This is a genomic window from Candidatus Acidianus copahuensis (assembly GCF_000632495.1).
Taxonomy (GTDB): domain Archaea; phylum Thermoproteota; class Thermoprotei_A; order Sulfolobales; family Sulfolobaceae; genus Acidianus; species Acidianus copahuensis.
Genome location: NZ_JFZT01000057.1, coordinates 57,672 through 115,342, shown reverse-complemented (window position 1 = coordinate 115,342; position 57,671 = coordinate 57,672). Strand labels below are relative to the sequence as shown.

49 protein-coding genes and 1 tRNA gene (1 of these 50 only partly in view) are annotated in these 57,671 nt (G+C 36.0%); 18 read left to right on the top strand and 32 right to left on the bottom strand.

Features of this window, described 5'->3' with window-relative positions:
* Positions 1-1,976: the 5' portion of a leucine--tRNA ligase gene (leuS, locus tag CM19_RS10745; protein WP_048100432.1), read on the bottom strand. The gene continues 796 nt to the left of window position 1, outside the view; 1,976 of the gene's 2,772 nt are visible here — the first part of the coding sequence; it begins with the start codon at positions 1,974-1,976; its stop codon lies beyond the left edge, outside the window.
* A gap of 211 nt (positions 1,977-2,187) precedes the next feature.
* On the opposite strand from leuS, the gene CM19_RS10740 reads away from it, so the two are divergent.
* A tRNA-Gly gene (locus CM19_RS10740) sits at positions 2,188-2,263 on the top strand.
* A 664-nt stretch (positions 2,264-2,927) separates the two neighbouring features.
* On the opposite strand, the gene CM19_RS10735 is transcribed toward CM19_RS10740, so the two are convergent.
* From CM19_RS10735 to glgX, 3 genes are all read right to left on the bottom strand, one after another.
* A complete protein-coding gene (locus CM19_RS10735; RefSeq protein WP_048100431.1) occupies positions 2,928-3,290 on the bottom strand; it encodes a hypothetical protein in 363 nt (120 codons plus the stop codon).
* Between the two features lie 615 nt (positions 3,291-3,905).
* On the bottom strand, positions 3,906-6,158 hold the full coding sequence (gene treY / locus CM19_RS10730; RefSeq protein ID WP_048100430.1) for a malto-oligosyltrehalose synthase: 2,253 nt from the start codon (positions 6,156-6,158) through the stop codon (positions 3,906-3,908).
* Positions 6,159-6,160: 2 nt separating this feature from the next.
* Positions 6,161-8,296 (bottom strand): glycogen debranching protein GlgX, encoded by a 2,136-nt coding sequence (gene glgX / locus CM19_RS10725; RefSeq protein WP_048100429.1) that lies wholly within the window; start codon positions 8,294-8,296, stop codon positions 6,161-6,163.
* 46 nt (positions 8,297-8,342) lie between these two features.
* Between glgX and treZ the strand changes: the two genes are divergently transcribed.
* On the top strand, positions 8,343-10,007 hold the full coding sequence (gene treZ / locus CM19_RS10720; RefSeq protein WP_420804728.1) for a malto-oligosyltrehalose trehalohydrolase: 1,665 nt from the start codon (positions 8,343-8,345) through the stop codon (positions 10,005-10,007).
* Between the two features lie 127 nt (positions 10,008-10,134).
* Positions 10,135-11,499: an RNA-guided endonuclease InsQ/TnpB family protein gene (locus CM19_RS10715; protein ID WP_052349540.1), complete on the top strand. Its 1,365-nt coding sequence runs from the start codon at positions 10,135-10,137 to the stop codon at positions 11,497-11,499.
* A gap of 440 nt (positions 11,500-11,939) precedes the next feature.
* Here CM19_RS10715 and CM19_RS10710 read toward each other — a convergent pair whose 3' ends face one another.
* Entirely contained in the window at positions 11,940-12,698 is a 759-nt protein-coding gene (locus CM19_RS10710) for a DUF929 domain-containing protein (RefSeq protein WP_048100427.1), read from the bottom strand.
* Positions 12,699-12,888: 190 nt separating this feature from the next.
* Here CM19_RS10710 and CM19_RS10705 point away from each other — a divergent pair, with 190 nt between their 5' ends.
* Complete coding sequence (locus CM19_RS10705) at positions 12,889-14,493, top strand: outer membrane protein assembly factor BamB family protein (protein WP_048100426.1); 1,605 nt, start codon at positions 12,889-12,891, stop codon at positions 14,491-14,493.
* Positions 14,494-14,524: 31 nt separating this feature from the next.
* Here CM19_RS10705 and CM19_RS10700 read toward each other — a convergent pair whose 3' ends face one another.
* From CM19_RS10700 to CM19_RS10630, 15 genes are all read right to left on the bottom strand, one after another.
* Complete coding sequence (locus CM19_RS10700) at positions 14,525-15,058, bottom strand: hypothetical protein (RefSeq protein ID WP_235185672.1); 534 nt, start codon at positions 15,056-15,058, stop codon at positions 14,525-14,527.
* Positions 15,051-16,601 carry an alkaline phosphatase family protein gene (locus CM19_RS10695; protein WP_048100509.1) on the bottom strand — a complete coding sequence of 517 codons (1,551 nt, stop codon included), beginning with the start codon at positions 16,599-16,601 and terminating at the stop codon, positions 15,051-15,053. Before CM19_RS10695 ends, CM19_RS10700 begins: the two co-directional genes overlap by 8 nt.
* Before the next feature lies 1 nt (position 16,602).
* The gene (locus CM19_RS10690) at positions 16,603-17,592 is read right to left on the bottom strand and encodes an energy-coupling factor transporter transmembrane component T family protein (RefSeq protein ID WP_048100425.1); all 990 of its coding nucleotides are present in this window, start codon (positions 17,590-17,592) and stop codon (positions 16,603-16,605) included.
* On the bottom strand, positions 17,567-19,153 hold the full coding sequence (locus tag CM19_RS10685) for an ABC transporter ATP-binding protein (RefSeq protein ID WP_048100424.1): 1,587 nt from the start codon (positions 19,151-19,153) through the stop codon (positions 17,567-17,569). Before CM19_RS10685 ends, CM19_RS10690 begins: the two co-directional genes overlap by 26 nt.
* Positions 19,150-19,929 carry a hypothetical protein gene (locus CM19_RS10680; RefSeq protein WP_048100423.1) on the bottom strand — a complete coding sequence of 260 codons (780 nt, stop codon included), beginning with the start codon at positions 19,927-19,929 and terminating at the stop codon, positions 19,150-19,152. Before CM19_RS10680 ends, CM19_RS10685 begins: the two co-directional genes overlap by 4 nt.
* Positions 19,930-20,311: 382 nt before the next feature.
* Positions 20,312-21,937 (bottom strand): proton pump complex cytochrome B SoxC, encoded by a 1,626-nt coding sequence (gene soxC / locus CM19_RS10675; RefSeq protein ID WP_048100508.1) that lies wholly within the window; start codon positions 21,935-21,937, stop codon positions 20,312-20,314.
* 21 nt (positions 21,938-21,958) lie between these two features.
* Positions 21,959-22,939 carry a Rieske 2Fe-2S domain-containing protein gene (locus CM19_RS10670; protein ID WP_048100507.1) on the bottom strand — a complete coding sequence of 327 codons (981 nt, stop codon included), beginning with the start codon at positions 22,937-22,939 and terminating at the stop codon, positions 21,959-21,961.
* 60 nt (positions 22,940-22,999) lie between these two features.
* Positions 23,000-23,905, bottom strand: a complete 906-nt coding sequence (locus tag CM19_RS10665) for a hypothetical protein (RefSeq protein ID WP_150111432.1) — start codon at positions 23,903-23,905, stop codon at positions 23,000-23,002.
* A gap of 45 nt (positions 23,906-23,950) precedes the next feature.
* Positions 23,951-25,339 carry a cytochrome b558/566 subunit A gene (gene cbsA, locus CM19_RS10660; protein WP_048100506.1) on the bottom strand — a complete coding sequence of 463 codons (1,389 nt, stop codon included), beginning with the start codon at positions 25,337-25,339 and terminating at the stop codon, positions 23,951-23,953.
* Between the two features lie 188 nt (positions 25,340-25,527).
* Complete coding sequence (gene acs / locus CM19_RS10655; protein WP_048100505.1) at positions 25,528-27,459, bottom strand: acetate--CoA ligase; 1,932 nt, start codon at positions 27,457-27,459, stop codon at positions 25,528-25,530.
* Between the two features lie 207 nt (positions 27,460-27,666).
* Positions 27,667-28,854: an MFS transporter gene (locus CM19_RS10650; RefSeq protein ID WP_048100421.1), complete on the bottom strand. Its 1,188-nt coding sequence runs from the start codon at positions 28,852-28,854 to the stop codon at positions 27,667-27,669.
* Between the two features lie 164 nt (positions 28,855-29,018).
* Positions 29,019-30,539, bottom strand: a complete 1,521-nt coding sequence (locus tag CM19_RS10645) for a 4-hydroxyphenylacetate 3-hydroxylase family protein (RefSeq protein ID WP_048100420.1) — start codon at positions 30,537-30,539, stop codon at positions 29,019-29,021.
* Between the two features lie 104 nt (positions 30,540-30,643).
* Positions 30,644-31,156, bottom strand: a complete 513-nt coding sequence (locus CM19_RS10640) for a hypothetical protein (RefSeq protein WP_052349539.1) — start codon at positions 31,154-31,156, stop codon at positions 30,644-30,646.
* 163 nt (positions 31,157-31,319) lie between these two features.
* The gene (locus tag CM19_RS10635; protein WP_048100419.1) at positions 31,320-32,726 is read right to left on the bottom strand and encodes an MFS transporter; all 1,407 of its coding nucleotides are present in this window, start codon (positions 32,724-32,726) and stop codon (positions 31,320-31,322) included.
* A gap of 129 nt (positions 32,727-32,855) precedes the next feature.
* On the bottom strand, positions 32,856-33,296 hold the full coding sequence (locus tag CM19_RS10630; RefSeq protein WP_048100418.1) for an EVE domain-containing protein: 441 nt from the start codon (positions 33,294-33,296) through the stop codon (positions 32,856-32,858).
* Positions 33,297-33,373: 77 nt separating this feature from the next.
* Between CM19_RS10630 and CM19_RS10625 the strand changes: the two genes are divergently transcribed.
* The 6 genes from CM19_RS10625 to CM19_RS12620 all read left to right on the top strand — a co-directional run bounded on the left by CM19_RS10625 (position 33,374) and on the right by CM19_RS12620 (position 37,740).
* Positions 33,374-33,838 (top strand): DUF1286 domain-containing protein, encoded by a 465-nt coding sequence (locus CM19_RS10625; protein WP_048100417.1) that lies wholly within the window; start codon positions 33,374-33,376, stop codon positions 33,836-33,838.
* Positions 33,839-33,882: 44 nt separating this feature from the next.
* Complete coding sequence (locus CM19_RS10620) at positions 33,883-34,488, top strand: hypothetical protein (RefSeq protein WP_048100416.1); 606 nt, start codon at positions 33,883-33,885, stop codon at positions 34,486-34,488.
* 95 nt (positions 34,489-34,583) lie between these two features.
* Positions 34,584-36,134, top strand: a complete 1,551-nt coding sequence (locus tag CM19_RS10615) for an APC family permease (RefSeq protein WP_048100415.1) — start codon at positions 34,584-34,586, stop codon at positions 36,132-36,134.
* A 35-nt stretch (positions 36,135-36,169) separates the two neighbouring features.
* Positions 36,170-36,739, top strand: coding sequence for a DUF1404 domain-containing protein (locus CM19_RS10610; protein ID WP_048100414.1), 570 nt, complete (start codon positions 36,170-36,172; stop codon positions 36,737-36,739).
* 42 nt (positions 36,740-36,781) lie between these two features.
* The gene (locus CM19_RS12625; protein ID WP_052349538.1) at positions 36,782-37,219 is read left to right on the top strand and encodes a hypothetical protein; all 438 of its coding nucleotides are present in this window, start codon (positions 36,782-36,784) and stop codon (positions 37,217-37,219) included.
* Positions 37,216-37,740 (top strand): hypothetical protein, encoded by a 525-nt coding sequence (locus CM19_RS12620; RefSeq protein ID WP_052349537.1) that lies wholly within the window; start codon positions 37,216-37,218, stop codon positions 37,738-37,740. The genes CM19_RS12625 and CM19_RS12620 overlap by 4 nt, the downstream gene beginning before the upstream one ends.
* On the opposite strand, the gene CM19_RS10600 is transcribed toward CM19_RS12620, so the two are convergent.
* The 4 genes from CM19_RS10600 to CM19_RS10585 form a co-directional block, all read right to left on the bottom strand.
* Entirely contained in the window at positions 37,721-38,506 is a 786-nt protein-coding gene (locus CM19_RS10600) for a DUF929 domain-containing protein (protein ID WP_048100413.1), read from the bottom strand. The two genes, CM19_RS12620 and CM19_RS10600, sit on opposite strands and share 20 nt — an antisense overlap.
* A 640-nt stretch (positions 38,507-39,146) precedes the next feature.
* Positions 39,147-39,530, bottom strand: a complete 384-nt coding sequence (locus CM19_RS10595; RefSeq protein WP_048100412.1) for a hypothetical protein — start codon at positions 39,528-39,530, stop codon at positions 39,147-39,149.
* Positions 39,531-39,554: 24 nt separating this feature from the next.
* Positions 39,555-40,598, bottom strand: coding sequence for a DEAD/DEAH box helicase (locus CM19_RS10590; RefSeq protein WP_048100411.1), 1,044 nt, complete (start codon positions 40,596-40,598; stop codon positions 39,555-39,557).
* A 286-nt stretch (positions 40,599-40,884) separates the two neighbouring features.
* A complete protein-coding gene (locus tag CM19_RS10585) occupies positions 40,885-41,352 on the bottom strand; it encodes a hypothetical protein (RefSeq protein ID WP_235185671.1) in 468 nt (155 codons plus the stop codon).
* Positions 41,353-41,736: 384 nt separating this feature from the next.
* Between CM19_RS10585 and CM19_RS10580 the strand changes: the two genes are divergently transcribed.
* The 5 genes from CM19_RS10580 (at position 41,737) to CM19_RS10560 (ending at position 44,938) form a co-directional block, all read left to right on the top strand.
* Positions 41,737-42,678 (top strand): PP-loop family protein, encoded by a 942-nt coding sequence (locus CM19_RS10580; protein WP_048100410.1) that lies wholly within the window; start codon positions 41,737-41,739, stop codon positions 42,676-42,678.
* Positions 42,678-43,115 (top strand): DNA primase noncatalytic subunit PriX, encoded by a 438-nt coding sequence (priX, locus tag CM19_RS10575; protein WP_048100409.1) that lies wholly within the window; start codon positions 42,678-42,680, stop codon positions 43,113-43,115. The genes CM19_RS10580 and priX overlap by 1 nt, the downstream gene beginning before the upstream one ends.
* Before the next feature lie 48 nt (positions 43,116-43,163).
* Positions 43,164-43,379 (top strand): hypothetical protein, encoded by a 216-nt coding sequence (locus CM19_RS10570; RefSeq protein ID WP_048100408.1) that lies wholly within the window; start codon positions 43,164-43,166, stop codon positions 43,377-43,379.
* Between the two features lie 106 nt (positions 43,380-43,485).
* Positions 43,486-43,878 (top strand): hypothetical protein, encoded by a 393-nt coding sequence (locus CM19_RS10565; protein WP_048100407.1) that lies wholly within the window; start codon positions 43,486-43,488, stop codon positions 43,876-43,878.
* Positions 43,879-43,909: 31 nt separating this feature from the next.
* On the top strand, positions 43,910-44,938 hold the full coding sequence (locus CM19_RS10560) for a metallopeptidase TldD-related protein (protein WP_048100406.1): 1,029 nt from the start codon (positions 43,910-43,912) through the stop codon (positions 44,936-44,938).
* Here the strand turns inward: CM19_RS10560 and tsaA are convergent.
* Together tsaA and CM19_RS10550 are read right to left on the bottom strand one after the other, a co-directional pair.
* Positions 44,932-45,327, bottom strand: a complete 396-nt coding sequence (gene tsaA, locus CM19_RS10555; RefSeq protein WP_048100405.1) for a tRNA (N6-threonylcarbamoyladenosine(37)-N6)-methyltransferase TrmO — start codon at positions 45,325-45,327, stop codon at positions 44,932-44,934. The two genes, CM19_RS10560 and tsaA, sit on opposite strands and share 7 nt — an antisense overlap.
* Before the next feature lie 26 nt (positions 45,328-45,353).
* On the bottom strand, positions 45,354-45,701 hold the full coding sequence (locus CM19_RS10550) for a hypothetical protein (RefSeq protein WP_052349536.1): 348 nt from the start codon (positions 45,699-45,701) through the stop codon (positions 45,354-45,356).
* Between the two features lie 433 nt (positions 45,702-46,134).
* On the opposite strand from CM19_RS10550, the gene CM19_RS10545 reads away from it, so the two are divergent.
* A complete protein-coding gene (locus CM19_RS10545; RefSeq protein WP_048100404.1) occupies positions 46,135-47,085 on the top strand; it encodes a GtrA domain-containing protein in 951 nt (316 codons plus the stop codon).
* A gap of 12 nt (positions 47,086-47,097) precedes the next feature.
* On the opposite strand, the gene CM19_RS10540 is transcribed toward CM19_RS10545, so the two are convergent.
* Genes CM19_RS10540 through CM19_RS10515 form a run of 6 tightly spaced genes read right to left on the bottom strand, consistent with a single transcriptional unit; the run spans position 47,098 to position 55,329 of the window.
* The gene (locus CM19_RS10540) at positions 47,098-47,508 is read right to left on the bottom strand and encodes a DUF2299 family protein (protein ID WP_150111430.1); all 411 of its coding nucleotides are present in this window, start codon (positions 47,506-47,508) and stop codon (positions 47,098-47,100) included.
* Between the two features lie 2 nt (positions 47,509-47,510).
* Positions 47,511-48,044 carry an HAD family hydrolase gene (locus tag CM19_RS10535; protein ID WP_150111429.1) on the bottom strand — a complete coding sequence of 178 codons (534 nt, stop codon included), beginning with the start codon at positions 48,042-48,044 and terminating at the stop codon, positions 47,511-47,513.
* Entirely contained in the window at positions 48,041-49,495 is a 1,455-nt protein-coding gene (locus tag CM19_RS10530; RefSeq protein ID WP_048100501.1) for a 4Fe-4S dicluster domain-containing protein, read from the bottom strand. The genes CM19_RS10535 and CM19_RS10530 overlap by 4 nt, the downstream gene beginning before the upstream one ends.
* Before the next feature lies 1 nt (position 49,496).
* Positions 49,497-50,120: a TorD/DmsD family molecular chaperone gene (locus tag CM19_RS10525; protein ID WP_048100402.1), complete on the bottom strand. Its 624-nt coding sequence runs from the start codon at positions 50,118-50,120 to the stop codon at positions 49,497-49,499.
* Positions 50,117-51,013, bottom strand: a complete 897-nt coding sequence (locus tag CM19_RS10520) for a 4Fe-4S dicluster domain-containing protein (RefSeq protein WP_048100401.1) — start codon at positions 51,011-51,013, stop codon at positions 50,117-50,119. The genes CM19_RS10525 and CM19_RS10520 overlap by 4 nt, the downstream gene beginning before the upstream one ends.
* 11 nt (positions 51,014-51,024) lie before the next feature.
* A complete protein-coding gene (locus CM19_RS10515) occupies positions 51,025-55,329 on the bottom strand; it encodes an oxidoreductase (protein ID WP_048100400.1) in 4,305 nt (1,434 codons plus the stop codon).
* A gap of 216 nt (positions 55,330-55,545) precedes the next feature.
* Between CM19_RS10515 and nrfD the strand changes: the two genes are divergently transcribed.
* Positions 55,546-56,583 carry an NrfD/PsrC family molybdoenzyme membrane anchor subunit gene (gene nrfD / locus CM19_RS10510; RefSeq protein WP_048100399.1) on the top strand — a complete coding sequence of 346 codons (1,038 nt, stop codon included), beginning with the start codon at positions 55,546-55,548 and terminating at the stop codon, positions 56,581-56,583.
* Positions 56,584-56,626: 43 nt separating this feature from the next.
* Positions 56,627-57,520 carry a tetratricopeptide repeat protein gene (locus CM19_RS10505; RefSeq protein WP_052349534.1) on the top strand — a complete coding sequence of 298 codons (894 nt, stop codon included), beginning with the start codon at positions 56,627-56,629 and terminating at the stop codon, positions 57,518-57,520.
* Positions 57,521-57,671: the final 151 nt, after the last annotated feature.

The following is a 57,671-nucleotide window of genomic DNA, read 5'->3' as shown; positions in this document are numbered from 1 at the left end:
AATAATCTTCTTAGTTGCTCTGCTATAGCAGTAACTAACCTCTCATTAAATTCAATATCTTGGTAGATCTCTGCAGTAGAAGTTAAAGCAACCCTTACTGGATCTACACCGTATTCCTCTATCGCTTTTTTCAACGGATAAATATTTCTAAAGCTCTTACTCATCTTTTTACCCCCCACCCTGACAAAACCGTTGAGAACTATTTCCTTAGGCAAACCGCTTTCACCAAATATGACTAAATGGTTATATATGAAATATGGCAAGTGATTTTGGACAAGATCTCTCCCACTGCTTCTAACATCTATCGGATACCAGTACTGAAATTCTTCCCTAAGTTTCTTTATATCATCGTTAACTTCTGCAGGTAAACCGAGAAATATATAGTCAAGTTCCTTATCATTGGCCTCCTTTAATAGGTGAGATACCGTATAAAACACTGTGTATAAAGTTGAGTCGCTGAGACTATCTATTATCTGACTCTCGTCCCAAGGTAATTTCACTCCAAGACCTCTACTCCTACCTACAACTCTTTTTCTTAAATCAAAGATTACTTTCTCAAATTCTTTCTTAGCCTCAGGAGGAACTATATCTACCTTATCCAACGACTTCAGAACACTTCTCTTCCACTCTGGATCATCATATGCTATAAACCATTGTTTTTCCAAGGTCTTTACTACCACTTGGGCCCCACATCTACAGAATACGGGACCATTAGTTATCTCATAAATGCTATCATATCTTCCTAAGTTCTTCAGTAGATCAACTACTGCCATTCTACCTTCCTTAACTGATCTACCAGCTATTCTTTCCTTAACATACTGCCGCATATAATCTGGGACTAGATCAACTATGTCCTCTCTCATGACGCCCTTATAAAACTCTGTTCTATAGATTGTCTCTGCATAGTCCTTAAGTTCCGCCATATTAGCAATCTCTATATCCTCGGTCGGAACTTCTGGAAGATCGGGACTCCTAATTACGGGAGTTATGTCTACCTCTTCTCCCGCCTGTTCTATCATTGCCTTATGTATAGGATCGTGAGCTGGAACAAGCATGACAATTCCAGTTCCAAAATTAGAATTGACTAAACCTGAACCAATTACTTCAACTTCCTTTAAGGTTACAGGGTTTATCGCTTTTCTACCAACTAGTTCAGATCCCAGCATTCGATCAGTTTCCTTTAAGTCTCTTTGAAAGGATAGCTTGAAGAATGAATCAGAAGATAGTATATATTTCTTCCCATTTGTTTCTGCCACAACATACTCAGCTTCAGGATTAACCGCTAATCCATTACCTCCAAATACTGTTTCAGGTCTAGAAGTGGATACTGGAAACAAGTATTCTCCCTCAAAAAGTATGACGTCTAGGCGGTCTATTTCAGGTTCAATATCGCCTTTAGTGTCATGCATCCCTACTGGAAATTGATCTCTAGGACAATAACTCACTGCATCACTTTCAATCACTAGTTTGCCCGCTTCCTTTAGTTTTTTGAACTGCCACTGAATAAGTGAGGAGAATCTTTTGTCAGTTGTTGTAAAGGATCTTCTCCAATCTACGCTTAGTCCAAGACTTTTTGCTGATTTTTCCATATCATCTTTAAAGTACTCAGCTAGCTTGTATGGATCAGCTAGTTCTTTTAGCTTCTCTTCTGGAATATTATAGATCTTCACAAAAGAGTCAATAAGTTCTTTATCTCCTCTTCTTATTCCATCAGCTACGGCTAGTATTGGAGTTCCAGTGAACTGAAAAGCAAAGGGAAAAAGTACGTTCTTTCCTTTCATTCTCATATACCTTGCATATATATCGGCTGTCACGTATGTTCTACCGTGCCCTATATGCATCGGACTATTTGTGTAGGGAAATGGAACAGTAATAAAGAACTTGTCTTTTCTTTTATCTGGATTAGCCTCAAATATTTTCTGTTCTTCCCAAGTCCTTTGCCATTTCTCAGCAATAGAATTGAAGAAAGCACTCATAGATTAAATTAAGAGAATTCCCTTATAAACAGTTTAGGACAATGCGTTAAGAATACTCTCCCTGAAGAGGATGATGAATTGACTCAAAAATTTTAACCATTTCTCTATATAATAAACAAATTCTCTCAATCAAGGTAAAGATTTTCTCTATATACATAGGGAAGTTGACACTAAGAGTAAAACATTTAAATTAGGCAACTAATAGATTTTCGCGGTCGTAGTCTAGCATGGATTAGGACGCCTGCCTGCCACGCAGGAGGTCCCGGGTTCAAATCCCGGCGGCCGCATAGGATGTAACTATGTATATTTACCGTTTCCTTTGATTTTATATTAGAAGGGTAAAGGAGATGGAGGAATTTATTACGATGATGAAGATAGAAAGCCCAATATCGGAAGTATGTGAAATGTTCTTGGATAATTCATGTTCACGTAGCTTTACACTGTAGATCTTATGATCTCACTACTAAACACAGAGTTAATACCTAGTAGGTTTGCTTGCTAGATGTATAATATACTAAAGCATATGTTCAGTGCTTCTCTGACTTTACGTCTGAAAGAAATTAAAAGAAAGACTTATGACATTTGCGAACTATCCTAATTACTTTGTCGGATCTTCTTGCTTCAATGTTCAGATTAATCCCCCTCTCACTACAACAGATTTCCTTTATGAGATCTTTTAAAACTCTTTGTAGGTGCTATGAGTCCCGGTCTATTTAAGTTTCTCTCATTTCATGTATTCAGTACCGCTTCACTAAGTCGATTCTGTCCGAATCTCTCGGTTGTAAAGAAGGAACTTAGAAAATCGTTTTATGGACTTTACAACCGAAAGCCTCGCTCTTTAGAGCGGGGAGGAGGTCAGAGGTTATCCATCTACGCACTAGGTCTTCTATATCCTTAACTCATTATTTAAATAAAGGTATCAGGTATTGGATTTAAAATTTATATAAAAATTTAAATTAAAAGAGGAATCGAAAGGCCTATAATTGCTAAAAGAGCAATTATAACGAAGGCAATTATAAATGATAGTATAGCTATTCCTAGAGCCCCTAACCAACCTACATCAAATATTGCCTTAAATACGCCTAACATACCTATGAACCCTAAGATTAGTCCTATGAGATGAAGATGTATGAAATCAAAAATTCCTACTATTATCTCAAATATTAATACTGATGCAAGACTTGCAATCAATGCTTTTCCAAAGCTATCCTTAGAACTAAAAAATTTTGCAGATAACCATATAGGAATGGAAATAATTATCCATGCTATGAAAAAGAAAATCACATCTCCAATTACTCCTAGATGAATATGCATAAGATCAACTGCTTTATGCACTTAAAAGTTGAACGCCGTTGTCGTAATATCTCAGTCCTTCAGCTGTTTTCCCTTCAGGTACTTTTCCCATATTTTGTTGACTATACTATTCAATGTTCTGACCTCCTCCCCGCCCTAAAGGGTTCCCCTCAAAGCGGTTCATAGGTTTTGGTCCATACGTTTCACCCTCATAGAATCATAGCTAGCTACTAGCCCCGATCCTCTCGTCCACGTATAGACCAGTGGGGTGGTCTTACCCCAACTTATCCCTATCCCTCTGGTGGTGGAACCCTCAACACCACCATCATTAGGACTCAGGATTATGGATATGTTAAACGCACCAACTAGGTCTGCGCTAAATACTTTGTTAGATGTTGTACACTTAAACAGTCCTCTGTATCTTTTTATAAACTTTTTCTTAATTCCATCCCCGCTCTGAAGAGCGAGGCTTTCAGTTGTAAACCCAACATTTCACTGGAACCCTATGAAATTTCTTTCGCTATTTATATTTTAATCTCTACTTTACGGTTCGAGAACTTTACACCTACCTCTCCTAAGTGGGCTCCAGACGCATATTCTCAAAAGTTAGACTAAAAAAATCCATTAAATTTATATTTATCTTTTTACAAGAACTGCAACAGGTAATTGCCTCAATGCCTCATTAATATCCACAACATCTCCAGTAAGTATATCCTCATATTCTCCATCTAAGTCAATGTTGATCCTACTCATGTTTAATGGATAATTATTGGCTATTAACCTAGGTGCAACTGTTACAAGACCGTTTCTTGAAAAGACGCATAATCTCTTAGAATAATCGCCTGAAACATTTACTGGAGTATATCCTTTAAATAACTCTCTCCTCCTTCTTCTAAGTTCGAGAAGCTTCCATACAATGTATGTTTTAAGCCTATTCATAGTCATTTTTCTAGGATCCTCTCTCTTAATCTCTGAGAGTTCTTTCTTAAGGTGATCGAAATCAACTGGTCTTCTATTATCAGGATCTACCATCAAGAACGTAAATGTTTCATTCCCTTGATAAATATCAGGGATTCCCGGAGAGGTTAATTGTAAGGTCTTTTGTGAAATAGAATTTATTTCTCCAATCCTCTTTATCTTTTCATAAAATGGGAGGAAAGAGCGTAAGAATTCTCCATCTTTAATTACATTTCTTACGAACTTCTCTACTGCCTTTTCATACTCATCGTTAGGAAAAAGCCATGAAGTTTCATTTTTCTCCTCTCTAATGGCTTTCATCATATACTTAACTAACCTTTCTTCATACTCTTCCGAATATTCTTTCCATGTTCCTAATAGAACTTGGTAAAACCTAAACTCATCGTTCTTAGTGGGGTAAACGAATCTTCCTCTTGAAATCTTGAATTTCTCATTTATAGCTGCCCATTCCTTTACTTTTACTTCCCATTCAAGTGGAATCTCCGACAATACATTTATTCTGGCCCTTACATCCTCACTAAATTTCGTATCGTGAGTAGAAAGCGTTGTCATTGTATTCGGCCTGAAGAGTTCTCTTTCCAAGTTTCTAGCATGGAATTCCTCGCAAGTTATCCCAAAAGTCCAAGGATCTCCTCCAACTTCATTTAAAGAGATAAGGGGATTATAGCGATAGAAAAATGTATCCTCAAGTCCCTTAGCCATGATTGGACTCTCTAACTGTTGCAAATACATCATGGCACTTCTATTATTTACTAGGTCAAGCACTCCAGGACCTGAACATTCTGATGCCTTAGCAATAGCTTCAATATCGTCCCACTCGACATGATCTGAGATATAAGTCCTGTATACTCTCATGCACTTTATAAAATCCTTTATTTCCTTCCTGTAGTCTTTACCTGTAATTTTTTCTATTTTTTTAGCTATTCTATCAATATCACCCTTAAACAGTTCTTCAATAACATCTTCCTTGCTTTTCCATATACTTCTCTCATAGTTTAGACTTTCACCAGTGAATTCCTCATAAATTCTCTCCATGATGAATTTATTTTCCTTCTCTACAAATAGCATATTTACATCCCTAAGAAAGTCATACCCTGTAGTGCCATCAATCTTCCAATCCCTGAGTCTTTCATGTCCTGAAAGTATCTTCTCAGCCTGGATAAGTACCCCTCCTACGCGTTCTCTAAGTTGTTCAAAGTAACGCTTAGGATCGAACAGTCCATCAGGATGATCTACCCTTATTCCCTGAATTACTCCTTGTTTTACAAGGGAAAAAATGACTTTATGAGTGTCCTCAAATACTTCTGGATCTTCTTGCCTTAAACCTATTAAGGAATTCACGTCAAAAAATCTCCTATAATTTATCTCTTTAGACGAATTCTTCCAATATTCTAGGATATAGTTCTGGTGTTTAAGTAAATCGGTTAATTTAGTTTCATTAGAAGACTCACTCCCCACATTGAGTGGAAGTACATGATCATAGTAATGAAGAAAGCCGTCTTTAATTTCCATTGACTTTATCGCATCATTAAGTTCCTCTCCTAGAATAGGTAAAATTATCTTTTCTCCATCCCAATCAAAATACTTTGAGTACTTGGAGTTCCTGCCATTTTTTAGAACATCCATTAAATAAGGATTTTCCAAAGTCATATGGTTTGGAACTACGTCAACTAGAATCTTCATTCCAAGTTCTTTAGCCTTTGCCGAAACTTTCATTAGCAAATCCAATCCGCCGAGTTCTTCATTTACTTTGCTAAAGTCATATACATCATATCCATGTTCACTACCTTTTCTAGCTTGAAGGATTGGAGAGAGATAAATCCATTCGACTCCTAACTCGTTTAAGTAATCCATAATGTTTAACAGATCTAAAAAAGTAAACTTGTAACTGAGCTGGACTCTATAGCTCATACTCAAGTCCTCCTATAAATCACTGCGCTTCTTCCTTCAATTTCCAGCTCCTGTTCTGCCTTTACAATTTTATCATTCTCTCCTGCTTGTCTGTCAATAGTCCAGAGAACTAATTCCCAATTACTTCCGATTTTTGGAACCTTAAACTTTATTGGATTTGGATTTCCGTTAAGTATTATCAAAAAGGTATAGTCGGCAACTCTTTCCCCTCTCTCGTTAACTTCATCCATTGCATCTCCTGACAATATGAAGGCAATTGTTTGAGTTGGAGAATTCCACACTCTATCGTCAATTTCCGAACCTGAAGGAGAAAGCCAAGTGATATCTTTGAAAGGAGATCCGAAAAGTTTTCTGCCTTGAAAGAACTTTCTTCTCCTAAATATTGGATGAGCTTTTCTAAAATATACTAGAGATTTAACGAAGTCTCTAAAAGCCTTCTTTTTATCATCAAGATTCCAATTATACCAGGAAATCTCATTATCTTGGCAAAAGGCATTGTTATTCCCCCTCTGAGTTCTACTCAGTTCATCCCCCCCAAGTATCATCGGAACTCCTTGACTTATGAGCAGGGTAGTAATGAAGTTCCTTTTTTGCCTTTCCCTGCAAGATAATACGTTGGGATCTTGAGTTTCTCCTTCATATCCACAGTTCCAACTAAGGTTATCCTCCATTCCATCTTTATTGTCCATCTTATTTTCCTCATTATGTTTCTGATTATAGCTAACCAGGTCCTGTAATGTGAAACCATCGTGACTAGTTATGTAATTTATACTAGCGAAAGGAGTCCTACCTGATCCAAGATAGAGATCAGGAGATCCCATAAGTCTATTTGCTAACTCTCCGTATTGCACTTGTTCTCCTCTCCAAAACCTTCTTACAATGTCTCTATATTTTCCGTTCCACTCAGCCCATTGGTATGGGAAATTTCCTACTTGATATCCTCCTTCCCCTACATCCCAAGGTTCAGCAATAAGCTTTACCCTTGAAAGTACTGGATCTTGTTGTATTGCGACAAAAAAGGTAGATAGCATATTAACGCTATAAAGTTCTCTAGCTAGAGCTGACGCTAGGTCAAACCTAAAACCATCAACGTGCATTTCCAAAACCCAATACCTTAGACTATCCATAACTAGCTGAAGTACCCTAGGATGTCTCAAGTTGAATGTATTCCCAGTTCCTGTAAAGTCCATGTAAAATCTAGGATTATCTGGATTCAACATGTAATACGAGGCATTGTCAATACCCTTAAAGCTAAGAGTTGGACCCAAATGGTTTCCTTCACCAGTATGATTATAAACAACATCTATGATTACTTCGATACCTGCAGAATGAAGTTCTTTAACCATTTTTTTAAACTCTATAACCTGTTCTCCTTGGCAACCTGAGCTCGAATACCCACAATCTGGAGCAAAGTAAGCTATTGGATTATATCCCCAGTAGTTCGTCAATCCTTGATCTAAGAGCCACTTATCTCTAACGAATTGTTGAACAGGCATTAACTCTAATGTGGTTATTCCCATATCCTTAAGATATGAGATTATGGGCTTAGAGGCTAGACCAGAATACGTGCCTCTAAGGTTTTCATCTACATCTTCTCTTAACTTCGTTATGCCTTTTACATGAGCTTCGTAAATAGACGTCTGAGACCATGGAACTCTAACAGAAAGAGGTCTCTCTCCTTCCCAATCAAAATCACCTGAAACAACCACGGATTTAGGTATGAATGGAGTCGAGTCCCTTTCATCAAAGCTCATATCTTGATTTTGATCACCAATTTTATATGAAAATAAAGAATCGTCCCAATTAATTAATCCAGCAACGGCTTTAGCGTAAGGATCGATCAATGCCTTATTCTTATTAAATCTATGTCCGTTTTCAGGCTTATACGGACCATCAACCTTATATGCATAAAGCTGACCCTGGAGTAGGCCTGGAACTTGAACGTGCCAGAGGTCTCCTGTTCTTTCCTTAATGTCTATTACCTCTTTTGGTTCCTTATCGTCTACATGAGAAAAAAGGAGAAGTTGTACCCCTGTTGCGTTTTCCGAAAATATGGTGAAGTTAACGCTATCCTTAAAGACTGTTGCACCAATTGGATATGGTTCTCCAGGTCTTACCGGCCTGCTCACAATAGCCATGTTTATCCTTAAAATGTATGAAAAGCGATTAAAATATATGTGGAAGCTGGATATAGGAGCGAACCTTGAGGAAAATGAAGTTAAGTTTAGAGTGTGGGCGCCTTTTCTTAAGTCCTTAAAGATTAAAGTAAATGATAGAGAGTTTGATCTTGAAGAAGAGGAAAAGGGATATTTTTCAACTTACGTTAAAGCAAAGGAAGGAGATCGTTACGGTTATCTTATTAATGGAAATGAGATTCCAGATCCTGTTTCTAGATTCCAACCAGAAGGGGTTCATAAAAAATCAGAAATAGTTTCTCCTAACTTTAACTGGGAAGATAAGAATTGGAAAGGAATTGAAATGCCTATAATATATGAGATGCATGTAGGAGCTTTTGGTAACGATTTTTATGGAGTTGCTAAAAAAATTCCTTATCTACGAGAACTAGGAATAACTGCTATTGAGTTGATGCCTGTCTCACAGTTCGCTGGAAATAGAAACTGGGGATATGATGGTGTAATGCTTTACGCTGTTCAAAATAGTTATGGAGGACCAAAAGGACTTAAATACCTCGTAAATGAGGCTCACAAGAACGGAATAGGAGTAATAATCGACGTAGTTTATAATCATATAGGTCCAGAAGGAAATTACTTAGGCTTGTTTGGTCCATATTTTTCCTCTAGATACAAAACCCCCTGGGGACCAATTTTTAACTTTGATGAGTCATGGAGTGATGAAGTTAGGCATTACGTCATTCAGAACGTGCTATACTGGATAAACGAATACCATGCAGACGGACTTAGATTAGATGCCGTCCATAGCATATATGATATGTCCCCTAAACATATTCTAAGGGAAATAATGGAAACAGTTGAAAAAAACGAAAGAAAAGCAATAATTATCGCCGAAAGCGATTTGAACGACCCACGAATAATTTTGCCCCCAGTAAAGTGCGGTTATGGCTTAGATGCGCAGTGGTCCGATGACCTTCATCATGCTATCCACGCATTCTTTACAGGGGAGAGAGATTCGTACTATGAGGATTTTGGTGAAATTGAAAAAATAGCTAAGGCTTTAAAGGACGTATTTGTCTATGATGGAGTTTATTCAAAGTTTAGAAAAAAAACTCATGGATTTCCTGTCGGAAATTTGCCCGGTAATAAGTTCGTTGTATACTGCCAAAATCACGATCAAGTTGGAAATAGATTAGATGGTAAAAGGATCATTTCGTTAGTTGGAAAGGAAAAGGCAAAAATGTTACCATTTCTTTACCTACTATCTCCTTATATTCCTATGCTATTCATGGGAGAAGAGTATGGGGAGGAAAACCCATTTTTATTCTTTACTGACTTTTCTGATGCTGAAATTATCAAAGGTTTAAGAGAGGGAAGGAAAAAAGAGATGGGAAAATACTATTATGAACCACAAAGCGAAGAAACGTTTAATAGATCAAAGCTAAGTTGGAAAATTGATGAGGAACTACTGGGACTATATAAGGCTTTGATATCACTTAGAAAGGGAGAAATGAGAGGATTTTCAAGAGATATAGAAGTAAAAACAAACCAAGGAGGAATAATCTATACGAGAGGGAGATATATTATAGTGATTGCTTTGCAAAAAATGAAAGTTGAATATAAAGGAGAATTAATAATATCAACCAACAGTAAATGTCCACAGAAAATACCAGCAGAAGTTGAGGGATGTGCGGCCGTATATAAGTATAATGAGTAAAATTTTGGGTTATATAAACTATTGAGTTCCTTTACCTTTACAACTGAAAGCCTCGCTCTTTAGAGCGGGGATGTTATCAAAAAAAGTTTATAAAAGGTAGAGAGTAACTCCTAATGAGGACGGTACGGTGGGTAAACCTAAGAAGAGTAGTAAGGGATCAGTCCCTATGCCTGCCATACCAGTCCTCAAACGCACCATAACTGTAGAACTTATACCAACAAAAGAACAAGAGGAGGAGTTAAAAGAACTAGGTGACCTATGTTCAAAACTGTGGAACCAAGTAAACTATGAAAGGAGAAGACAGTTCTTTAACGGTGAACGTGGTGTTGATATCAAGGGTACCTATAACAAGTGGTATAATGAGTACAAGGAAAAGGTAGGTACAATAACAGCACAACAAGTTTTAAACAAGAACAATGAGGCGTGGAGATCATTCTTCTCCTTGTTAAGAGCAAAGAAAGAGGAAAAACTACTACCATTCATCAACAAGATAAACCCACCTGGTTATTGGAAAGACAAGAAGAAGAGGAAGTTGATAATAGTGTTGAGGAAAGACCAATACAAGATAGATAAAGAGAAACAGGAGATTGAACTACGCCATTTGGGACAATTCAAGGACTTGAAGATAAAATACAAGGGAGAAATATACTATAGAGGGGAACAAGGGAGGTTGGAAATAATATATAATGACGTATTAGGAAAGTGGTATGCCCACATTACTTTAAAGGCAAGTAAAAAACTTGACAGAAAGAATGATGAATGGGTGAAAGTACCGCTAACACTAAAAGGTAATTTAGTAGGTGGGATAGATATAGGGATAAACAACTTGTTAGCTGTCTACATCTCTGACGGTACACAGATGTTAATCAAGACTAGGGTGTTAAAATCAATCTCGTACTACTACAGAAAATTGATAAGTATGAAACAGAAGTTATTATCCTTGTATAATCAACTGTTCTCAAATAAGGTAAGGAGGTTGTACATTAAGTGGAAAAGGGAGTTAACTACTATAATAGACGCTACCGTAAGGAAAGTTGTTGAATTCTTGTATAACAAAGGTGTCTCATTAATTAAGGTTGGTTATCCAAAGAACATAAGTCAGAAAAAGGGCAACTTTCTAGTTGTTAACGTCTGGTCTTATAAACAAGTTATGGACAAGTTGAGGGATGTTGCTGAAGAACACGGAATAACTGTTAAGTTTGTTAACGAGGCATACACTTCAACTACTTGCCCAATACACGGTAAGGGTTGTGGTGAGAGGATACACAGAGGTCTCTTTAAGTGTACAACATCTAACAAAGTATTTAACGCAGACCTAGTTGGTGCGTTTAACATATCCATAATCCTGAGTCCTAATGATGGTGGGATCACCAGAGGGATAGGGATAAGTTGGGGTAAGACCACCCCACTGGTCTATACGTGGACGAGAGGATCGGGGCTAGTAGCTAGCTATGATTCTATGAGGATGAAACGTATGGACCAAAACCTATGAACCGCTCTGAGGGGAACCCTTCAGGGCGGGGAGGAGGTCAGAGTCTACAACTCGTGATGTCCTCCAGCCTACTAAGCGGGATGTATCCATAGGACGAGATTAAAAGGTAATGTTGTCATCACATTTCAACACTAAGTCATGTTTGACATGTCTAATGATAATCTATAATAAATTTATATAAAATCTAAAAAAGTGAAATAGTTAGATATATTGGGTTAAAAATTGCAGACAAATAAACGATAGCGTAAATACATTCCTAAAGATGAGCTGGTTTTCCCCACATCCATGAGGTCTTTGACAAGACTTTCAAGGTTGTCGTGAGGTTACCTAGCTAATGGATCGTTATGATGAGATCAGAACGTTGTGAAGCCCATTGGTTCACGGACATGGCAATAAGTGTTCTTAAAACTCGAACCCGTGTTAAATATTTATTCCAGGATTTAGCTCACACATTCTGAAGCTAAAGGGCCTGCTGCCATCAATATAACTTGATTTATATAATTAGCAGCTTGTATAATTTGAGGAAAATTATCAAGATGACTCATAACATATGAAGGAGAGTAACCTTCAAGAATTTTAGGGCTTATTAGAGGCGTTGAGACTATATAAGTCCCATTAGGACCAGATATTAAAATTGCAAAATTCAAATGATTTGGATGCACAATAAATGCGGAGGCGTTATTATATCCAATCACTGGTACCTCAGTCTCATACTTTATAATTACTGATGATACGTTTCCTGGAAGTTCCTGTTGTAATTCCTCTTCTCCCACTTGAACTAATTTACTTAGAGGGATTGGAACTCCTGATGGAGTTGCATTCAAATATTCATTATAAAGGTAGGAAACTTGATATTCTACTACTCCATTAGATTTAAATCCTGTAAAAATTAAACCTGGTATGTTAGAAGCTACTTTATCATATGGATCTGAATAATGTTCATAATAACTCAAATTCCCATAATGTGATAGAACGTCGTATAATGCCCAGGAAGCGACTGCACCCACTGGACAACCTATCCATGACTGTTCTACTACGATAATTTTTCCTGGAGGTGCTAGATCCTTGTTGCTAACCTTAACAAACTTACCATATGGAATCTCAGCCCTACTTGTTATAGGTTTTATAACGAGAAAATACGCTATAAAGATAACTATTATTATTATGACTACTGTAGCAAAGACCGTTACTCGTTTCATTATCAATCTTGACTTTTTTTATGTTTAAAAGTTTGTCTTTAAAAGTTTTATGAAAAACTTGCTTTAAGTAAGTTATCAATCATCTATCAAGATTATCTAAAAAATAATTTTATGAATTATATTAATATTAATCCTTTTAAAATCCCGTTATCTTATAAGTAATTTCCTCGATTAATGATTTGGTGAAAATTTGAAGGTAAAAAAGATATTATTGCCTCTAATATTAGTTTCAATTTTTAGTATATTCCTTGTATTTTATAGCTTTCCTGCTATAAGTAATGTCATATCTCAGCCTGCTCAGGAAATAACATCCGTTTATACAATGTATAATGGAACATATTTTCCATATAGGTTGATTGTAAAATACTTTCCAGCAAATTACAGCAGTGGGATGGGATTCCCCTCTACATGGAGCGTAACAAACTACAATCAAGGACATAATGCAGTAGTAAAAACGGATAATAATTACTTATTACAAGGGGTCAATTGGGAATTACCAGTTAATAACGTAGTAGGAGGAGTCTCAATACCTTTGACTACTCCACCTTCACAGTTACCTTGGGCACAGCAGATGGGAGTTAAAGGCGCTTTAGTTATGCAGACACAAATGGCAGGAGAACCGCTAGGAGTTACGTTAGCTGATAACTTACTATTTGCAACAGAAGACAGTTTACCTGGAAGTGTAACTGCCATAAATCCAGTGACAGGAAATGTCGTATGGACAGCAACTGGTCTGGCAGGGCAAGCCATGAATAATCCAGTAGTTTATAAAGGCATAGTATATATCAGCGTTGGTGGAGTATGTTTCACGTTTTCTCAATTCGTACATTACGAGTTAGGAAAATATCATGATATAGTAAGGGCTAGAAACGGTGCAGTTTATGCTTTCAATGCTACTGATGGTAGGCTTCTTTGGATGAGATTTACTATGGGTGAAGCAATGCCTGCTCCAGCTATTTATGATGGAATACTTGCATATACCACAGGAGGAGGATGCTTCGTTGGGCTAAATGCAACCACTGGTCAAATGCTTTGGATGGATCGCTTCCCAGGTCTAATGGGGAATATGGCCAGCGTTAACTATTACGTTTTACCTAATGGAACTCCACTTTTTATTGCTGGATTCACCTATGTAGCTCCTCCATATGGATACTTGATTGCTGTGAACGGAATGAATGGAAATGAAGTTTGGAATGCGACTATGCCTTTTCCATATGTTGGAGCCAACACTGGTTTAGGCGATGTCCCACCTGCAGTTGATCAGTCTCTAGGACTAGTTATAGATAACGATATAGCTAATTTCACTCCGTCCACCGGAATGGTTGACACAGTTACCTTTGCTTTAAACGCTACAAATGGAAAGCCCGTTTGGGCAACTAATCTAGGTAGGGGACCTATTCCACCAGCATTTAAAGGAGGAATGCCTCTAGTATATGGCAATTACGTATTCGATAGTTCTCCATCATTAGGAATTGTTGCTAAGATAGACGCTAGTAATGGAAAATTAATTTGGGAGACTAAAATACCTGATGTAGGATTACCCCCCACTCTACCTGGAGGCCCTAGAGGGAGCCCAACCTTCTATCATGGCTTATTGTGGGTTGCCGCGTCTAGTAATATATACGTGATAAATCCAAATAACGGACAACTACTATCTATGTATTACATTGGAGGAAGGCTAGGCATAGTAAATCCAGTAATTTCTGGAGGGACAATGTATCTATCAAACAGCTATGGTTGGGTAGTAGCTATACCTCTATCTCAAATATATCCTCTATACACTCAATTTAAATAATTTTTTTTTAAAAATCTTATCAGTTATTTCTTTATACTATACCGCTTGTTAATACAATGAAGCCAACAATGTAAAGTAAAATAGTAGCAATTTTTTTCATATTTTTTTCAGAAAATTTAAAATAAACTAGCCTTGAGATCAATAATACCCAAGTGAACCCAACTATTCCACCTAATAATGCTACATCTTCATCTCCTGTCATAACCCAAGAACTAACTGTAAAAATATCTACTTCAACGCCTTCAGCGATAATACCTAGTAAAGCTACTAGGAATGCTGTTTTTGGTCTAGGATAATCCATAACAATAAAAGCCGTTCCCATCGCTAATAATATACTGCCTAAAGTAATTTTTATGAAGTATTCTGTAGTGTCCGAAACCAAAATAGGCAAAAAAGTTAGAGTCAGATATATCATTCCTATTACAACTATAACTCCTACTAATGTTCCTACATTACCTGCTCTCTTATCTCCTTTAGAAGCTATATATGAAAAGAAAGACATTTCGAAGCCTTCAAATGAGCAAGGGAAAAAGGAAAAGATAAATGCCATAAAGGAACTATCCACGTTTTTTCAACCTTTTAGCTAAAAGTCCGAATCCAGCTAGTAACCCTATTACAGACGAGTAGAGGTAGTACTCAATAACGAAACTATACACATTATAGAAGGAATTAATATATCCAGCTATTGCAGTCGTAGATAAAAGTAAGATTAAGGAAATTGGCAAAAGTATTCTTTTCTTAGTTGATAGTATTAGTAAAACGAATCCAAGCAACTCTATAGGTAATAGAAACTGAAGAGCTGGCTGAGAGTAGACAACTGCATATCCAGCGCTTTCCTCAACCTTAGCTATATATCCATAGTGAACAGGGTATTGTAACTTGATCGGATAAGACCAGTTACCGGACACTAGTATGAGCGGTGGTCTAGGTGATGTAGTAAAATTAAACGCATTAAGTAAACCTTGAATATTACTATTTCCTACCCAACTAGTTAACCATGGTAAATGCCAATTATAGTCAATAAATGCGAGCAAAGTATATCCCGAAATCGTATAATTATCTATATACGCTTCTTTTGCATAAGGGGATATGATCAATAGTGGTATTCTTTGCCCTAGACCATAATGGTTTATTGATGGAGGTATAACTTGATCGTAATATCCTCCTCCCTCATCAAAGGTAATAAATATAGCTGTGGAATTCCAATACCTACTTTCCATTACTGCATTTATAACTTTATTTATTGCAACCTCACCCTCAGTTACATTATAAGGGGGGTGCATATCATATTTATCAGTTTGTCCATTAATGAACATCACCCAACTTACCGATGGTAGCTTTCCAGTCTTAAGATCGTTGTAAAATGAAGAGAGCCCTTGTAAGTGATTCACGTAACTTTTTATACCAATAAATACTCCCATAGGCCATGGGATTCCATTAAGATTGTAAGTAAAGTAATCCCAACTAACATTATGCATTTGCAGTTGATACATTATCGTCTGATTAAAAGGTATTGCGTTACATACATCATCGCTGTAAAAGTTTGGAGGTATTCCAGTCATATAAGTTACCCTATTAGGTTCAGTTAATCCAAGAACTGGAGCAAAGTAATCATCGGCCAAAGTGTATTCCTCAGCATAGTCCCAAAATATCCAGTTCTGTTGATAGGAAAAATAAGCCATTGATTGAGGGCCAGAATAATATACAAAACCCTCCGGTTTGTCAAACCAGTAGTCACCATGATACGCGTTCCATCCTTCATAAGGATCTACAGTATCATAAGCATCTGCATAATATGGATGAGAGTAGCTTATTGGAAGCCATGGAATATCAGGTACTGATATCCAACCAAGTGTACCATCCTTTGATGAGATAAGCTGGGAGACGTTAGAATATAGCCCTTGAGGTTCCATAACTGATTTTGTCACATTATTAACTATTGGTGGCCAACCAAAAGGATACGTCCCAAACATATTATCGAACGAATGATTTTCCTCGATTATTATGATCACGTGCTTTATAGGTGTACTTTCTCCAGGTGATGAAAAAAAGTGAGGTATTAAAAAGAGAAAAAATAAAAGAAAAATTGCTATTATTTTTTCCTTCATCTTAATAGCCCACATAAGGAATTGTCCTACCAAAGCCATACACATTGGCTAATACAGCTAATATTATTAGTAGAAACATAACTCCAAAAGCTACATAATCATATTTACAGAAGCCCAATGTCTTCATCTCAGTTCTACCTGGATATGCTCTGAATCCCCTTGTATCAGCAGAGATAGCAAGAGTCTTGGCTCCCCTAAATAGGTAAACTATAGTTGGTACAATTGCCACTATTCCTGCATAAAGATAATACACAGGGTATAATATCCTAGACTTACCATAACCAAGTCCTCTCATAAATTGCATTTTTACTGAAGTATCTAAAAGGCTAAATATCCTAGGTACTGTCCTAACTCCTACAAGAACTGAAAAAGTCATCGCCTGAGGGATCTTTAGTTTAGTGAACATCCTGAAAATATCTGAAGTAGTAGTCGTAAGTACTAAAAGCAAGGCTGCAGACAGAACTGCAGTAATTCTGAAGGATATTTGAATTCCGTAAATTAACGCCTGGAGCGTCAACTGTGGTTCATAACCCATGAAAAGAAAATAGGAAGGCCAAACCCAAATTGTAGTATACTTAGCCGGATCTGGGAACACTAATTCCAATGTAGCCTCCGGAGTAAAAGGCGCTACACTCCACATACCGCCAATTATACTAGTAAACGTTAACAAAGAAATATAAAGAAACTTCCTTACTCCATCATTCATAGTAAGGTAGAGTAAAATAATACCAAGGGTCAAAATTGCACCAATCCACCATACAGTTACAGCTGCTACTCCCATTAAGACTACGCTTAACATAAGTTTAGTTATCGGATTCATCTTGTATAGAAACCCTTTTCCCTTCTCGTACTTAGTTATCTCCATAAAACCTTTGAGACCTATTATCCAAAGAATTAACAATATAGGTAAAGCAACGCCATAGAAAAAGATTACCCAACTAATTATGTTTTGACTTAAAGGATTTTCATATAAGAAATTCCAAGGAACCATATTTTTTCACCTGATATTCTGTGGGTGGATAAATTCCAAAACCTTTCTCTATTTCGTCTTTTTCAAATATTTCCTCAGGTTTCCCACTTAAAACTATTTTTCCCTCCTTCATCACTAAAACCTTATCGCAAAACTTATCAACAAATCTAGAATCATGAGTCACAATTAGGAACGTGATCCCAATTTCCCTCAACTTTTGAACTTCCCGCCCAAGAATTTCTCTATGATACCAATCTTGTCCACTTGTTGGTTCATCCATAAAAACGATCTTAGCCCCAGAAGCTAAAATGGAAGCCATAGCAACTCTCCTTCTTTGCCCCATAGATAAGAGAAGAGGATCTTCTTTTTTTACCTTTTGTAGAGAAAACATCTCCAGGAACTGCTTAAGCTTAGCCTTATCGTAGTTCTTTCTAGCTTTCATTCCGAAAGCTATCTCGTCCTCCACAGTTCTCTTAACAAACATAACATCAAAATTTTGCGGAAGATAACCTATATAGGTACCCCTTTCCCAAAGCTTCGCTTTAGATAGGTCCTTATCTTCTACTTTAAGGCTTAAATTAGATTTCAACTTATTATCTAGAATGCCCACTATCGCCTTTAATAGAGTAGACTTACCTGCTCCATTTCTTCCCATAAGAGCAACTATTTCGCCCTTATTTAAGGAAAGAGAGGTATTAACTAGATTTTTGCCATCCTTTGTCCATACCTTAACGTCAGCACTTAAGACTAAAACATTTCCGGAAAATCTAGGTGGACAAGAATGAACAAAACCTTTAAGATTTGATGAGAAGGAAGATTTTGTTTTTCTCAAGTAAAAGTAATATTCTGGGATTTCTACTCCTAATAAGCTTAGCTCTTCAGATTTATCAATTATTTCATCCTTTAATATATCAAGGACAATGTTTCCATTATCAATTAAAATTACTCTATCGATATAAGGAAGAACTCTCTCTAGCTTATGCTCAACAATCACTAAACTCTTTCTATTATCTCTAAATTTTCTAAGTAGATCGAAGATTTCTGCTGTTCCTTCAGGATCTATATTAGAAGTAGGTTCATCTAAAATTAAGGCTTTTGGATTCATTGCCAACACTGAAGCAAGAGCAGTTCTCTGCATCTCTCCTCCAGAGAGGTTATTTGTTTCCCTATCTAAAAGATGAGAAATGCCAACGACTTTTGCCGATTCTTCGACTTTTGCCATTATCTCTTCCTTTGGAAACATTAAATTCTCCAAGCCGAAGGCAACTTCATCCACTACGGTATAATTAAATATCTGGGATTCAGGATCTTGAAGTAAGGTTCCCACTTCTTTTGACATGTCAAATATAGGAGTCCTTCTTGGATCCTTTCCAAAAACTGAGATCTCGCCCTTTACTTCAGCTGAGATCATATTTGGAATTACTCCATTTATTGTATTAATAAAGGTCGATTTACCAGAACCAGATTTTCCAACAATAAGTACTGACTCTCCCTCCTCAATTATTAGGTTATCTATCTTCAATGAAGGTTTCGTTTTTCCAAGATAGGTAACTTCAAGTCCTCTTATATCGAGGAACTTCAAGATCCCACCGCTTTAGCTATCCTGATAGATATTAAGGCAGCTATAATTCCTATTACTATATCTCCTGGAATATAAGCTATTAGATCAAAAATTACCCTACCCCAATCCACATAACCACCATATGTGAAAGGGCTGAAAAATGCTCTATAAAATATCGGATCTGGAATTGCCCAAAGAAGGCCTATTACTGCACCTTCAACTGCAGCAAGCAAATAAACTATAGAAGGAGTCTTGCCTTGTATATCTTCGTCATCTGCTTCCTTCCTAGACATGAGATTAAACGACCCAAAAAGCTTTCCTCCTTTTATACCAATACCAAAAAGCTTTCCTCCTGTTGCAGCAATAACTAAATCAACAAAGAGACCGTAAGTCAGGGTTTCGTATATAGTAAACATTGGTTCTCCACCAAATCCATAGTGAAATAGATCGCCTAAAACATTAAAAATGAGCAATGAAAGCATCCCTACACCAACTTTTCTAACTAACGCCGCAACAACTAACACTATTATTAGCCTTCCCCAAAAACTAACGCTAATAAAAGGAGTACTTGGGAAGAACCTGCCCAGAAAGCTACCTATATAAAATTCCCATACTACCGCAAAGGCAGCGCCAATTCCTATGTAAATTAAATCCACAGTTGAAAATTTTCTTAAACCTCCACTTTTTTTCCCTACAGCAAAAACAAATAATAATGCTAACGCAAAATAAACAACCACAATTTCCCAAGGTATCTCTCCTGGTCTATTTATGTTTCCTTCTATCCCGTTAAAACTCATTTATCTTCATTATAACTAGGTGATTTATTTAAAAAACCTTACTATAGAGATATTGTTATAGTATATAGTAGTATATAAGATATATATACGATCTTTTTAGTAAGTACATTCGCTTTACTCGCTAAATACTAAATAATGTAAAAGCGCTTTTTCCCTAAACGATAAAAGGTAAAAGACGATAATAATTTGAAAAAAATAAATTAATTAAAAAATGATAATATTTTTTTAAAACTATATAGATTTTATAGTGTATATATAATAAACATTCCTAATTAAGATGTAAAATAAAATTATCAAAAAAAATCTTAAGAGCATAATGTATACAGCCCTCAATAATTCAAGAAAAACAATTATAAAGAAAAAAGGGTAGATTTAAAGATCTTTAAGATGTGCTACTTTGTTTTCCAGCAACATATACGACATAGTGATATAGTGATATTGCCTCTCCTAGCATTATGAATACTATTCCTAGGTCAATTCCAAACAAATTAGAGAGGAATCCTGTTGGAGGTATAGTCCATAAAGCTGCTACTAGCGCTATTGATACTATGAGAAGAATTGCTATCATTATTTCTGCTAACTTTACTTTTGTATTTACCTTATTTACATCAATAGACGTAACGGTACTTGGTAAAGAGTTAGAAGGCTGATCTGCGTTCAATACTTTTTTAGTTCCAGCAAGTGCAAACAGTATCCCTAATGGTATTACTGCTCCTGCAGTTAACACTGAAGGATATTGAGAGAACATTGAGAACGCTCCAATAAATAGTAAAGTTAACGCACTGAATATAGCTGCAGATATCATCGGAGACGTTCCTGACTTTGGACTTGTTCCTCTCGGCTTTATGAAAGCTAAGCCAAGACCAATAAGAATTGGTGGTGGTAAGAAAACTAATACTAGCTGAGATAGTTTAGCCGGCACTGCTGGAGCTATCGCTCCCCATATAGTAGTCTGTATAAAATACGTTAAAAATACAAGACCTACTCCTACAGCAACCTTTCTTTTCATAGGATCAAGTTCAGCGCTTCTATCAATAAATGGAACTAGAATGAACCAGAGTAAAGGTATTATCGCACCTATGAGCACCATTATAAGATAACTACTAGTAAAATCAGCTATCTTGAATAGGAAGAGGAAGAACCATGGTGGATAAGCCGTAACAGACATGGCAGCCGGACTAGAAGGTGAAGGGGCCGGATGAGGATTAAGGAATGGGTTTAGATAAGTTGGATATCCGCTTAAATACGCTAACGCGTTTGGTATTGCTAAAATAAATCCCCAGGTCAGGAATATCAGAGATGACATGTAGACAAAATTCCTTGGCCACCATGCGTTAAACTTAGACCATTCTTCTTTAGTGTAAACAGCAGGAGCTTTCGGCTTTACCTTTCTTGAGGGCATCATTCCATAGCTTTCCGCTAAGAAGAAGTGAAGAACGAAGAATAGCCCTATAAGAGCTACTAGGATAATGTGCAACGCTAATACTCTGGTGAAATCTCCTGAATCATAAGCCCCAAACAATATTGGATTGAGAAATCCTAATCCTAAACCACTTACTATTCCTGCTCCAACGTCAACTGCGCTTACTGCTAACACGTCACCTATGAGGCTATACCCCATGAACGATGCGCTCAGAGTAAGAACTAGAAGAATAACACCAATTATCCAGAGTAATTCTCGAGGCCTTTTATATGCCCCGTGAAAATAATTATAGAACATATGAGTATATGCTAAGATAATCATAGCATACGCTGCGTAAAGATGACTATACAGAACTACAGATCCATATGGAATAGAGTCAATTATACTTATTGTTGAGGTGTATCCAGCTGATGGTTCGTAATAGAGAAGAAGCAATAACCCAGAGATTACAGCATACATAAATGAACCTGCAACGAGGGCACCCAACCAGTAATTAACTTTATACATATAATCTGGAGTTTTAAAAAAAGGTAGGTCTTCTAGCATTAATCGTTCTTCAATCCAATCATTTATCTTCTTGCTAATAGAGAACATCTAAATCACCTTCTATGAAGACTTACCAAAAACAGTTAAAGTAGATATTTCAGTTTTATCTCCAACTGGACTTCCAAATTCGCTTTCGTCTAAGTCTTCTTTAGGATCCTTTGAAGGGATTCCATTTGATCCTAGAGGATAGGTTGCAACTCCAATATCTCCTGTAGCATATAAGTAATCGGAAGAACTATCCCATTCGAGTAATACTGTGGGTAACGGTCTTTCTGTGGGTCCAGTAAGCACTGCAGCTCCGTGATAAGGATCATAAGTACTTCCATGACAGTCGCAGTGAATAACAGCTGGGGCTTTTGATGTTTTAGCTGCCAGCAGAGCTGCAGCTGTTAAAGTATCAGGAGATGGTGCGGAAAGCTGAGCAGATGTCATATAACTTGGCGGATAAAAGTGAATATATGGAGGAACGCATCCTAAATGTTGACATCTAGCGCTATATGAAACAATTGACTTATTAGGTCCAACTCCACCAGGAAAAGTATACGTTTTACCTGTCTGAGGAATTGTAACTGTCGCTGAAGGTATAGCCATTGGTTTTCCACTTGAATCACCTAGGTTAAGAATGAAATTTGGCTCACTTTTAAGAGGGTACTCGAAAATCATCACTAGCGGGTTATTTACTGGAATACTTGAAGCCTTTAATGGAGAACCATCAGAGGCTAAGATTAGAGACTTTGGAAAACCAGAGATTGAAACTGTGGGTGGAACAATTTCTCTTATCCCCGGAATTATACCTATTACAGTCACTGCAGCAACTCCAATTACGAGACCCTTAAGAAAGTTCCTCCTGCCTTGATCTATTGGTCCAACGTTGTTCTTCTTTACATAATTAAATAAATAATCTTCTCCTTTTTCGGCAAACTCCCTTGAGTCAAACTTCGATTTAGGGCTTCTCATAGTTCTGAGTAGTTTTTGCAGAAAGAAGAAATCAGAGGGCTTCAAAATAGGTATCTTTTTTCCCTCATTATTATCGTCATTCATTGATCTCACTTGCAATATATTAGCAAAAAGAAAATAAAGCCTTAAATGTTAGACTTTTCTCTACTCTTCTTCGCTTTGGTCTAACAGAATTTGCGCATTTTTTTCCTTGATCTCATTGTATGTTATTAATGCTGAACCAACGGCAGGACTTACTATCAGAAGAAGAAGTCCAAAGCCTACAGTTGCCATAAATGCTGAAGTTATTATCATGAAGAAACCGAGAGCAGCATATGGGTTTCCCTTAATAGCTAGTGAGATGATCGAGAAAAGAGCAATAGCCGAAAAAATAATAGCTAATGGTAAAAGATAGGGGTTATATAGGACAAACCCTGTCATGTAAGGTATAACGTTTTCCATTATAATTTCCATAAATCTATTTGTAGAGACTAATATGTAAAAAGGTATCATGGAGGCAAATGCAATACCTCCCGCCACGTAAGAAATCAAGTATCTCTTGAATGAAGGAGATGGTTTAACTGTATAAGTTATACTATAGGCCAAGAAGGAAAATACCATTATACCATAAACTATTACGTAGCTTATAATAGGTAAGCTAAGGTTAAGGAAAAGGGATAGTGAAACAAAGTAAAGTAAAATAACTGAACTGTATATAGGAGCTAGTAATGAACTAGTTATTCTTTTCTTAGCACTTACGTATAATCCTTGGAACATAACTATTGAGGACATAAAGATCAAGACTAACGTCAGTGGAAACACAATTGAGGTGTAAATAGGTAGAATAGAGGCAAATGTAGCGAAAAGTAAAATAGCTACAGTAAGGCTAAATAACTTCATCTTTCTCCACAACGAGAAACTAAGCAAAGCTAAAGAAGCAATTTCAAGGGTGTATCCAAATGTACTTAATGGAGCTAGATCAACCATTAATTGATTATTAAGTGGAGTAGAAAGACTATTGCTCAAACCTTGCCCAAAAATAAACCTAATAATAGTACCTATTGCCAACAAAAAATAATTGTTTTTACATTTTTTTCAAAAAAATTTAACATTCAATCACCTTCTATATACTGCTGCAATTATCACAATAGCTAGTATAGCTACTATAACTCCCACCACAGTTACTGTAACAACAGCTGTAGGAATTACAATATGAGATACTAAGGAAGTTGTTGTTGGAGGTACATAACCATGATCAACCATCTCAAATGTTAGCCAATTAGGTACTATCGATTTATCGAATAATGATTCACCTAATGGTCCCTGCCATATCGCAAACGCTATGTAATATATGTTTCCTTCACTAGGATGGGCGAAGAATGGCTCATAGCTACTTGGAACATTTAATGGATATACGTATTCTACTGTCCAACTACCGTTAGAATATTTTGCTCCAGTCCAGATATAGAATAACGAATCATTAAGACCAGAGGATTTGACAGGAGCATACCATATACCCGATGTATCAACTTCATACATATTAGTATTATTCGTAAATAGAGGTACGGCAAATCCGTGATTATGTAAGTCAGTATATGAAAGTCCAGTATCGCTTTCATTTTGCCATAAATTAACTTTGAAAGCTGGATCCTCAGAAGAGTTCCAAGTAGCTCCAGAAACCCACATCCATATGTTTGCTGATCCTCCTGGTAGTTTTAGCGATCCTCCAGCATAAGTGAAATTAAACCCATCAAAAACCTGTCCAGCATATTTTCCTCCTATGTGCATTCCTACCATGGTCATAGTTGATGGAGCTCCCGAACCTAAATACCACATTATAGCTGCACGATCCGGATAATACCAGGTCGAATTAACGTAATAACCGTAGAACATACCATCACCATAGAGTAATTTTTCCATTGGTCTTAAAGAGTGGAACAGTATAATTGTACCGTTGCTAAGTACGTGAATTTGTGTATCGTTGGGGGCAGGTAGTAATATTCCAGAATAATTGAATATTATTCTGCCTGGTTCTTCCTTTCCGTTAACTATAGAGACATAACTAGAAAAGGTCGAATTGTCTACAACTTTATATACAACTCCAGGTGTTAGTTCGACTAACCTAAAAAGTCCTGGTCCAGAAGCAGGTGGATATATCCCAGCAGCTGCTGCGCTCCAAGCGTTATAAGCAGGTTTTGGAGCTTCCCAGTTTAAGAGGAATATTAGATCGCTTCCATTCCACGCAGCTTTAACAAGCAAATACTTAGTTAGTCCAGAAGTAGGTGCATTAGGTATGTTAGCCGTGAGTGAAATATTAGTCCATGGTATTGACGACCAAAATGATTCCGAACCAGGATTTCCTAGATCTGTAGTTCCAACTACCTTATAGGCAGTAACTACTGGTGATGATTGCGCTACTGGAACTTGAAAGAACATGGAAAAAACAGATAGGGAGAGTACAGCTAAAACTAGAATCATTATATGTGACTTTTTCCCTAGTCTCATTGTTATCAAATATAAATAAGGCATTTTACATTAAAGTCTAACACATTGGACTTTAACGAACTTTTTATGGAGTAATTCCCATGTTAGTCTTCACAGTTTCACTTTACTTAAACTAAGCTATTAAATTAGCTTATTTACATCTATTTATTAATCATTACTTATATAGAAAGAAAATATAAAAGCATTTTCTATTCCTTTTTTTGCTGTGATATTTCTTTAGAGAATTCTTCTATTGACTTTTTCAGTTCATCAATAGACGTTTCATCTTCAAGAGTTGTAGTATCTCCTACAGGCGCGCCCGAGATAACACCTTTAACGACTCTTCTCATTATTTTTCCAGATCTTGTCTTAGGTAATTTCGTGACAAAGTAAAGCCCTCCAAACACTACGAAACTACCTAGTGCGCTTCTTATGTAGTCTAATAAGGTTTTCCTCAATTCCTCTGAAGGTGAGTATCCTGACTTAAGTACTACAGCGGCTACTGCGACTTCTCCTCTAACTGGATCAGGAACTCCAATTACTGCGGACTCGGCAACAGCTGGATGAGATATTAAGACATCCTCTATTTCTCTTGTACCTATTCTATGTCCTGCTATCTTAAGTACTTCATCCGCTCTGCCAAGTATGTAGAAGAATCCATCTTCATCTTTTACTGCATAATCACCTGGGTAATATACGTTATGAAACTTTGAGAAGTAAGTGTTAACGTATCTGTCTGGATCTCCCCAAACGCCTGCAAGCATTCCTGGCCATGGTCTTTTTATAACTATATAACCTTTCTCTCTACTTTGAGCAGGATCTCCATTTTCATCAAATACATCTGCATCTACACCAGGTAAAGGCAATCCGTTAGCACTCGGTTTAAGCATATAATTTCCTAGTCCAGGAGTTGCTGAAATCATAATCCCTCCTGTCTCAGTTTGCCACCATGTATCAGCTATGGGTAATGTAGACCTTCCTATGTTCTTGAAATACCATCTCCATGCCTCTGGATTAATTGGCTCTCCAACGCTTCCAAGAAGTCTAAGCGTTGAGAGATCATGATTTTTCACCCACTCTTCACCATATCTCATTAAAGTTCTCACGGCTGTCGGAGAGGTGTAAAACACAGTAACTCCGTATTTCTCTACTAAGTCCCACCACCTATCAGGATTTGGATAGTCTGGAACTCCCTCGTACATTAGGGTTGTTGCCCCATTCTGGAGAGGACCGTATACTATGTATGAATGTCCAGTTATCCAGCCTATATCAGCAGTGTTGAAGAAAACGTCGTTTTCCTTAAGATCAAATACCCAATTAGTAGTCAGATAAGTCCAAAGGCCATATCCTCCGTGTAAGTGAAGGATACCTTTAGGTTTTCCAGTAGTTCCTGAAGTGTAAAGGATAAAGAGCGGATCGGTAGAAAGAGTTTCCTCGACCTCAACTTTCTTTACAATTTTCTTCTTAGTCAAATCTTGGTAAAGAACATCCCTATCTTCATTTAAATCTATTTCCTCATCTCTCTTTATGACCAACACATTTTCAACTGAAGGAGTTTGAGAAACTGCATCGTCTATTGTCCTCTTAAGCTCTATTCTCTTTCCTCTCCTCATTGTGTGTGACGTTGTTATTACTAACTTTGCCTTAGCGTCATTTATTCTGTCAGTTACGGCTTGAGTTGAAAATCCAGAGAATACAACGCTGTGTATTGCCCCTATTCTAGCTAAGGCGAGCATTGATATAGGCAATTCTGGCATTAAAGGTAAATATATTAGAACTCTATCTCCCTTTTTTATGCCCAAATCCTGTAGAGCACTCGCAAATCTATTTACTTCAGTGTAGAGATCGTAGTATGTTAGAATCTTATTCTCCCCTTTTTCATTTTCCCATATTAATGCAACTTTATTTCTTCTAAACTCAAGATGCCTATCTACTGCATTATAGCATATGTTGACTTTACCGTCTGGGAACCATCTGAAAAAAGGCGGATTTGATGAGTCCAAAACTTTTGAAAATGGAGAAAACCAGTCTATTCCTTGGGCCATTTCTCTCCAGAAAGATTCAGATTCTTCTAGAGATCTTCTATACATTTCCTTGTAGGGTGGTTGATAATACCTCTCGTTGAATGGTAAATTTTCCATGAAGAATAAAGGAGTATAAAGGGTATAAAAAGAAAACTGAGATTTATTTAATTTATACATTCTACTTTTTGAAGGATACGAATTACTTCTTTTTACTTCCCCTTCGAAATTGAGAAAATGGTATACCAGCGAAGGTTGATGTAAATAGCTTTCATTAGAAAAATTTTAGGAAAAAGCGCCAAGAATCCCCTCCAAAGATGGAAATACCTATACTTGAATAGCGCGCATATTAGCTTTACTCTTAGGCCAAGTTAGTATGCTAACTAAAACTAATAATAGCGAGGATATTCCAAAGATGTCAGCCCATTTAGGTAAAGTTGCAATGCCGAAAAAGGAAACTAATATCCCTATTATTATATTAGCTATTCCTCCAAAGAATCCACCCATATTATAAGATAATCCAGATAAGTAACCTCTGATATCAGCAGGTACTGAATCCGCCAATAATAAGGGCATTAATGGCCAAAAACCAGTCGAAAAAGAGTAACCTACAATTGAACCAAGCATTAATGGTATAACCCTTAACTGACCTACAATCGGCACAGCAAATGGCAGGAAAAATAGCATTGCAAATAAACCAAAATAGATTAACTTTTTCTTATCTACTCTATCCGCTAATCTCCCAAAGGTAATAAAAGAAATTGCTAGTAAAATATTAGCAATAGTCATTATCAAACCTAAGGTACTTGAAGGTACTCCTTCCATTGTTGCTATAGTTACATAGTTGGCAAAAATTGAGAAATATGCAATAAACATCCCAGACATTGCCAAAGTAGCTTTAAGAAGGAGAGACGTATATTCCCTATAACTCACTCTAACTCTCTCTGCTGTCCCTAATCCTGGTTCACTTACTTTAAATTTCATATAAGGGACTAAAAGCAATGGTAAAGAACCAACAAGCAAGAACTCTCTCCAAGCCATACCCATAAAAGGAAGGAAAGCGAGATAAGTAACTCCCGTGAGGGAATAACCAATTCCATATCCTGCTTGTACTATGCCTACAACGAACCCCTTTATAGAATTAGGAGCCTGCTCATACGCTATCACTGTCCCAGCAGTCCATTGCGCTCCCATAAAAACCCCTGCTAAAGTCCTAAAAACAAAGAGTAGAAGAACATCAGGAGAAAAAGCCATGAGTCCTTGAAATAAGGCATAGAGTCCAGTTCCTAACATGAGTATAGGCTTTCTACCATAAACATCTGCGAATTTCCCAAAAATAGTTCCTCCAACCACTCTACCTAAAAGTCCCAGAGAGAAGAGCAGAGATACAGAGAAGAAGTTTATATGATATGCCTCTTCTAGATAAGAGTAAACATACGTCATTAGCAATAGGTCATATATGTTTCCCGCCCAAGAAAATGTGGAAGCGATTGTAGCATGGACGTAGGACTTCATAAACGATAAATCTATGTAAATACTATATAAGATTTTCCTGATAAATAAATAAAAATTGATTAAAGAGGTCGTCTTTATTTAGGGTTACAATAACATCTATTCAGTTACCAGAGGATAGGATTAAAATATGTTAAAAAATTATAATTATATTTAATAAGTTGAGGTTACTCCTTCTTGGTACTCTTTGCTGTTTTTTCTGTATCTGTTTCTCTCCAAGGTTCTGCCTTTTCTGAAAATTTCACCGAAGATCTCATTCCTGCCAACCTCTTTGCCACTTCTTCTGAATAACTAAAGTTATATAACCTGTTAAACATTATTCTTTGAGCAGCAGGACTACCTGCTCCATGGACTGATTCTATGAGAAATGCTACTCCTATACTAGTGTTCTCAAGTAATCTTATCATCCTAAGTCTATCCTCTGCAGTATAATCTGTCATTCCTTGAAAGAACTTTTCTATGTATTTTCTTAATTTAGGATTCTTAAGATCCCATTCGCTTGGTGCGGTACCTAAAGCTCCTCCCGCTATATCTGTAGTTATCTTAGATATCTCGTAAGGAAATCTTGCAACTAAATGTTTCGTAACATTAGCATGCATTGGATTAACCCACCAACAGCCTGGGCAAACCTGAACGGCATTAAGGCTTGCAGCAATTCCAGCGGAGTACATTGTTTCAGTCAAGAATACTGCCTCATTGAGTTTATCTTGAACATGAGGAGCCTTCTCTACTCCTATCTGCTTAGCCAAATTACTAGCAGAACCTATTATTACATCTGCTAGTCCTGCCTTGCAGCCTCCATAGCCTTGTCTATGATAAGAAGAGAATATCTCAACGAGATTTCCACTAAACTCCCAATCTCCTAACATAAAAACTCTTTCCATTGGCACAAATACATTGTCAAATACAATTAGTCCCTCGTGATTATAATAATATGGCAAACCGTCTATTTCCCCACCTTCAAATCGTCTCGCGTCGTTTAATTGCCTACCTATAATTATCTTTATTCCTTCTGTGTCTGTAGGAATAGAGAAAGAAATCGCGTAATCCTTATCTTCTGGACCCATTGCTCTAGTAGGCATCACAACAATCTCTTCAGTAGCAGCAACTCCGGTTATATTTGCCTTCGCTCCAGAAACGTAAATTCCATCCTTTGACACGTCAGTTACTCTTACGTACGCGTCCTTATTCGGTTGCTCATGCGGTTTTAGATTTCTAGCTCCTTTAGCATCCGTCATTGCTCCAGCAAGAGCTAAATCCCTCTTCTGAACGTATTTAACGTATTCGACAAATCTGTCTTTATAGTCAGTCTTTCCCTTTTGTGCCATTAGGTTTGTTGTAATATATAGTGTGTTTAGTGCATCGAAACCAACACATCTTTGAAAACATGCGCCTACCTTGTGACTTATCTTCCTAAGTAATTTGACTTTTGCCGCTAAATCTTCTGGCGATCTATGGATGTGATTAAACCTATTTACCTCCTCATTAATAAAGGGGCTCCAAGCCCTAGCTAACTCCTTTGTATCCTCATCCCAAGGAGCATCATAAGTTGCCTTAAAGGCCATTACTGAAGGTTTCAAGAATGGATTCGTAGTTACATCTTCGACTTCTTTTCCCATTACGTAAATTTCAACCTTACTTCTATGTCTTATTGCTTCAATGTATTCTTCAGGTCTCCTAACTGTCATATGGGTATATGTTTTTTAAAGTTTTTAAGTCTTAGCATATATAACTATAATTTTTACTATAGATCTAAGTAAATAAATAACTAAAAAATTATAATATATCCAATTCAGACAAAAGAACTTATCAATTTAAGACTTCTAGCTGAAGTTATTATTTTTAAATTTAGACTAGTCATTACTGATAGCCACGCATCGTCAAGATTTTCACTTCTTATCTTAACTTCTCTCTCCTTGGCAATCTTTTTAATTGCCATTAAACATGATGAGGTTACTGGGCATTTTCCACATGTATAAACCTCTTGACTATTATCATAGTACACAAGCTTTTTGTCTTCAGTTATGTAAAGAATGCCATTAACTAACTCTAACCCAGATTTAGAGAGTTTATATGGAAGAGCAATTCTAAACGTGATCTTATCATCTTCCAACAAGTCTAATTCCTTTAATCTTTTTAATATATAATAGTAATAACTCTTCGATAACTCCTTTTTGTGTGGAGATGAAAGAACTTGTATATAGCTAAGTTCTCCAATTCGCTTAAAGTCACCTAAGTTTAGCAAAACTACATTATCCGTATTTATTGCCTCTCTCTCTAAGTCAAAGACTATGAGATTGCACATACCTAAACGAATAAATTTTTTAGTCAACTTTAATAAACTTTTATTTAATTAACCTTTATTTTTATTAAAGGTGGCCATTAATAGTGTTAATTTTCAATTTTATCTAAAAATCTTTCCATTTACATAAGAATTTTGGTAAATCAAGAAACTATTCAAAAAGACTTTATTTAACTTCTTGTTGTATTTCAACTCTATCTTCTGATACATCCTCTAAGTTCTTCAATTTTGGTTCCTTTATTGTAAAGTAAGTTAACATAACACCTATAACGGAAAGTACTGCTAAAATATCCAGAATATTCTTGACTCCTATTTCATTTAGCAAAAGAGGGAATAAATAAGTTGTTAACGCCGCACCAGTTTTACCTGCCGCAGCAGAAATTCCGTGTCCTGTAGTTCTATTTGAGGTTGGATATATTTCTGCTGGGATAACAAAGGTAGTAGTGTTTGGACCAAAGTCTATAAAGAAGTAAGATAAAGCGTAAATAGCAAAGGCTAAATCTACTGGAATTGTAAATCCTATAACTTTTACTCCGCTTGATATCATAACTGCACTAACTATTGCGTATATAATCGCCATTACTAAAAATCCTTGGATTTGTATTAACTTCCTTCCCAATTTATCCATTAGTCCAACCGCAGTGAAATAGCCAAAAAATCCGACCATAAACGGTATACCCGCATAAACTATTTCAGTACCGACATTAACAGGTTTCCCAAGTATAGAAGATACTATTGGACCAGAGTAAACGCCTGTCCCGTAAAACGCAACATCTAAAATAAACCATGTTCCAGCTGTCCCCAAAAGCACCTTCCAATACTTTGAAATAAACTGCCCAAAGCTTATTCTTTTAATTACAACCTGGTTTTCCTCTCTAACTCCCATAAATTTGGTGGATTTACCTAAATCTTCCTTTTTCTGCTCCATCGCGGCATATCTAGGTGTTTCTGGTACTTTTCTCCTTAGATAAATAACTGTAGCTGCAGGTATTCCTCCAACTATTGCCATAACCCTCCAAGCAATATCTGCAGGAAGAGTAAAAGCTGAAATGGCTCCTACAGCTACCGCTACCAACGTTCCAATTCCTTGATTAGCAAATACTAAAGCTACTAACTTCCCTCTGTCCTTAACATTTGAGTATTCACTCATAATTGTAGCAGATATTGGATAATCTCCTCCAATACCAAAGCCCATTATCATTCTAAAGGCTATTAACCAAGCAAGATTTGGCGATAACCCAGATAAAAACGCTCCTGCTGTTAACAAAGATGCCTCTACTCCATAAACCTTTTTCCTACCTATTCTATCAGCTAAGAAACCAAAGAGAAGCTGTCCAATAATCGCTGTTACTATAGCTGAAGAAGCTAATAGCCCTTCATAAAAGGGATTTAATTGAAATCCTGGTAATTTATATACAGTAAATATATCTAATATTGCACCAATAATAAATAAATCATATGCATCAGTAAAAAATCCCATACCTGCTGTGTACCATATTTTTATATGTTTAAAGGATAACTTCATATTATCTAATTCTTCAAAGGCTGCTTTTCCTTCAGGTTTTTTCTGCATCTTTATTCTCTGTATGAAGTTTCAGTATGGTAAATATATAGATAATCACTATATTTGAAGTAATCTATATAGGGGACAATTTTCTATATAGATTAGATATAGTATAAACATAAATAGAAAAATTTAAACTCAAACATGAAGGAGAAGACATTCCTCGATTATCTTAGCGTCACCCTCTGGAATTGGCCTTTTTAGATTTGCGGGAGCGTTTCTTAAATATTTCGCCATTTGTAATTTATCTTCAATAAAGTTAATTTTATCAAGAATATCTCTAAAGTCACATACTCCTACATTCTCTACTTCAACCTTTACCCTATGTGGAAATATAGCTTTATTTCTTACTATCTCCTCTGGAAAGACTGGTGTCTCATCATAGAACCAATCTGATGTAACCTTAACTACTCCAACTATTTTTCCTCCATATGTCTTTGCATAATATTTACTGATATATATGATGAGAAGATCTCCATTTTTTATGTATTGCTGTAGATTTTCCTTATATCCATAAATTCCTTTTTCCTTTATTACTTCCCACATATCCTCTTGAATTGGTATTAACCAGTAGGTCACGATATTCCATATATTTATATGAGGTATTATAACTATTGTTTATTAAAGCCATAATATTTAGATAAATATTGAATAAGATGAAACTTAGAACCCACTACGTCTTTTCAACTGGATTACTTACTTTATTCACTTATTTTCTTTATCCAGCGCTAATTACTCCGATAGTTGCTGGGCTGATTTCCATTATTGGAAATTTGACAATTGATAAACTTGGACATGAAATTAGAGGAAAGTATATATCAAGAACTCCTAGGACTCATACGTTACCTAGATCTATAGGTTGGGGTATTCTTCTTTCCTTACCTTTCGTTATCACGCTATTTTTTCTTAACTTCAATTTCATAATCGGAATAATTGATGGATTTCTCGTCGGCCCCTCACATATGTTACTCGACGTTTTCACAGAAAGAGGGATATATATTAGAAAGAATAAAAGATGGACCAGATTTGCCTTAGCTCATTTTAGGTATGATAACTTGGTTATTAACAGTTTAGCTATTTTCATTGGAATAGTTATGTTATACGTTGCCCTTAGCATCTAGATCAGTATTCCCTTTTTATAACTCTTAAATAAACTATACTTGAGTTGGATCTTAGGGTAGAACTTCCTGAAGATGTAATAATTCCTCCTTTAAGTGAATTTACATTCGTATGCGATAAAGAACTTTCTAACTCGAAGTGTTCAGAAAGGTTCATTTTTAGAGATATGGATCTTGTTAGTTTTTCCTATAGTGACGTCATATATAACATGAGTCTTCTCTCAATAGTAAGAAGTAAAACTTTTGGAAGAAAGAGAGCCCGCTGGCTATCTTACATTAAGAAATACAAGATATCTATCTTACCAGAAGAGTTTTCTACTATTATTAGGACAAATGGACTAGTCACAATTTACGTTGATGGATACGAATTGGACGAAGTAAATGGAGAAGCCATAATAAAGGAAATCAAATTAGTGAATACAGGGAGAATTCAGGAAAACTCAATAGAAGCATTAACAAGTATTAAACCAAGGCTAATAGTCATTTCTAGCTTAAGTAATTATTGGACGTCTATCACCGCATACAAGGTAACTTACATCGAACAAAAACTAAAAGGAGAACTATCCTCACTTAGCAGTTTCAAGAGAATGGATTGCGAAAAAATAGAGTTGAAACAAGATACTAGAATTTGCTACACTTCTACTAAGATTTGAACCTTTTACATGATTAAGTAAATTCCAAGAGTATATTCGCCGTGATACTTTTACATTGATACATTAATCTTTTATACTAAGTAGAAATTGTTCACTTGATGTCAAAGAACGTTTTTATAAGAGAGTCATCCGGTTTACTTAAGCAAGTAAGTCTCGTAGATGCTATAATGCTCAACATTGGGAATATGTCAGCTGGTATAGCGCTATTTGAATCAATATCGCCTTACGTTAATCCATCAAATAATCCCACAATAGCTGGTCCGGGAGGTGTATTATGGCTGGCCTCAATAATAGGAGCATTACTAGCTATTCCACAGCTAATAATTTACACTTCTTTGACAAGAAGAATGTCCAGAACTGGCGGAGATTATATCTGGATATCTAGAAGTCTTAATGGTCCTATCGGCGCTATCATGGCTATCTCCCTTCAGTTAGAAACCATTGCGTATTTGGCATTAGTTTCTTACTTTTCAGGCTCAGCTATGAACGCAGTAATATGCACTATAGGAAATGTAGAACACTCAAATGCTTTACTATACCTAGGGAAAAATATATTTGTAGATCCATACTCGACTAACTTAACTATAGGACAAAGATTGCTCTTTTATGGAATATCTGCAGCTTTCTTCCTCGGAGCTATACTGCTTAACATTTTTAAAGCGAAGTGGGGATACAGACTCGTTTCCTTTTTGGGGATATTTTCGATATCAACCTTAGTGATAGCGATGATCACAATAGCTATTGGTTCTTCTCACTTCTTTACTAGTATCTCTCCTCTTCTTTCAAGCTTTGGAGTAAGTGAGAGTAAAACGAGTCATGCCTTTTTACCTCAAGTTAATTGGGATTACACTCTTTTACTTCTTCCACTATTTGCTCTCTACACATATCCTTGGATGACAGCAGGACCAGCAGTATCAGCTGAATTTAGGCAGACTAATAAAATAGCTAAGCTGAACCTAATCATGGCTCTTTCTATGACAGCTCTTCTTGTAACTGTTGGATTTGCTGAAATGGATTTAGTAGCTGGTTATTACTTCAATTATTTTGCTTATTCATCATTCATATATAATTTCTGGACTGTTGCTATAGCACTAGCCTCTAATCCTTTCTTGCAATGGATACTCGGTTTAGGAGTAATTATTTGGAACTTCTACACTTTATCTTATGGAGTTATAGTTTTCTCTAGGTACATCTTCGCTCTGTCTTTTGACAGAGTATTACCAGAAAAATTCTCCCAAGTAAATAGATATGGATCTCCGGTATATGCGCATATCCTAGATTTAGTAATTACACTTTCTCTACTACTTGTTCCAGTTTTCTCAGTTACAGCTGCTGAATCCCTCTATGGAGCTACTATACTGGGAGCAATATACTTCTTTGTAGTCAGCATTGCTGGCACAGTATTCGGAATAAAGAATAAAGTAAAGGCATTAACAATATCAGGGATAATATCTTCGATATACTTTGCTTTCTTAACATATGAGGCAGGGATTAATCCTATTTTTGGGTTTAATAGTTTAATAACTCAAATTTTTGTTGGAATGGTAATAGCTACAGGGATATTAATCTATGCTGTATCTTGGTATTCCCATAAAAAGAAAGGAATAGATATTAGTTTAACTTTTAAGGAAATACCGCCAGAATAAATAAATTTTTATTTTTACTATAAATATTCAATATCATGATATCGATAAAAGTATTTAAAGACAGGTTGAATGTAAAATCCATTGCAATACCGTTGGCTTTGTTAGTAATTGCTATAAATCCATTTACTGAACTTGAAGAATTCAGCAATGAGTGGCTTTATATGGCAATGCATTACGTTCTCTTTATAGCCGGATTCATTCTAGGATATAAGATATTTAAGGGGTCTGGACTTTTTATTTTACTAGGAATAGCCTCAGCAGTTTTCTGGCACACCCCACTCTTCTTTAATCTTGGTGGAGCAGTCCTTTGGATAAGGATAATTGAAGATTCCTCTCTTTTCTTCGGCGGAATGTTTGCCGGACTGTCGATCTCATCACTTAACAACGCTGTAAAGGTTCTTTTATTTGTCTTATGGATGGCTGGCGATTCCGTATTGTCGGTAATACTCATAGTTGGATGGCCTCCATACTCTAATGAGGTTTACCCTTTTTCTCCCTTCTCTGAAGGGCAGGAACTACTAACAGGACTTGTAATGTTTGGAATAATGACAGTAATATTTATCTATATAATAGTGAAACTTGTTAGAGGTATATTTAACATCTGAAAATCCCGACGAATTTTTTTATTTCTAAAACTTTACACTACTATGTCACTTTTTAACAAAGGAGAAAAGAAGATCTATCACGTAGATCATTTACCAGAAGAAATGAAGATTGCAATAAAGACTATAATTGACTCGACCTTACCCGAAGTAGCAAAATCTTATGGTTTAAATTACGCCTACCCGAGAGTAGGTGAACCAATTTTTATCCCCTTTGGAAGATTAGATGGAAAATTTAAGGATACTCAGAAGGCATATTCGAAAATCCTAGAAGAAGTTGAGAAAGCGAAAGAGATTGGCATTAGTAAATATCAAGAGTGGTATGCAAAGGCAAAGTTCTATGATCACTATAGAATAACTTTCTATTCAACCGTAGATAAGAACAAAGGGATGATGATAGGAATTGGTGCAAATCCTCTCTTAGCGATCCCTGATGAGAGAATTTTAAAGATCTCACAATATATAGAAGGAAAAAAGTTTTGATAACGAACTCTGCGATAGCCGGGCAAATACCATTTATGAACGCAAATGTTAGATTTAAAGATTATGTAATAGAAAGGAAAGACGAGATAATTGATGCTTTTCTATGGGCTAATAAGACCTTTCATGACAGATATGACAAAGACAAGATATACGATACTGAAGTTGGAAGAACTTACATGTCAAGGATGTTTGATGAAATAAGTAATACTCTAGGTAATTTTAGAGGAGATCAAGAGGCAGATGTAGTTATTGTACCTGTAATAGCCGAAGGGAAGACATTTTATGGTAAAAAAGTGCTGGAAGCGTGGAAAGAGGAACCATTTAAAAAGATGATTGAGGATGGAAGGTTTCATGAACTAGAGATTACACCGATCATATTTAGAGATCCTAATGAGGAAATAGAGGATGCCACAAGAAAAGGTAATATCCTTGTTATATTAGGAGGAAAGAAAAGTTATGAAGTTGAAGGAAAAATTCTTCTAAATGAACCTTCAATTAAAATTATTCAGCTTCGGAAATAATATTTAGAATTTTTTGTTCAGCATTTAAGATTGAGGTAGGAATGTTACCAGACTGTATTTCTTGATATATTTGTTGTGGAGATCCTAGGCTCTTCACATCTTGCGGAGATATAAAAGATGAAGGATAACCTAACATTATCCACGTCCCCTTTGGTCCTGTTATCACTAACATTGTTACAATATGAGGTTCATTACCATAATAAGCCATTGGACCTAAATTTGACCCATCAGAGGTTGCGCTTTCATTAAACTGATATTTCTCAACTAAATTAACTAACCAGCTTGGAGCCTCACTTTTTAGCTCAGCTAGACCCTCATTTCTCAACCCTCCACTATGTATCGCATGGATTGGAGTTCCATTAGGCGTCGCATTAAGATATTCATTGTAAAGATATAATGAGTGAAAAACTAAATCATTTGAAATCTTATCTTCGGAGTTATTAAAAATTAAACCTGGAATAGCTCCTTCGATCGAATAATGTGGATACACTACTAGATTAGCTCCTTCTGCCCTTAATGCTGCATATAGGGGCCAAGAAGTTGTAGCTCCAAGAGGACAACCGTACCAACTTATAAAGTAAATCGATACCTGACCAGGAGTTGAATCGTAATCTGTACTTGAAACTTTTACAAATTGGGCAAAGGGAATTTCACTTTGACCATGAGAAGGCGTAGTGGTCATAAAAATAAATCCCGCTATTATAACAATGAGTATAATAAATGGAACATATATTAGCTTACTCTCAGATCCAGCCTTTTTTGCCATACTTCCTTTTTCTAGTAGTAGTCTAAAAACTTTTTCGTTACTTCTTTTTAACAAATATTGTATTGAAAGATAATATTTACTAATTCATAGTTGAGAACATTTCAAAAAGGTATTTATAATATAGAAAGATAAGCTTAAATATAATACTATTATATAGAAATATTTTTAAAACTAAGTCTGCTAATTGTAGTTTCACTTAAACATCAAAAGTAATATACAAGTATTCTATGGTGTGAGTCCTTGAGAACTATAAACGCTTTTGTTCTCCTGGAGCTAGATTGCGTTCTAGGTTAAATACTACGTTATTAATACACGATTAATTAGATGCTTCGAATTATATCCTAAACGAGGAAACCGTTAACCCTACTAATGTAAAGAAACTAGTATGTCCTTAAGGGAATGTTTACCCCTTTAAACTGATGACAATTTTCAGACCTGATCTATCGAATACCTTTCTTTAATCTGAACTTCAGATCTTTCTACATTTATAAAATCTTCAAATTAGATGTATGAATTCATTCCGCTTGTAAAAGGCTAATCACTCATGGATTTTCTAGTAAAGTTCTTAAAAATCTCTTACGCGTATTTGCAATTGAAAGATAATGTTAAAGTCATAAAAATGCTAAAAACAATAATAAATCTAGAGCTGATCAAACAATATGAGATCTTGAAGCATTGCGTCAACCATAGACATCATTAAAAGCATGGGCAAGATATCACCATACTCTTCCATTAACTCCTTGGGATCTTTACCGTTCTGAATAGATCTCATGATGTTTTCTGCTTTACGTTGAACATTCTCTTTAACTCTCTTTGCTTCCTCAAGTCCTGTAGGAGTTAAAGAGTAGACTTTCCTTTTCCTTATTATACCTTTTTCCTTTTCGACTACAAGTCCTTCCCTTTGCATTCCTTTAAGAAATAAAACTGTGTTATCAATTTCGTCCCTTATACCGTTAGCAATTTGTTCAGGAGTTGACTCAACTCTATCATAGAGAAACTGTAGAATCTTATCCCTTGTGCTCATGATATATAATAGTAAAATGGAATTTTAATACTTTTCCGGATACTTCACTGCTTGCTTTATCCTCTTAATCATTATTTCTTCCTTCCAAGTATAGAACGTAATAGCTGTTCCTTTCCTTCCCATTCTTCCTGTTCTTCCTACTCTGTGAATATAAGTCTCTATATCCTTTGGAACATCAAAATTTATCACTTGTTCCACATCTATAATATCGATTCCTCTAGAAGCTAAATCAGTAGATATTAGAACCTTTGAGTAGTTCTTCCTGAACGCATTGAGATTTCTCATCCTAGCTCTCTGAGAAAGATCTCCGTGAAGTAGTGATGCATCAACCTCGTCTCTTAATTGTTCATAAAGCTCTTCTGCTCTTTGTTTCGTATTTACAAATACTATCGTCTTACCAGAATCGACTTTTTCCTGTAATTTGCTAATCTTATCAGTCCATCCTTTAACTTCTAGGAAAATATGTGAAATTTCTACTGGCTTATACTGATCTATTTGAAGGAAATATATTTGAGGAGAAAATTCTTTAGCTAAATCTTCAACTTCTGTTGGTACAGTAGCTGAGAAGAAACCATAAATCCTTGGAGAAGCATTCTTCAATATCATTCTTACATCATCAATAAATCCCATATCAAACATTCTATCTACTTCGTCAATTACAACCATTGTAAACCTTGAAAGATCAAGGATTCCCTTGCCCCAAAGGTCTAATGTCCTTCCTGGCGTGCCAACCACAATATCTTTCCTCGCTTCATCCTCTTGACCAGAATAAGGAACTCCTCCAATAATTACTCCAACAGATGTTCTCTTGTATTTACCTAATCTTCTACCCTCATATGCGACCTGCTCAGCCAGCTCTCTCGTGGGAGTCAACACAAGTGTTTTTTCTCCCCTCTCAATAGCCGGAATTAAATAGGCTGCTGTCTTTCCAGACCCAGTTTTAGCCTGAGCAATCACACTCTCTCCGCTAAGAAGGTGAGGAATGGATTCTGATTGAACTTTTGTAGGAGAAGCGTAATTAGCATCAGCCAACGCCCTCCTTAACTCTTCACTTAAACTTTCGAACATGAACATCAATGCTTTTTCTAAATAATAAGTCTTGCATAAAAAAGACAACAGATTAAAAATTTGATCTAGTTGCATAATTTTCTAAAAACTTTTTGAAAATCTAGTAAAGAAGTCTAAGTCTTTTGGAGAAGAAAGAAGAATAGTGGAAATTCCTCTTTCCCTTAAATCAGTTATTAATTGAGGTAATTCGCTTTCACTAAAAGTGGGCTGGTTAAGCTGGGATAAAAGTTCTTTATTTTTTTCTGTCTTTATTATAACGTATGGAATAATTCTCGAGATATCAAGATTATCTAAATTCTTTAATGAAAAGTGTAAGCCCAACAAAAAAGTCTGCGTTACTTTCTAGTCTTGCTATGATTTCTTCTCTGCTTTTCCTAAGGCTTACCATCATACCTGATCTAACATCATATCTCTTAGCTATATTTACGGCCTCTTGTGAAGACAAGTAACCTACTTCTTTCCCTACCTTTGGTTTATCGCCTTTGGTAAATGCAATCTCAAGGTTAAATGCCTTAGCTGTTAGACTTAAGGAGTTAACGAACAATTCATTTACATCTAATAATCTTTGATTTATAATTATTCTCTTACTATCGCTACGTTGCCTTATAATCAAAGCTAGAGATATAGGGAGTATTGATGGTATTCCCATCGGGGAATCTGGTATGTCATATCCATCGAAACTTCCAAGAACTTCTAGTTCTTTACTTATTTTCTGTAAATTCGCCTTAGGATGAATCTCAGCAAGATATTGCATAGTAGCTAATCATCATTTTTATGTGTTTTTAATTTTTACGAAATTTTTAACTCCCTTAGTTCTTGAATATCTCTCACATAATTTAAAATAATTTTTTTTTAAATGTCAGTCAGTTAAATTACTTAACCAAAAGCTGAACAGATTTTTATCGGAAAAAGTAAAGACGAGATCTTACTCGTCACATCATCTAACGCAAATACGTCACTAGGTCATAACATGAAATGGGGGAATAAATATGATTTGAACTCCAGGGGTTTTCTCACTTGATATAATAGTCTTTTCCGTATCTTACAGGATTTCACTAATTCATTTCTTCTCTCAAGAAGAGGTTATTAACTTAAATCCAGGAAGCAACTTAATTATCTAATGGATTAATTTACTTATATGGTTAGGTGTACCAAGTGCGATAAGGATGCAGTAATAAGAATAAATTATGCTAACTTATACTTATGTAGAGACCATCTTTTAGAATGGATGACTGAAAGAGTAAGAAAGGTTGCGCATAAATATGACATGTTCAGTGGTAGTAAAAGAATCGCTGTTGCTGTATCTGGAGGGAAGGATAGTACTTCACTACTTCATTTGCTTAAGGAGCTATCTACCGAGTTCGGATTTTCATTGCTCGGAGTTACTATAGATCTAGGAATTTCAGGAAATAATTACTCTTCAAAAAGTGTCGAGTATGCTATAAAAAACTTTGAAATGTTAAATGTAGAGTACAGAGTTATTGACCTAAAGAAGGAGTTCGGATTTACTATAGACCAAGCAAAAAGAAGAACAGGTAGACCAGTCTGTAGCACATGTGGGCTCACAAAGAGATACATCATGGAAAAAGTAGCCAAGGATGAAGGATGCGACACTCTAGCTACAGGACATAACTTAAACGATATTGCTCAATTCTTGTTAAATAACTATTATAACGGAGATCTACTTAGCCTAGCTAGATTGAGACCAGTATCTCCCGCAGAAAACGGATATATAAAAAAGGTAAAACCGCTCTTCTTGATTTCTGAAAAGGAGACAATGACTTACGCTATAGTAAAGGGCTTTCCCTTTATTTATGATTCATGCCCTCATACATCCACTGTGGGCGGCCAAACTCAGGATAAGATAAGAAGATCGATTGAAGAAATAGACGATAAAATACCTGGTTTCATGATATCCTTAGTTGAAAACTTCGAAAATAAGATACGGCCATTAATGGAAGATATACCAAAGAAGACATTAGGAAAATGCAAGATCTGTGGAATGCCGACTAATAACAATAGAGAAATTTGTTCCTTCTGCGCTACAAAAATCAAGATGTCAAAGGAGATAAGAGCATGATGCCAAAGAGGACAATCCTCCACTATCCGGACGATACAAACGCGGGCTATACAGAACTTGAAGACGGAATAACCAGAGTTTTTAATGAAAATGATGAGTTCTTGTTTGAAGTAGATGGAATATTTCCTCCAAGACAGAGGAAGGCCAATTACGATTGGGTAGAAAAAGTATTAGATAAGGGTTTAAACGATGGAAGGAAAAGGTTTATACTATATGTTGCCTCTAGATATTTAGTTAATGTAAAGGGATTAAATGAAGAGGAGGCAGTAAAGGAACTTGAGGATTTTTACTATAAGACTGGAAATGGCAAGATTTATGACACTTGGCTAAGATCAGTAGTAAGAGGAGTTAAGACAAAGGGGTTCATGCCACCTTCCCTTAAGAAATTACAGGAAAAAGATCCAAAACTTTATGAAGAGATAGTTAAAATTTTATAAACATAATTTAAAAAAGATTTATTAATTCGCTAGGTTATTCTCTTTCCTATGACTCAGGAAAATAGTAAGAAATGGGATAGGTTTACGTGGGGAGTTGTTGTAGCTCCACTCTTAGTATTTCTAGTGATATCAATTGGTTTAGCAGATTATCTAAACGAGTTCGGACCATGGAGAGCGGTGGTGCCGGTCATTATAGGTTTTGCAGTATTCTTCTTTGCAATAGGTCTGTTTCTAAGAAGTAAATTTGGCAGATTAGCATTATAAATCCATTTTCAGGTAAATTACTATAAAAATCAAATAAAACAGTCTTGTATAAATTCATCATTAGATTTGGGTAAAATTATTTATTAATCGCCGGATAACGTACATTATGGCAAAGGTTTCAAAGGAAAGTCTAGGAATTCAAACACTTAGATGGGCTGGACTACTAGGATCTACTCTATGGGCCGGAGTTCATTTCGATTTAACTTCAGCAATATTGCCAAATCCGACAGCTACAATAATTTACAGAGTGTTCTTCGGATTTGTAGCGTCACTAGCAATTATAGCCGGATTAGTTTTCCTTCAAGGAATAAGAAAACTATACTTACCAGCGCTAGCGTTTTACGTAATAGATCTAGTTTTGCTTGTTGAGACTAGGACTCTACCAGCTCTGTTTGTAGGAAAGGTTCTACCGATAAATCCCTACGTAGAGATATCTATAGTGTTAGATGTTTTGCTAATAGTGATTTCGGCCTTGCTTTGGATAACAGATAAGGAATAGTTTTTTTTCCTAATAATTCCAATTTAACATCATGATTTTCGAATATAAGGAGGATGTAATTTACGCGTATCCGTCCGGCATATTTAGAGGTAGTAGTAGAATAGAAGTTAAAAGAAAGTTATCTCATGGGAAATGGATTTTAAACTCCACCCAAGATGATCAGTTTCCATCAAAGAAATTTGAGGAATGTAAGTCATTTATTCATCCTTCAGTAAACGAGTGGGATAGTGCAGAAAAAAGATTAGAAGGAGTTGAAGCTACAGTCGTTTCAAAGAGAATCACGAGAAAGGTTACAAGTAGAGTGGATTGTATAGAGGAAAAAGTTGTCAACTACGTAGAATTAAATAACATTAAGTTCGGTTATACTGGCAATATATCTGACGTTAAAGCCGTAATAGACTTCCTTAAATATCAACAGTCTCCAAAAATAAAGGAGAGAAAATTTGGACTAGAAAGAGTAAAGGCTGTACTAGATCCAGAGGCAACTGCTCATCTCTTTCACAACATAATAAGTTTGTTGAGAGGAGATCTGCCAAAACTAAAGGAGGGAGAAAGACTCTTCGGACTAGACGTGAAAGTTTATGATGACCCTTTAAATAGTAATTTAGTGGGATTTTCAGTTTTCGACGATGAAGGTGTAAAAACAAATAAAAGAGTATTGATAGAAGATGGAACAATAGTTAATTATTTAGGGACACTAACGTCCACATACGGTGAACCTGGTAATGCGAGAGGATCAATCCCTTCACCAGACTACTTTAACCTAGATATTAAAGGGGGAGAATGGAAATTTGATGAGATAATTGAAGATACTAAGGGAGGTATAATAATTATAGGAGCTAATAGGAGCGAGATTATTGGAAATAGCATAAGGATTTTCCCAAGGGACGTCATTCAAATAGGTGGAAAAGGAATTGTTGCAAGAGAAATTGCAATACCGATTCAAGAATTGGCTTCCATGGACTCACTGTCTAAAGAGACTAGGAGTTCTTTTATAGACGAGAATCATGGTGCAATGGCTCCCTTCTCTAGGCTAATGGTAAGGGTAATGATTTATTGAACGTTATGCCACGACGGAACTCTTATCTCCCGTATAGAGTCCCATCTATCATAAGGTTTTATGTCTAGAATAGGCGTATCTTTAAACGCATTTGATCCCGTCACAAGAAGAGTATTACCCTTTCTCTCGACAAGATTTACAACAGAAAGACCTATAGGATTTGGTCTGTTTGGACTCCTTGTTGCGAATACTCCAACGCGTACACCTTTTCTTTCTTTAGTTAATCCGCTGAACTTCGATTTGTCTAATAAATATATAAGGATTAAATGAGAAAACTCTTCTATCCCCTTAAGTCCTTCCTCATATTCTACAAAAATCTGTATTTCTGATATATCCTCTCTCCTCCCACTAAAACTAACAACTTTCCCAATAGGAATAAATTCAACCATGAGAATAGCAAAAGAAGAAAAAGAATTTAAATTATAGATATAAGAATCCTAATTAGGTTTAGTAATTTCATAATTAAAGTGTTAACTAAAGTGTTATAAAGAAAGAACAGGAAATATTTGACTCTACCAAGGATTAATATTCTTCTTGCTACTTTTTCCTGTTCCTTAAGAAGATTAAGCAATCTGTCAGATCTTGTATAGGATTTTATATATCTTATGAATTCTATGAATTCCTTAACTATGGTTCCAACTCTTCTTGGATGCTCTGCAGATAGAGATTGCTCATATTCCGAGTACTTTTTTCGCAGTAACTGAACATTAATTATATCGTCAAATTCTGTCATGCTATATATTATATTATGTGGTATTATCATAAAAGAGATTAGGTTCTTGGAAAGGATAAGGCAGAGGTCTCCTTTATGGAATCATTTCGGCAAACCATGTAGGAGTTATGCGGATCTTGAAGTTCATAGCTTTAACTCCACAGTTTGAGGTAAGGTACAAGTTCACCAAGTCAATTAAGATAGTTCTCTCGTTAGTATAAAAATCCTATGAAATAGACTTTATATTTTTTACAATAATACTATCTATTTCCAATCCTACTGGTAGAATCTTTTGCCCCTAACCCCTGAGTAATAACGTCTTCATATAGCAATAATTTCCAGTAGATCAAGAAATTTTCTACAATAACCTCCTTAAATCTACAAGATGACCTTTATGCTTATAGACATAATTCGCTTTTAAGATTCAACGATTAACACGATCATAAAAGGAATTATAAATTTCCGAAACATTTAACTATTAAGCATGAATGGCTCCACAAAAACGGAATACGATCTTACTATAGTAACACTTATTTCTAATGAAAAATTCAAAGAAATTTCAAATATTTTAAGACAGATGTTTTCAACTATTTCACTTGAGATAATAACTCCAGATGAAGAACTACTAAGTAACGAGGATAACTTCGAATTTAGGAGTATTGAATATATAAGAAATAGCATAGAGAAGAGTGAATCTAATTATGTAATAGTATTAGCTGGAATTCCAGAAAACATCGATGTAATAAAAAAAATCTACGATGCTCTCTACAACGGTAACGATATAGTTATTGCTTCAAGAGAATTCTCAAGAGATAACAAAATATTGAAATTAGCTATTTATTTAATATCACCTGAGGTTAGAAGAACATCTGATCCCTTTAGTGGAGTGTTTGGATTAAACAAGGCTAAAGTTAACTATGCTATAGGACAAGGATATAACTTCCTTTTCCATCTACTTAACCTTAATCCTAAAGCGAAAGTGGAAGATGTGCCTGTAGGAAAAATATATTCTGAGTTTAAATTTAACGTTAGACGATTCTCTAAAGAGTTATTGAAGAACTCTTCTGGTATTGAATTTTTCCTTATCGGAATTTCGGGAACAGCAATCAATCTCTTAGCGCTTTATCTAATGCTTAGATTAAGGTTTATCTTTGAATTTTCAAGTTCTATAGCAATTATCATAGGAATGATCTGGACATATACATTACTCTATGAGGTGATAGTAAAGAGAGTAGAAACCCTGTTTATATACGGACTTATAAAGTATTTAATATCTTCAGCAATTACTGGTATAGCTCAATACTCATTAGCGTCTTCTCTATATTTTTTTATTCACGTAAGTGGAGTTACATCACAGTTCTTAGCGATAATTATTTCATCGTACATTGGTTATGAGGTCTTTATTAGACTTTTAGGGATTTCTTATACAAAGTAAGGGTCAGTAACGCTATTGCTTTAGACTATGCCCTAGCAAGTCTAAAAGGTTAACAACCATGTAAGAAGCATTCTTTACCAGAGTTACACTATCTAACATTTGATCTTTACTTAAACCTTCAGCATACCTTAATTTAGCTAGCTGAAGACCTCTAGGATTCTCATTTTCTTGAGTCAAGAAGAACTCTATGTTCATCTTGCTAAGTTCTAGTCCTATTTGTTTCATTGTTTTATCATCGATAGGAGGTAGATCGAGAATAGTTGTAATTATATAATAGTTTGCGTTCTGACTGGTTCTTATTACTGAAACTACTGGCCCTCCTGCAAGTGAAGATATATTGACTTGAAAGAACATAGGCCCATTTACTTTCTCTACTTTCATTCCAAGTTCCTTGAAAAGAGAAATAACGTCCTCATCGTTCAATCTTAACACCTCAAATGTGAATCTCCTAGTCCTTTGTCAATTTTATGAGAGGACATAAAATCTGCAATTTGTTCAAGAGATTCAACATTATAATCTGCTACCTCTAAGTTTTCTCCGTATCTTTTAATAAAGTATACTTTTAACTTATTCATTTTTGCGAATACTCCCTCATGCTGTAAGGAAGTGATTAAAACACCATGGCCTAATTTTTGAAAGAATATCCTAGATATAAAAGTCTTTACCATGTCAGCAGTTATAATCCTTGAGATGAATGAATCTAAATTATACATGGACAAAAGATTTTCCACAGTTTTGTGATCCAAGTTAGATACTATAGCTAGAGAATCCCTATACCTCAATTCCTCTAGATAGTATGAGTCGTAGAAGGGATTTACCGTCAATAATCTGTCCTTAAAAAATTCGTTAAATGACTTGTACTCTCCTACACAAGCGAGCTGAGACGCCATTATATTGATCTTTTTCCAATCCTTTACTTTTGAAAAATCAAATATTGAGTCTATTGTAACATAAATCAAGTTGTTCTCACCTTTTCTAGCCATTTCCTACTGAGTATTTTCTGTTTACATTCGTTACACACGTTGGTATACTCACTTAAGTTAAAGCCAAAAGATTCAAGCAATTCATCTACTCTAGCTTTAACTTTAGATGAGCCTAAGGGTTTCCCACAATATTTACACTTTGCTAGACTTGAAATGTTGTAAGTTACTTTTTTCAAGTCAGATATCTTGGCATATCCCTCTAAGGTAATAGCTTTTTCAGGACAGTTCTTTATACATCTTTCTGAACCAATACAATATGGAATATCATAGATAAGTTGAATGGAATTCTGGATATTTGAAATATTTGGGACCATCATCTGACAAGACCTTACACAAACTCCGCAAAGAACGCATTTGCTAGAATCAACCTTAACGTTAAATATTCCAGGTACTGTAGCATCTAGGTCTAGTTTGACTTTCTTGGACATTTCTCTTATAGCCCATAAATAAAGAGCTCTTCTTCTACTTCTGGATAACACTACCTCTCTATCTATTCCAGTCTTAGGAAGATTCCTAAAATTAACCTTGTTTAATTCCAGTTTATCTTGAACCTTTATAATAGGAAGATTCGTACCGGGAAAATAATCTGGTATTTCCTCTAATCTCTTCCTTCCTATTTCCTTATTCTCACATTTTTCATCTAAGTAAAGTATTGGTTGAAGACCAGCTGCATAGCTAGCCATTATAAAAGAGTCATGAATTGAGGCAATACAAGGAACTCTTAAAGGAATTATGTTTTCAGGAACTTCAATATCGTAAGAGCATGTAAACAAGATTGCATTAAATTCACCTTTCAATATAGCGGAATTAATAAATTCTATTACTTGCTCAGTTGAAAGATTAGGCACTTCCAAAAATCCTAGATAAGAAGCTCCAGAGCAATATCCGCATGCAACGCATTTCTCTGGCTCCGATACCTGTGGACCTTCAGGAGTCTTGGCTAAAGCTTTTACTGGACAAAGTTCAAGAGTCCTATTTACTTCCTTTTCAGCAATGGACTCCGTTGCTAATATCGGATATGGTCTGTACTCATATAGCTTAAACTTTAGAAGAGATCTTCTACTAACAGAACTTATCCTAACTGGTTGAACTCTATAAACTAAGTCCATTTCTCTGGCCTTAGATACATATGATGAAATAAGTCCTTTTACGTACTCCATTTTCTTTCCCTCAATCCATCTTAGAGGAATCCACTCTATTGCAAGAGGTATTATACCAGCTTCCTCAAGGCTTTCCACAAGTCTCTCCAAATAGTTTTCACTAATTAGAACAATAGATCTTATATCATTTGATTTTATATCTTCCCCTATATATTCTCCAATTTCCGCTACATACTGAAGGTTTTCCTCCATAAAAACGCTCCTAAGAAACTCGTCTCCCATTATTTCTCTTGATCTTTTACTAACTACTAACCCAACATTAAGCAATTTAAACACCCAAATAGTCCTTTTCGACCTGTAGAAAGTTTAGTAGTCGTTGACAAACTAGTTTATAGATAAACGATCTTTTATCAGCTATCACTTCTTTCGCCCATTCAGGTATCCAATTATATACATGCGACGTAAAGAAATTTCTTTCGTCAGTTATTATAGAAAATGGATCGAGACCGCTTCTTCTTTTTTTATTTTCCTCGCTAACTAAATATGACATAAAGGCCATTATTGAAGCTATATGATCTGCTTCAGGTTGGAAAAAAGACATAGCAAGAGCTAGTTTACGCGATCTGTAAAACCTTATGATATCATTTTTCTTAAAAATGGCTACTTTTTCTCCTTGCAACGAATATAATCTTTTTGACTCTATTGGAATTAAATTACTATTTCCAGATAAAAATAGAGTTGAGAATTCAATTAGATAATCTTTCCTTTCTATTTTCTTAAATATTTCTTGAATATCATTTATATTAACTAATTCTCTAAATTCTTTAACCTGCGATAATTTCTCCATCTTATCTAAAAGGAGATTATAATCATTCTCATCGTAATTATATATAAAAAGATCACCAAAAAAATCATATATATAATATCTTAATTCAGTTTCAACCGATATCATTTAATCGCCTTGTTCGTATTACCTTGACTACTAGGATCGCTTTCTGTATACGTAGAGTTGTTACCTTGTCCATCACCTGGATTTTGCTCTGTATACGTAGAGTTGTTACCTTGTGCACCCAGTTGGACAACCCCATTAGCTGTATACTCGTTATAATATTCAGATTGACTAAGTAACTCTACGTCATCATCTCCAGCATACTTACTTCTCCAAGGCAAATATCCGCTAGCTGGATTTGCTCCAGTCTCTGGACCCAATACAAATCCTCCTTTATCAACAAATAGAATATTACCTGGATCTGTGGGATCTAGCCTATTTGTCCATATTCTAGCCTGGACCATACAACCATGAATACATGCAGGAATCCTTTCTTCCGGTGGAAGCGTGGGATCGTATATTCTATCAAAGCAGTGAGTACACTTCTTAGTAACTCCTTCAAGATAGTCGAAGAATCTATTTCCATAAGGACATGCGTAAATGCAATACTTTGTGCCTATACATTCCGTATAATCCACTAGAACTATTCCATCTTCAGTTCTTTTGAAGGTTGCTCCGACTGGACACACTGGAACACATGGAGCGTCAAGACAATGGAAACAGTTTATAGGAATATTGTATATTTTTGTTTGAGGATAATTTCCTACCTCTACATATAATACTCTTAACCAGAACATTACGTCTAGATTACCATATGGATCTAAGTCTGGAAGTGGTCCAAACATTCCAGAAGTGTTCCACTCCTTACAAGACATCTGGCATCCTCCACAACCGAAGCATTTGTTTAAGTCAGTAATTATAGCATAATTTGCCTTAAGTTTATACGGTATTGAGTGTTGCACTCCACCACTTTTAATGTCTAGTTTTATTTGATTTGAACTTGATTGATTTGACATTTTTTATCACCTTAAGACGAGGGTTCTGAGGCGAACCCATATCTTACCTTATATGGGCCTAAAACGTAGTTGCCTGAAGCGAGAGACTGGGGTGATACGTAAGACCATATAGATGTGGTTTGTATATTGTTAGCATCAAATCTGAGGTGAGGGATATTTACTGATTGAGCGAAAGTTGGAGTAGAAGGGGCATTAGAAATTGAAATTTTTCCGTTCATCTGATTTAATATTACAGACATTATGTCTTGTCCGGCAAAGTTCTGACCCATATAAGTAAATCTGTTAGCTACTACCACTGTATGATCAACCGCCGCCTTTCCCACTATCTTCATTCTAGCATCGTGCCATGCTGTCTGTCCTGTTATTGGATCCAGATTAAGTATAGGAAATGCTTGATCAGTAGATGGACTTAATTGACCTCCTCTAGAAGGCGGCATATAGTTTGCACTAGCCCAATTATTCAGTATTCCAAGTTTAACTTGAGGGGATTCGGGTGTCTGACCTCTAAATCCTGGTAAAGCCTGATTTGATACAATAACCCATGAAGCTCCAGGTCTTGTAGCCTCGTCCAAGAATACTATAGCAGTTAAGTTTGTTCTCAAACCACCGGAGTATGGCTCATTGATTGCCTCAAATTGTACGAAATCTCCGCTCTTTATACCAGATTTAATGATGTAAGGATCTGCCTTGCTAAGCATTACAGGAGGATATGGCATGATAGCCATCAACCATGGAACGTTATATGACCACGTATGGTAAACTCTATCGTGTCTTCTTACAAAGAAAGTTAAGGGGTACTCTGACAAATCTATTCCATCCGGAGTTATCTCAGAATTCCATGTTGGAGGAGGATAATAACCGCCAAACGGTCTATGATAGTCTAGTAAGTTCTTTGATATCGCATGTCCGTAAGAATCGTTTGTTGGAATAGATCTTACTAAGAAATCAGTGTTTCCAGTTTTTAGATAATAGTAATAATATCCTGCATTATATCCAGTCCACTTTCCAGCTCCAGCTAATCTAAACTTCTGCAAGTATTCAAGGTAAATTCTATGAATATATGGTAAACCAACATCTCCATAGCCTCCTGGCATGTATGCTCCCCATCCAAGAAAATAGAACATATTCACGTTTCTCATATACCTAATTGATGGAGGTAGAACGTAAACCGCTCCACCTTTTCCAACTTTTACTACACCGGGATTTATATCTTTGATACTCATTTTCCCTTTGGCATAAGTATCTATAACTTTCTGGAGCATACTCTGAAGAGTTGGCTGGAATTCCGCAGGGATCCTAAAGTAATGTTCTACTCCTGAAGATCTATCATCTGCAGCTATCTTATAAGTTGGGGAAGTAGAGAACATCTGACCTGCAGGTATATTTGATTTCAGTTGAGATATAACCTGGTCTTGACTCTCTCCATTTGGAACGAATGAGGCATATAGTTTTAGTTGTTGAGGATTGGGAATCTGCTTATCTTCTTCGTTCTTAAGGATATATTGAAAATTGTCGCCATAACCAGCTATTAAGATCCCTTGTTTATATATAAACATCCCTGTGGAAATGTATCCGGGTTGACCCTCCTGAGTTATCGTAGTTCCAGAAATAGGATCATGAATAGTAACTGGACTCACAAGGGGTAAACCAGTTACTGGATCCTGGGTAGTGTAATGTGGATTGTTCATAGGTTCTATTTGGCCGTTTTGTTTTGGATATGATCTTAAAAGCCATAATAATGTTAAGAGGAAACTTCCTGCTGAAAGTACTGGATACATTGAAGGAAGCGCAGGCCAATTTAATGAATCCGAGGGACCTTGAGGAAGAGATGTTGGTCTATCAAAAGTTGAGTGAAAACCGTAAAGCTCTAGAAAAGTTCTATCAGGGATAATTAGATCTACAACGTTAGTAGTTTCTTGATTAAATAAATCAATCTGAATCGTAAAAGGAATAATATAATTCCCGCTGGAGTCAGTCTCAGTAACTTTTTCTAATAAGTCACTTAAAGTGTATGCATTATTCCAGAACGGTGCAGTAATGTACCACATCATGGCTTGCGTCTTATATGGCATAACTCCAGGATACTTATTCATCATATATGCAGTGTAAGCTACTGCGGATATTGATCTCTGAGTTGAATACGGTATCTCCCAACTATATCCTCTATCAGTTAAGAGAGGCCTTCCTGTTCTATAAATAACTAGATCATCAGGGCCATCTGGATAACCGTATGGTCCAGCTGACACAACACTTACATTCTTAATATCTACTGTACCGTCATTGTAAATGTATTCTGTTTTGAGAAAACCAGATCTTCCAGAAGGTACAGAAAGATTAAGACCACTAATTGAGCTCGCAATGTCAGGATCTATTGAAGGAGTATTGGCTAAAGGATGCGGAGGAACTGCTAATCCAGGAAAGTAATGGGGGTATGGATACTTGTATAAGTCAGCTCCTGGATTATCCCATGCGCCAAGCATAAGAACTAAGTAGTAATATGCAGACGAGCTCATGAAACCGTTCGCATGAGCTGCTAGGCCTCTCATAAAATATATGGAAACTGGTCTTCCTATTACGGTATCATGATATCTACCTAAATAATCAATCCACTTTGCCGGTTGAATTATTGACTTTTGGAAGGCTACAGTAGCTACCTCATTAGCTATCCTAACTATCGTATCATGCGGAATCCCGCTAACGTCTGCACAATTAAGCGCACCGTACTGAGGAGGTTGAGTGTAAGCGGTATATGGGTCATAATTAAGGAGTTCAGCTCTCAAGAGTTCAAATGCCGTAGTTACCGTTAATGTTATCGTCTCTAATGAAGCAGGAGCTTTGGCTACGGTAATTTGAATTGCTGGAACCTTGACTATAGTCCCATTCTTAAGCTTGTAAGGTACCTGAACGATCTTCCCCTGTAAAGACTGGGGTAACTCATCGAGAGTTAATATTGGCATTACATTCTTTTGCCAAGGCGTATCAACATAGGAGTAAACATTTCCATCATTTCCCATTATTGCTTCGAGCCACGGATGTTTTGATGAATACTGAGAATTACTTACTGATATTCTTACGTGTAAACCGACGTTATTACCCGCCGTTGACTCAGTAGGATCTAGCGCATCCTGTTGTGCACTAGAATTAACTATAACTAGCCATGACAAGTTTGTATAATATCGTAGAAATTCTTCATCTATATGAGGAAATACTGCAGTAGAAGCAACTGGCGGAAATTGTGAAAGAGGGACCACTTGTCCATTAGGAGTGACTGTTTGCATAAGAAGCTGACCCGTTGAAGGATCATAAGAGGGAGAAACTGGCTGAAGAGTTATAGGATTTATAACTTGAGGACCTTGACCAGTAGAAGCCAAGTAGGCCTTATAGACATAATAGTGAAAGTCTACCAACGATCTAATCATCCCCATCATAAGAGCACCATCTGTAGCTCCAGGATTTACGTAAAGATGCTCATCAGAAATTGAATAGAAACCGTATCTTTCAGGAGCAATAGTAACTACTTTTCCACCATTTTCCCTTATTCTTGCTATTATCCTCCTCATCCAATTAGGAAAATGATCTCCAGCTAAACCAGCTAATATGAAGTATTGGGCTCTTTCCTCATCTGGCCCCGCATATTCCCATACTGGTCCTCCTGTAATGTAAACTCCAGAAGTGTAGACGTTCATAGAACAGAACCCCCCATGAGCTCCAGAATTAGCTGTTCCGTAATTACCTGCAAAGAAACCAGCCGTTAAAGCTGGGATTAACTGGTCCCTTCCTTGCCAAAAAGAAAGGGCATGAGGATTGGTTTCCCTTATCTTCATAAGCCCTGGAAACTCTCCTACACCAAGGTCTGCTGGATTTAAGCCTATTTTTGACCATGAGGAGGCAGAAGCGCCATTAACTAAAATATCATATGCGGTATCATAATCTATCGCTAACCACTTTCCTTCTCCTCTTTTACCCGCTCTAAGGAGAGGATATCTTAATCGAGCTGGAGTAAAATAGTAGAAGACATCAGAGGCCCCTCTAGGACAAACTCCCCCATCATTTATATGCCATCCTATAGTTCCTGTGATAAACCTAGGAAAACCCATTGGAGTTCTTGCGATCTCTAAAGCGCATCTACCTAAACACTGGAAGCAATTTGAGTAGACTATTTCATCGTTAGGATAATTAAGGCTGTAATCGTTTTCTCCAAAGGATGTAAATATTTTATTTATTACAGGATTTATACTCATTAATATTGCAGTACCTAGAGCAGCTCCTCCAGAAATTTTGAGAAAATCCCTTCGTGATAGCTTTAGATTAGGCATTTTTTATCATTTACTGGTTTTTTTAGGATAGTTATTTAAGTATTCACTTCTACTAAGCGATATTACCGATAATTCATATTTTTTCTCTCTATATAATTCAAGGACGTCAAACTTCGGTATTTCCCTAAAAAGAAATGAAATATGAATGAAAAGTTATATCGAACTTATGAAATGAAACTTTATTTAAATTAATTTATCAACTAATCTTGAATAGAAATGAGTCTCTATACGGCTCCGGCACCAAATACACCATACGGAATTCAGACGCCTCTCTTACAAATAAATCAATACCCTTTATGGAGCGGTTACGTAGAATTAGCACTATACTTTACCGAACTTGCAGGAATGCTTATGGTTATTATTGCGTTACTTGAAGTAGCTAAGTTCAAATCCATAACCAAGTCAGGCTCGATAGCTACATTTATTGCGTCTGTATTAGCTCTTGGATTCTTCGCGGCAGATTTAGGAAGACCAGAAGAAGGAATATTTGCACCTATAAGGGCAATACAGTTTTTCCCTTATTCATGGATGGCTAGAGGAGTTATATTTGTAAGCGGTTTACTATTATTCTCATTTGTCTACATGGTGATGAAGATTCTTAACAAAGGAGGAAGAATTACAACGCTTGTCGTTGCAATACTTGGTCTTTTTGCTGGCATATTCTCGACAACCTACAGTGGATTTGAGTTAGCTGCAACTACAGGAGTGCCTTTCTGGAACAATGGAGCAATTCCTTTGCTATATCTCTCAGACGGCGTTTTCGTTGCTACAGCACTTGCGTATATCTTAGCTTTCTTCATAAAAAGTGAGGAAGGAGCTAGAGTTAGATTCCTAATGGTTAGACTTCAGTTCTATAGCTCTATAGCTGTGTTATCTAGCTGGTTTTTATTTATGGCAACAGTAAACTACCTATATGTTTTTAATCAAGTAGCTTTTTACTATATGTTATCTACTTCTTCGTTTGCACTCGATATAGGCTTAACGGGAATTGTAGTAGTGTTGTCTGGATTTAGTACTATGCCTACGTTTGGATTTCTCATGAAAGGTGTTCAAATAGGGGGAATTATGGATCTACCAAGTACAATAAAATATATCATGTTAGCAACTGCAATAATAGCACTAATAGCTGGATTCCTAACTAGAGCTGATATACTACTGGCTGGACAATACGCATATCAATTAGCTCCAATGACACCATTTCAGCTCACAAATTCACAACCAGTTCCAATAGGTGCCTTCGGTTGGAGAGGATAATATAAAAAATTTTTCTTCTTTTTCTTAATTCGAGGTTTACTCCATGGATATAGAAGAACTCCTAAAAGAGAATAAGTATGAGGAGGCTTTGGCGCTTTTAGAGAACGATAATTCATTAAATTCGAAACTGTTTAAGGCAAGTATTTTACTAAATCTTGGAAGAAATGACGAGGTTATTTCCCTGTTAAACGGCATAAACACGATTGAATCATGTGTCCTAATCTCAAGAGCGTATAGTAACTTAAAACAGATATCTAAAGCAATAGAAACCTTAGAGAAATGTACGCAACGGTTTCCTTATAGTCATTCCATTTACTACGAACTCGGTAAACTTTATGAAAGTCAGAGTGATTATGAAACTGCGTTAAGATACATAAATAAGGCCTTGGAAATCATACCAATAAGTTCAGATTATAAGTTCCTAAAAGCAAAAATTCTCTATTTTCAAGGTAATTATGAGGACTCATCCTTTCTTTTAGGTGAAATTCTTAGATTAAATCCAAAAAATCTAGAAGCAAGAATAATAAGAGCTTCCTGTTATTATAATCTAGGACTTAGAATGGATGCATTGGCCGAAATAAATAGAGCACTAGATCAAGGTAACAACAACTCCTTCCTTCACAGTTTAAAAGGTATGATATATTATGAAACTGGATTTTACAAATTAGCTCTAGCAGAATACAAGATTACAATAAGGAATGGTGGTAATTCAGAAGATCTGTATATGGCTGCGTTATGCTCTTACTTGTTAAACTATTACAACGACGCATTAGTTTACATCGATAATGCCTTAACTAAGAAAACCGAACCTAAATATTACGCATTAAAAGCTAGAATACAGAAGGCTTTGGGCAAACTAGATGAAGCTAAAAACCTGGCTAAAGAAGTCATAGCTATGGACAAATCTTTAACAGAAATCGTTAGGGATTTGCTGTGATGTCTTTTCTAAAAGACGCTGATAATAATTACTTTTCTATAGTTCAATTTCATAGCAAGAAGTTTTGAAAGTAAATGGGGATAATGACAAAACATAATAAATTTTATAAAACTTCTTTTTTAAGAAGTTCACTTTTATATATCTAATGAAT

Excerpts from the sequence above, each read along its gene's own strand:
- CM19_RS10735 (WP_048100431.1), bottom strand. The coding sequence starts at position 3,290 with ATGCATATTCATCTAGGAGTAATTGGAGATGTGATTTTCTTTTTCATA.
- treY (WP_048100430.1), bottom strand. The coding sequence starts at position 6,158 with ATGAGCTATAGAGTCCAGCTCAGTTACAAGTTTACTTTTTTAGATCTG.
- glgX (WP_048100429.1), bottom strand. The coding sequence starts at position 8,296 with ATGGCTATTGTGAGCAGGCCGGTAAGACCTGGAGAACCATATCCAATT.
- CM19_RS10710 (WP_048100427.1), bottom strand. The coding sequence starts at position 12,698 with ATGAAACGAGTAACGGTCTTTGCTACAGTAGTCATAATAATAATAGTT.
- CM19_RS10695 (WP_048100509.1), bottom strand. The coding sequence starts at position 16,601 with ATGAAGGAAAAAATAATAGCAATTTTTCTTTTATTTTTTCTCTTTTTA.
- CM19_RS10690 (WP_048100425.1), bottom strand. The coding sequence starts at position 17,592 with ATGGTTCCTTGGAATTTCTTATATGAAAATCCTTTAAGTCAAAACATA.
- CM19_RS10680 (WP_048100423.1), bottom strand. The coding sequence starts at position 19,929 with ATGAGTTTTAACGGGATAGAAGGAAACATAAATAGACCAGGAGAGATA.
- CM19_RS10670 (WP_048100507.1), bottom strand. The coding sequence starts at position 22,939 with ATGAATGACGATAATAATGAGGGAAAAAAGATACCTATTTTGAAGCCC.
- cbsA (WP_048100506.1), bottom strand. The coding sequence starts at position 25,339 with ATGAGACTAGGGAAAAAGTCACATATAATGATTCTAGTTTTAGCTGTA.
- acs (WP_048100505.1), bottom strand. The coding sequence starts at position 27,459 with ATGGAAAATTTACCATTCAACGAGAGGTATTATCAACCACCCTACAAG.
- CM19_RS10650 (WP_048100421.1), bottom strand. The coding sequence starts at position 28,854 with ATGAAGTCCTACGTCCATGCTACAATCGCTTCCACATTTTCTTGGGCG.
- CM19_RS10645 (WP_048100420.1), bottom strand. The coding sequence starts at position 30,539 with ATGACAGTTAGGAGACCTGAAGAATACATTGAAGCAATAAGACATAGA.
- CM19_RS10640 (WP_052349539.1), bottom strand. The coding sequence starts at position 31,156 with ATGTGCAATCTCATAGTCTTTGACTTAGAGAGAGAGGCAATAAATACG.
- CM19_RS10635 (WP_048100419.1), bottom strand. The coding sequence starts at position 32,726 with ATGCAGAAAAAACCTGAAGGAAAAGCAGCCTTTGAAGAATTAGATAAT.
- CM19_RS10625 (WP_048100417.1), top strand. The coding sequence starts at position 33,374 with ATGAAACTTAGAACCCACTACGTCTTTTCAACTGGATTACTTACTTTA.
- CM19_RS10610 (WP_048100414.1), top strand. The coding sequence starts at position 36,170 with ATGATATCGATAAAAGTATTTAAAGACAGGTTGAATGTAAAATCCATT.
- CM19_RS12625 (WP_052349538.1), top strand. The coding sequence starts at position 36,782 with ATGTCACTTTTTAACAAAGGAGAAAAGAAGATCTATCACGTAGATCAT.
- CM19_RS10600 (WP_048100413.1), bottom strand. The coding sequence starts at position 38,506 with ATGGCAAAAAAGGCTGGATCTGAGAGTAAGCTAATATATGTTCCATTT.
- CM19_RS10595 (WP_048100412.1), bottom strand. The coding sequence starts at position 39,530 with ATGAGCACAAGGGATAAGATTCTACAGTTTCTCTATGATAGAGTTGAG.
- CM19_RS10590 (WP_048100411.1), bottom strand. The coding sequence starts at position 40,598 with ATGTTCGAAAGTTTAAGTGAAGAGTTAAGGAGGGCGTTGGCTGATGCT.
- CM19_RS10585 (WP_235185671.1), bottom strand. The coding sequence starts at position 41,352 with ATGCAATATCTTGCTGAGATTCATCCTAAGGCGAATTTACAGAAAATA.
- CM19_RS10580 (WP_048100410.1), top strand. The coding sequence starts at position 41,737 with ATGGTTAGGTGTACCAAGTGCGATAAGGATGCAGTAATAAGAATAAAT.
- priX (WP_048100409.1), top strand. The coding sequence starts at position 42,678 with ATGCCAAAGAGGACAATCCTCCACTATCCGGACGATACAAACGCGGGC.
- CM19_RS10570 (WP_048100408.1), top strand. The coding sequence starts at position 43,164 with ATGACTCAGGAAAATAGTAAGAAATGGGATAGGTTTACGTGGGGAGTT.
- CM19_RS10565 (WP_048100407.1), top strand. The coding sequence starts at position 43,486 with ATGGCAAAGGTTTCAAAGGAAAGTCTAGGAATTCAAACACTTAGATGG.
- CM19_RS10560 (WP_048100406.1), top strand. The coding sequence starts at position 43,910 with ATGATTTTCGAATATAAGGAGGATGTAATTTACGCGTATCCGTCCGGC.
- tsaA (WP_048100405.1), bottom strand. The coding sequence starts at position 45,327 with ATGGTTGAATTTATTCCTATTGGGAAAGTTGTTAGTTTTAGTGGGAGG.
- CM19_RS10550 (WP_052349536.1), bottom strand. The coding sequence starts at position 45,701 with ATGATAATACCACATAATATAATATATAGCATGACAGAATTTGACGAT.
- CM19_RS10545 (WP_048100404.1), top strand. The coding sequence starts at position 46,135 with ATGAATGGCTCCACAAAAACGGAATACGATCTTACTATAGTAACACTT.
- CM19_RS10525 (WP_048100402.1), bottom strand. The coding sequence starts at position 50,120 with ATGATATCGGTTGAAACTGAATTAAGATATTATATATATGATTTTTTT.
- CM19_RS10520 (WP_048100401.1), bottom strand. The coding sequence starts at position 51,013 with ATGTCAAATCAATCAAGTTCAAATCAAATAAAACTAGACATTAAAAGT.
- CM19_RS10515 (WP_048100400.1), bottom strand. The coding sequence starts at position 55,329 with ATGCCTAATCTAAAGCTATCACGAAGGGATTTTCTCAAAATTTCTGGA.
- nrfD (WP_048100399.1), top strand. The coding sequence starts at position 55,546 with ATGAGTCTCTATACGGCTCCGGCACCAAATACACCATACGGAATTCAG.
- CM19_RS10505 (WP_052349534.1), top strand. The coding sequence starts at position 56,627 with ATGGATATAGAAGAACTCCTAAAAGAGAATAAGTATGAGGAGGCTTTG.